The 51,511-nt window shown below is 46.6% G+C and carries 42 protein-coding genes, 3 pseudogenes and 1 other annotated feature; of the genes and pseudogenes, 6 read left to right on the plus strand and 39 right to left on the minus strand.

Features of this window, described 5'->3' with window-relative positions:
- The 9 genes and pseudogenes from IV71_RS06390 to IV71_RS06430 all read right to left on the minus strand — a co-directional run.
- Nucleotides 1–1,123, minus strand: a pseudogene (locus tag IV71_RS06390) (hypothetical protein); the annotation flags it as partial.
- Nucleotides 1,124–1,282: 159 nt separating this feature from the next.
- Nucleotides 1,283–1,729 carry a KxYKxGKxW signal peptide domain-containing protein gene (locus IV71_RS06395; RefSeq protein ID WP_010691833.1) on the minus strand — a complete coding sequence of 149 codons (447 nt, stop codon included), beginning with the start codon at nucleotides 1,727–1,729 and terminating at the stop codon, nucleotides 1,283–1,285.
- Nucleotides 1,730–1,933: 204 nt separating this feature from the next.
- Nucleotides 1,934–3,121: an elongation factor Tu gene (gene tuf / locus IV71_RS06400; RefSeq protein WP_010691831.1), complete on the minus strand. Its 1,188-nt coding sequence runs from the start codon at nucleotides 3,119–3,121 to the stop codon at nucleotides 1,934–1,936.
- A 227-nt stretch (nucleotides 3,122–3,348) separates the two neighbouring features.
- Nucleotides 3,349–4,260, minus strand: coding sequence for a hypothetical protein (locus IV71_RS06405; protein WP_010691829.1), 912 nt, complete (start codon nucleotides 4,258–4,260; stop codon nucleotides 3,349–3,351).
- A gap of 58 nt (nucleotides 4,261–4,318) precedes the next feature.
- The gene (locus IV71_RS06410; protein WP_056995046.1) at nucleotides 4,319–6,145 is read right to left on the minus strand and encodes a ribonuclease J; all 1,827 of its coding nucleotides are present in this window, start codon (nucleotides 6,143–6,145) and stop codon (nucleotides 4,319–4,321) included.
- A gap of 223 nt (nucleotides 6,146–6,368) precedes the next feature.
- Nucleotides 6,369–6,788, minus strand: a complete 420-nt coding sequence (gene rplT / locus IV71_RS06415; protein ID WP_010691824.1) for a 50S ribosomal protein L20 — start codon at nucleotides 6,786–6,788, stop codon at nucleotides 6,369–6,371.
- 46 nt (nucleotides 6,789–6,834) lie between these two features.
- Nucleotides 6,835–7,032: a 50S ribosomal protein L35 gene (gene rpmI / locus IV71_RS06420; RefSeq protein WP_010691823.1), complete on the minus strand. Its 198-nt coding sequence runs from the start codon at nucleotides 7,030–7,032 to the stop codon at nucleotides 6,835–6,837.
- A gap of 49 nt (nucleotides 7,033–7,081) precedes the next feature.
- Complete coding sequence (infC, locus tag IV71_RS06425; RefSeq protein ID WP_218015517.1) at nucleotides 7,082–7,687, minus strand: translation initiation factor IF-3; 606 nt, start codon at nucleotides 7,685–7,687, stop codon at nucleotides 7,082–7,084.
- Nucleotides 7,633–7,757 (minus strand) — a sequence feature (ribosomal protein L20 leader region). Its footprint overlaps the gene before it by 55 nt.
- A 43-nt stretch (nucleotides 7,758–7,800) precedes the next feature.
- A complete protein-coding gene (locus IV71_RS06430) occupies nucleotides 7,801–8,487 on the minus strand; it encodes a DUF1361 domain-containing protein (RefSeq protein WP_010691821.1) in 687 nt (228 codons plus the stop codon).
- A gap of 169 nt (nucleotides 8,488–8,656) precedes the next feature.
- On the opposite strand from IV71_RS06430, the gene IV71_RS06435 reads away from it, so the two are divergent.
- The 4 genes and pseudogenes from IV71_RS06435 (at nucleotide 8,657) to mscL (ending at nucleotide 11,742) form a co-directional block, all read left to right on the plus strand.
- Nucleotides 8,657–9,157: a YbaK/EbsC family protein gene (locus tag IV71_RS06435; RefSeq protein ID WP_010691820.1), complete on the plus strand. Its 501-nt coding sequence runs from the start codon at nucleotides 8,657–8,659 to the stop codon at nucleotides 9,155–9,157.
- Between the two features lie 112 nt (nucleotides 9,158–9,269).
- Nucleotides 9,270–9,443 (plus strand): 50S ribosomal protein L32, encoded by a 174-nt coding sequence (gene rpmF / locus IV71_RS06440; RefSeq protein ID WP_010691818.1) that lies wholly within the window; start codon nucleotides 9,270–9,272, stop codon nucleotides 9,441–9,443.
- Between the two features lie 139 nt (nucleotides 9,444–9,582).
- A pseudogene (locus IV71_RS06445) lies at nucleotides 9,583–11,304 on the plus strand (NFACT RNA binding domain-containing protein).
- Between the two features lie 6 nt (nucleotides 11,305–11,310).
- Nucleotides 11,311–11,742, plus strand: a complete 432-nt coding sequence (gene mscL, locus IV71_RS06450; protein ID WP_056995047.1) for a large-conductance mechanosensitive channel protein MscL — start codon at nucleotides 11,311–11,313, stop codon at nucleotides 11,740–11,742.
- A gap of 56 nt (nucleotides 11,743–11,798) precedes the next feature.
- Here mscL and IV71_RS06455 read toward each other — a convergent pair whose 3' ends face one another.
- From IV71_RS06455 to gatC, 22 genes are all read right to left on the minus strand, one after another.
- A complete protein-coding gene (locus tag IV71_RS06455) occupies nucleotides 11,799–12,431 on the minus strand; it encodes a deoxynucleoside kinase (protein WP_010017545.1) in 633 nt (210 codons plus the stop codon).
- A gap of 43 nt (nucleotides 12,432–12,474) precedes the next feature.
- Complete coding sequence (ruvA, locus tag IV71_RS06460; RefSeq protein ID WP_056995048.1) at nucleotides 12,475–13,083, minus strand: Holliday junction branch migration protein RuvA; 609 nt, start codon at nucleotides 13,081–13,083, stop codon at nucleotides 12,475–12,477.
- Between the two features lie 12 nt (nucleotides 13,084–13,095).
- Nucleotides 13,096–13,863, minus strand: coding sequence for a class A sortase (locus tag IV71_RS06465; RefSeq protein WP_010017542.1), 768 nt, complete (start codon nucleotides 13,861–13,863; stop codon nucleotides 13,096–13,098).
- A gap of 63 nt (nucleotides 13,864–13,926) precedes the next feature.
- Nucleotides 13,927–14,736: an HAD-IIB family hydrolase gene (locus tag IV71_RS06470; RefSeq protein WP_010017540.1), complete on the minus strand. Its 810-nt coding sequence runs from the start codon at nucleotides 14,734–14,736 to the stop codon at nucleotides 13,927–13,929.
- Nucleotides 14,737–14,780: 44 nt separating this feature from the next.
- A complete protein-coding gene (ffh, locus tag IV71_RS06475; RefSeq protein ID WP_010017539.1) occupies nucleotides 14,781–16,250 on the minus strand; it encodes a signal recognition particle protein in 1,470 nt (489 codons plus the stop codon).
- 38 nt (nucleotides 16,251–16,288) lie between these two features.
- Nucleotides 16,289–16,630 (minus strand): hypothetical protein, encoded by a 342-nt coding sequence (locus IV71_RS06480; protein ID WP_010017538.1) that lies wholly within the window; start codon nucleotides 16,628–16,630, stop codon nucleotides 16,289–16,291.
- Nucleotides 16,630–17,982, minus strand: a complete 1,353-nt coding sequence (gene ftsY, locus IV71_RS06485; RefSeq protein ID WP_010017537.1) for a signal recognition particle-docking protein FtsY — start codon at nucleotides 17,980–17,982, stop codon at nucleotides 16,630–16,632. The genes IV71_RS06480 and ftsY overlap by 1 nt, the downstream gene beginning before the upstream one ends.
- 12 nt (nucleotides 17,983–17,994) lie before the next feature.
- Entirely contained in the window at nucleotides 17,995–21,552 is a 3,558-nt protein-coding gene (gene smc / locus IV71_RS06490; protein ID WP_056995049.1) for a chromosome segregation protein SMC, read from the minus strand.
- Nucleotides 21,553–21,567: 15 nt separating this feature from the next.
- A complete protein-coding gene (rnc, locus tag IV71_RS06495) occupies nucleotides 21,568–22,266 on the minus strand; it encodes a ribonuclease III (RefSeq protein ID WP_010017535.1) in 699 nt (232 codons plus the stop codon).
- 116 nt (nucleotides 22,267–22,382) lie between these two features.
- On the minus strand, nucleotides 22,383–23,753 hold the full coding sequence (gene glmM / locus IV71_RS06500) for a phosphoglucosamine mutase (RefSeq protein ID WP_010017534.1): 1,371 nt from the start codon (nucleotides 23,751–23,753) through the stop codon (nucleotides 22,383–22,385).
- A 47-nt stretch (nucleotides 23,754–23,800) separates the two neighbouring features.
- On the minus strand, nucleotides 23,801–24,793 hold the full coding sequence (locus IV71_RS06505) for a CdaR family protein (protein WP_010017533.1): 993 nt from the start codon (nucleotides 24,791–24,793) through the stop codon (nucleotides 23,801–23,803).
- Nucleotides 24,790–25,614 carry a diadenylate cyclase CdaA gene (gene cdaA, locus IV71_RS06510; RefSeq protein WP_010017531.1) on the minus strand — a complete coding sequence of 275 codons (825 nt, stop codon included), beginning with the start codon at nucleotides 25,612–25,614 and terminating at the stop codon, nucleotides 24,790–24,792. The genes IV71_RS06505 and cdaA overlap by 4 nt, the downstream gene beginning before the upstream one ends.
- 3 nt (nucleotides 25,615–25,617) lie before the next feature.
- On the minus strand, nucleotides 25,618–27,714 hold the full coding sequence (locus IV71_RS06515) for a Na+/H+ antiporter (protein WP_010017530.1): 2,097 nt from the start codon (nucleotides 27,712–27,714) through the stop codon (nucleotides 25,618–25,620).
- Between the two features lie 2 nt (nucleotides 27,715–27,716).
- Nucleotides 27,717–28,607 carry a UDP-N-acetylmuramate dehydrogenase gene (murB, locus tag IV71_RS06520; RefSeq protein WP_255260758.1) on the minus strand — a complete coding sequence of 297 codons (891 nt, stop codon included), beginning with the start codon at nucleotides 28,605–28,607 and terminating at the stop codon, nucleotides 27,717–27,719.
- A 183-nt stretch (nucleotides 28,608–28,790) separates the two neighbouring features.
- On the minus strand, nucleotides 28,791–29,279 hold the full coding sequence (locus tag IV71_RS06525; RefSeq protein ID WP_029489949.1) for a YehS family protein: 489 nt from the start codon (nucleotides 29,277–29,279) through the stop codon (nucleotides 28,791–28,793).
- A 23-nt stretch (nucleotides 29,280–29,302) separates the two neighbouring features.
- Complete coding sequence (gene mutL / locus IV71_RS06530; protein WP_010017527.1) at nucleotides 29,303–31,411, minus strand: DNA mismatch repair endonuclease MutL; 2,109 nt, start codon at nucleotides 31,409–31,411, stop codon at nucleotides 29,303–29,305.
- Nucleotides 31,395–34,100, minus strand: coding sequence for a DNA mismatch repair protein MutS (gene mutS / locus IV71_RS06535; RefSeq protein ID WP_010017526.1), 2,706 nt, complete (start codon nucleotides 34,098–34,100; stop codon nucleotides 31,395–31,397). The genes mutL and mutS overlap by 17 nt, the downstream gene beginning before the upstream one ends.
- Before the next feature lie 98 nt (nucleotides 34,101–34,198).
- Nucleotides 34,199–35,590, minus strand: a complete 1,392-nt coding sequence (gene rlmD / locus IV71_RS06540) for a 23S rRNA (uracil(1939)-C(5))-methyltransferase RlmD (protein ID WP_010017525.1) — start codon at nucleotides 35,588–35,590, stop codon at nucleotides 34,199–34,201.
- Nucleotides 35,591–35,655: 65 nt separating this feature from the next.
- On the minus strand, nucleotides 35,656–36,726 hold the full coding sequence (locus IV71_RS06545; RefSeq protein WP_029489948.1) for a diacylglycerol kinase family lipid kinase: 1,071 nt from the start codon (nucleotides 36,724–36,726) through the stop codon (nucleotides 35,656–35,658).
- Nucleotides 36,727–36,811: 85 nt separating this feature from the next.
- Entirely contained in the window at nucleotides 36,812–38,263 is a 1,452-nt protein-coding gene (gene gatB / locus IV71_RS06550) for an Asp-tRNA(Asn)/Glu-tRNA(Gln) amidotransferase subunit GatB (RefSeq protein WP_010017521.1), read from the minus strand.
- 12 nt (nucleotides 38,264–38,275) lie between these two features.
- Nucleotides 38,276–39,742 (minus strand): Asp-tRNA(Asn)/Glu-tRNA(Gln) amidotransferase subunit GatA, encoded by a 1,467-nt coding sequence (gatA, locus tag IV71_RS06555; RefSeq protein ID WP_010017520.1) that lies wholly within the window; start codon nucleotides 39,740–39,742, stop codon nucleotides 38,276–38,278.
- Nucleotides 39,742–40,050, minus strand: a complete 309-nt coding sequence (gene gatC, locus IV71_RS06560) for an Asp-tRNA(Asn)/Glu-tRNA(Gln) amidotransferase subunit GatC (RefSeq protein ID WP_010017519.1) — start codon at nucleotides 40,048–40,050, stop codon at nucleotides 39,742–39,744. The genes gatA and gatC overlap by 1 nt, the downstream gene beginning before the upstream one ends.
- Before the next feature lie 224 nt (nucleotides 40,051–40,274).
- Here gatC and rpsO point away from each other — a divergent pair, with 224 nt between their 5' ends.
- Together rpsO and rpsT are read left to right on the plus strand one after the other, a co-directional pair.
- A complete protein-coding gene (gene rpsO / locus IV71_RS06565) occupies nucleotides 40,275–40,544 on the plus strand; it encodes a 30S ribosomal protein S15 (protein WP_010017517.1) in 270 nt (89 codons plus the stop codon).
- 46 nt (nucleotides 40,545–40,590) lie between these two features.
- Nucleotides 40,591–40,842, plus strand: a complete 252-nt coding sequence (rpsT, locus tag IV71_RS06570) for a 30S ribosomal protein S20 (RefSeq protein WP_010017515.1) — start codon at nucleotides 40,591–40,593, stop codon at nucleotides 40,840–40,842.
- A 57-nt stretch (nucleotides 40,843–40,899) separates the two neighbouring features.
- On the opposite strand, the gene IV71_RS06575 is transcribed toward rpsT, so the two are convergent.
- From IV71_RS06575 to IV71_RS06610, 8 genes and pseudogenes are all read right to left on the minus strand, one after another.
- The gene (locus tag IV71_RS06575) at nucleotides 40,900–41,178 is read right to left on the minus strand and encodes a type II toxin-antitoxin system YafQ family toxin (RefSeq protein ID WP_029489947.1); all 279 of its coding nucleotides are present in this window, start codon (nucleotides 41,176–41,178) and stop codon (nucleotides 40,900–40,902) included.
- On the minus strand, nucleotides 41,171–41,425 hold the full coding sequence (locus tag IV71_RS06580; RefSeq protein WP_010017511.1) for a type II toxin-antitoxin system RelB/DinJ family antitoxin: 255 nt from the start codon (nucleotides 41,423–41,425) through the stop codon (nucleotides 41,171–41,173). The genes IV71_RS06575 and IV71_RS06580 overlap by 8 nt, the downstream gene beginning before the upstream one ends.
- Nucleotides 41,426–41,547: 122 nt before the next feature.
- Nucleotides 41,548–42,297 carry a hypothetical protein gene (locus tag IV71_RS06585; RefSeq protein WP_158534689.1) on the minus strand — a complete coding sequence of 250 codons (750 nt, stop codon included), beginning with the start codon at nucleotides 42,295–42,297 and terminating at the stop codon, nucleotides 41,548–41,550.
- A 149-nt stretch (nucleotides 42,298–42,446) separates the two neighbouring features.
- Complete coding sequence (locus IV71_RS07810; RefSeq protein ID WP_010017509.1) at nucleotides 42,447–44,330, minus strand: C39 family peptidase; 1,884 nt, start codon at nucleotides 44,328–44,330, stop codon at nucleotides 42,447–42,449.
- A 116-nt stretch (nucleotides 44,331–44,446) separates the two neighbouring features.
- Nucleotides 44,447–44,863: a GtrA family protein gene (locus tag IV71_RS06595; protein WP_010017508.1), complete on the minus strand. Its 417-nt coding sequence runs from the start codon at nucleotides 44,861–44,863 to the stop codon at nucleotides 44,447–44,449.
- Between the two features lie 89 nt (nucleotides 44,864–44,952).
- The gene (locus IV71_RS06600; RefSeq protein ID WP_010017507.1) at nucleotides 44,953–45,606 is read right to left on the minus strand and encodes a hypothetical protein; all 654 of its coding nucleotides are present in this window, start codon (nucleotides 45,604–45,606) and stop codon (nucleotides 44,953–44,955) included.
- A 190-nt stretch (nucleotides 45,607–45,796) separates the two neighbouring features.
- On the minus strand, nucleotides 45,797–48,595 hold the full coding sequence (locus IV71_RS07815) for a glycoside hydrolase family 68 protein (RefSeq protein ID WP_010017506.1): 2,799 nt from the start codon (nucleotides 48,593–48,595) through the stop codon (nucleotides 45,797–45,799).
- Nucleotides 48,596–48,789: 194 nt separating this feature from the next.
- Nucleotides 48,790–51,480: pseudogene (locus IV71_RS06610) on the minus strand (glycoside hydrolase family 68 protein).
- Between the last annotated feature and the right edge of the window lie 31 nt (nucleotides 51,481–51,511).

A 51,511-nucleotide genomic window follows, 5' to 3' on the forward strand; every position in this document is an offset into this window, starting at 1 on the left:
TATCCACGAAGTTAACCGTACGAGTAACCGTCTTTGAAGTTTCCACCCCATCCTTAGGCTTTTCAGGCGTTACGACCTCAGTACCGTGCTTCAAGTAGACATAAAGATTACGCCCACCCTTCGGAACCTCCATGCCGAGTCCCTCAATCACACCATCGGGATGCTTAATCACTGGACCATCAAAGTCAAGGGGAGTATCCAATTCAACGAGTTCCTTGTCCTTAATTTGAACTTCATAGCCTTGTGCTAACAAATCTTCTTGTTTGTTATTATATTCGACCATTCCAGTGATATCATAGGCATGTTTTCCATCTGAAGTGACAGCAACTTCTTTGTTGCTATCATCAACGTCAATGAAATGAACGACATTCGAAGCATCCGTCGTTTTGACATAGTAATGAACAAGCGCTGCTGGCTGTTGGTCAAGCTTAAAAGCCGGCCAAATATTTGACACATCCTGAGCTGTGTAGCCACCAGTTTCCTGTTGATGATACATATAACTTGAGCGAAGCGTGTAGCCGAGGGAAGAAAGATTATCGCTATCAACCGTATACTGATCAGTAAAATTACCGTGTTCTCCCAACAAAGTCATTGGTGAAATTTGCTCACCAGTGTCTTGGTCAACATAGAATTCTTTGATTACTTGTGGGCTGTATGAACCATAAACAGGTTGTGCAAAGCCACGGACAACGTGTTGAGCGGCAGCGAAGTTATCAAAGTTCTTGGCGTCCCAAGAAATGGACAAGCCATAAGTAGCGGAGGCACCGGATTGGTTCAAATCGACTTTGTCATTGACACCAGCATCGGCACCCTTTCCATCAGTGAAAAGTGAGTAATTTTGATCGTTAGGGTGCACATAGTAAGCAAGTTCAACGGCATCATTAAAGTCCGTTACCTGCTGGCCCACTGCGTTCAGATAGTATCCCAGCTTAACGTGGGCTGTGGTACCGTTTGGATAGGTGTAGACAGCATCCTTTAATTGGCTGGTATTGGTAATCCCAAGGTCGGTCAACTTGGCTAAGGTGCCGTCTTGCTTATAAACACCTACTCCGATTGCCTTCAAGATACCATTGGCAGCCGTGTCTCCCTGAGCAGTTGCCGTCACCGTCATAGCAACTTTCATACCTTCGGCAGAAATATCCGAGGCGTTGGCCGTTGGTGTGAATTGGTAAGTACGGTTTTCTTGCCAGTTATCCCAGTTAATGGTTTGCGTCGCCGCATCTGTTCCAAAAGTCTGGGTGTTTTTGTTTGCCTTAGCAGAACCAGTTGTGGCATCTAGTGATTAGCCGTCACCCACTCGGTTGTCAAGTGATTCCTGATTAGCATTCGTTTCTTCAGACTGAGTGGTCACATTCTTGGTAGCATTTGACGATTCTGAAGAATCAGCAGACGCAGTGGTCGTCTCCTTCTTATTCGAAGAGTTGTCTTCCTGCGTATTATCAGTCGCCGTCTTATTAGAATCATTCGTCGTATTCTTCTGATCCTGAGTCGTCGTATCAGTTGTTGACTTTGTCGTTGCCGCACTCTGATCAGTATCCTTGTTGCTAGTGGAATTCGTCGTGCTTGACTGGTCTTGAACAACCGTTTGTGCTGGGGTTTCGTCAGCATTGGCACGGTCAACTTGCGCAAAAGCAGCCATTCCAAAAACAGCGATACCAGCAAAAAGCCATTGCTTACCGGACTTATACATCTTAAAATGCTTTCGTTCTTGAGGCTTTAATTCATTCATTTAGTTTATCCTTTTCCTCATTTCAGATTACTGAAATGTCATAATCAAATGACAACCATTACAGTTACATTAATTATCCTTTAAATGAAGATTAAATTCAATACAAAAAGGAAATAAAGGGTCTAGTTTAGAATGAAAAGAAACAAAGAAATTAAAGGCAAAAGAAAAAAGCCTGCCTAAGCAGACTTTTTAAAAACTAATGAATTAGTCTTCGATTTCAGTAACCGTTCCGGCACCAACAGTGTGGCCACCTTCACGAACAGTAAACTTCAATCCCTTTTCAATGGCAACTGGGGCGATCAATTCAACGTCGAACGTTACTTGGTCACCAGGCATAACCATTTCAACACCTTCAGGCAATTCTACGACACCAGTAACATCAGTCGTGTGGAAGTAGAACTGTGGACGGTAGTTAGTGAAGAATGGCGTGTGACGGCCTCCTTCTTCCTTAGTCAAGACATAAACTTCGGCCTTGAACTTCTTGTGAGTCTTGATTGAGCCAGGGGCTGCCAAAACTTGTCCACGTTCGATTTGGTCACGGTCGATACCACGGAGCAATGCACCGATGTTGTCACCAGCTTGTGCTTCGTCCAAAGTCTTACGGAACATTTCGATTCCAGTAACCGTTGTCTTTTGGATTTCATCCTTCAAACCAACGATTTCAACTTCAGTACCAGTAGTCAAAACACCACGGTCAACACGACCAGAAGCAACAGTACCACGACCAGTGATCGTAAATACGTCTTCGACAGGCATCAAGAATGGCTTGTCATCTTCACGTGCAGGAGTTGGGATGTATTCGTCAACGGCCTTCATCAAGTCCAAGATAACTTGTTCTTGTTCCTTGTCGCCTTCCAATGCCTTCAAAGCTGATCCCTTAATAACAGGAATGTCATCGCCTGGGAAGTCATATTCTGACAACAATTCACGAACTTCCATTTCAACCAAGTCAACCAATTCTTCATCGTCAACAAGGTCAGTCTTGTTCAAGAAGACAACCAAGTGTTCAACACCAACCTGGCGGGCAAGCAAAATGTGCTCACGAGTCTGTGGCATAGGACCGTCAGTTGCGGCAACAACAAGGATGGCACCATCCATTTGTGCGGCACCAGTGATCATGTTCTTAACGTAATCGGCGTGACCTGGGGCATCGATGTGGGCGTAGTGACGTGCGTCCGTTTCGTATTCGATGTGGGACGTGTTGATCGTGATACCACGTTCCTTTTCTTCAGGGGCGTTATCGATTTCGGCAAAGTCCGTAGCGGTCTTTCCTTCTTTTTCAGCCAATACCTTTGAGATAGCGGCAGTCAAAGTCGTCTTTCCGTGATCGACGTGACCGATAGTACCAATGTTAACGTGGGGCTTGTTACGAACGTATGTTTCCTTAGCCAATGTAGTTTCCTCCAAAATTTTATTTCTCGGGGTAACCCCCAAGAAAATCGTATGATTATATTTTACAACGCTTGACGGATAAAAACAACCATTACAAACGCTTTTTCTGGCCGATGAGCCGAATTCAATTATACTAAGTTCTTAATTTTTTGTAAATACTTTTCCAAATGAAAAAGTATCCTGTATTTTTGGTGATTTTTTTCTTTTATGCAGTGTAGTCCAGCCTTTTAAACTTCCAGAATGGATAAAAAGTGATAAACGAGTTCATGTAGTTTGGCTTGATCAGACGATTCTTTTCTCTCCTCATTATCCGGTATGGATTGAAAACGTTGAATATCTTTTTGCATCCAGGCGATTGGATCAGTCACCCGATCGATTTGTGGAAACAGCGCGTTGAATTCAAGCTTCAACTGCTCATGCAACAGTTCAGAGCTAACGGGATCTTCCTGCCCAATGACTTCTTGCAAATAATCCCTTGCCGCTTCATAAGCTGGGTGCGTTAATGGATTGCCCGCATGATTAATTTTTGTCGTGTAGTTTTTCCCATCAATGTAGCGATAAGTCAGTTCCTCATCCACCATCAACGACTGCATATCGATTAAAATAGTCATTCGAATTAGGGGCAAGCAGTCGGGGTCAATTAGTACCTGCTTTGCCGCGTCAAAGTATTCTTCAAAAGGCAGCAATTGCGCATCTTGATAAATTTGTTGTTGCGTAAAGGCGTCGAAGGCTGCTAAATGTTTAAGCTCCCGTGCCCTTTTTTTAATTAGTTCACCATTTTCTTTTCGGGCTTTTTCTTCTGCTTCTTTCAGCCGTTCCAAACGGTTCTCCTGCTTTTCGAAGTCAATCGACCCGAGTGCCAATCGACGGGCGGCAACAAAGGAGCTAGCGGCTAAGCAAAGATCGAAATAAAACTCATAACCCTCCGTGGTCCACATGTATTCCCCAACGAATTCGCGAGCGATTGTCAACGCTGTTTCTGCCTGTCCATTCTGATACAACGCCTTTGAAAAAAGCCAGTTATTTTCAAAGGATCGTTCGTCACCATACACCTCTCCGAGCAGTTCCACAGCCTTTGCAAATTCGTCATCCGCCAACGCTTGCTTTCCTTGGACGATTAATTGATCAAGTCTTGTCATGGTTTCCTTTCACACCGATTGATTGGGATATAAAAAAGACCTAAACGGCCTTTTAAGATTAGTCAGCGGATTTTGTAGCCTGACCATCATCAGTTTTCTTACCTTGGTTTTTTGCTTTTTTAGCTTTCCCTTGGTTCTTTTGGTTTTGCTTGTTAGCAGGCTTTTTGCCCTTCTTATCGGTGTCGTTCTTATGGTGGGGGCGACGATTCTGGTTCACTTCCATCACAACAGGCATCACCATTGGACGGCGCCGTGTTTCATTGAAAAGGAAGCGTGACAACTTTTCACGGACACCGTTCTTAAGTTCGTTCCAATCAAATGCCTTCGCATTTTTTAGGTATTCCTCAATGGCATCAATCGTTATCTTACCAGACTCTTTCATCAAATCCCGGTTAGCCTTCACGTAAACAAAACCACGGGAGGTCATCTTAGGTTTTGAAACCACCTTGCGCTTTTTACGGTCAATGGTTACCACGGTGACAAAGACGCCGTCTTCTGACAGAATGCGACGGTCACGCAAGACAACGTTTCCGATATCCTTCAATGAATCGCCATCAATCATGGTTTCTTCGACGGAAACGGCTCCGACTTTTTCTAAAGTCTCACCATTGTAAGCAATCTGATCACCACGCTTTGCCATGATAATCCGTTCCGTCGCCATGCCAACTTCTTCAGCCGCTTGCTTGGCTGTTACCATCACCCGGAATTCAGCCGAGACAGGAAGAAGTACTTCAGGCTTCAGAATGTTCAGCAAAAGTTGAAGATCTTCCTTCGATGCATGACCAGAAGAGCGAAGGTCTGAAGAAATCTGCTTGACGTTTGCCCCCTTCTTAAAGAGCATGTTACGTGTTTGAGCAACGTAGGACTCAACCGCAAAAGCCGGGTTCGTCGTGATAAAGACCAAATCATTGGCACCGATGTTGACAACGGGGTCTTCCCCCTTTGCCATCTTATGCAAGGCTTTGACAGGTTCCCCTAGCTTACCAGTTTCCAAAACAACGGTTTGAGCATCGGGCAATTGGTCCAATTCCTTGACACTTGCAAATAACTTTTTGTTGTCTTCTGGAAGCTTCAAAAGGCCAAGATCAAGCGCTGTCTTCACAATTTTATCAGCATCGTGCCCAGTCAAGACCAAACGGCGCTTCGTCTTAGCCGTCGCATCAATCACCTGCTGCACGCGCTGGATATTGGACGCCACCGCAGCAACCACGATTCGCTTGCCCTTCGCCTCTTCAAAAGTCTCTTGAATATAAGCGTGAATCTGCCGTTCCGAAGCGGGTGCTTTAACGGATTCTTCCGTTCCCTCTGAATCAGCTAGCAAAGCCAAGACAGGCTTTTGACCGATTTCAGCTAGGCGCTGATAGTTCGTCTGGTAGGCGGCTTCGACCGTCTGGTCAAACTTGAAGTGACCAGTGTACACCACCTGTCCTTCATCAACCGTCATCACGATTCCCAAGGCTTCTGGAATTGTGTGCGTGGTGTTAAAGAAGGATAACTTCACATCACCAAAGTCGATTTCCGTCTTTTCGTTCACGACATGAAAGTCGTCAAACTGATCAATCGCTTTTTCTTCGTTGATGGCAATTTTAGCCAAGGCAATCGTTAGCTCTGAGCCAAAGACCGGTGCCTGAATTTGCTGCAACAAATAAGGCAAAGCGCCAATGGCATCGGAGTGTCCGTGTGATAAGAAAATCCCAGCAATCTTATCTTGGTTCTTAATCAAGTATTCAAAATCAGGAATTACAACGTCAATTCCTAATTGCTCCGTATCCGGATACTTTAGTCCAGCATCCAAAATAAAAATCTCATCGTTAACGGAGACGGCGTACATGTTCTTACCGTTTTCTCGAACACCCCCAAGGGGCAAAATATTCAAATCTGTCATATTGTTTCCTTTGTTTCGTGTTAATTTTTATCACTTGAGCTTTACCATGTTAGTCAAAACTCTTGTCTCGAATTATCAATTACTAATATTCTAGCATACTTCCAGCTTTTGAGCCTAAGACATTCACACGAAAGAAAAGGATTTATTGAGTGATTACCCAACATTTAACTAAAAAGTGACACAAAAAAAGCCACCCGATTGGGTGACTTTTGTTTTATTAAGATTAACGAGAAACCTTAACCGTCTTGTCAGTTGTCGCAGCGTTGCGTTCCTTAACCAAAACGTTTTCCTTCTTCAAAGCTTCCTTTGCTTGGTCAGCAACCTTTGAAAAAGTGTCAAAGTCAGATACGGCCAAATCAGCCAACATCTTACGGTTCAATTGAACACCTGCCAAAGTCAAACCGTGCATCAACTTTGAGTATGACAAACCGTTCATGCGGGCTGCCGCGTTGATACGGGCAATCCACAACTTACGGAAGTCGCGCTTGCGGTTCTTACGATCGCGGTATGCGTACAAGTATGACTTGTAAACTTGTTGCTTAGCAACCTTGTAGTTGATACGACGTTGTCCACGGTAACCCTTGGCCAACTTAATAAACTTCTTACGACGTGCGCGTGAAACTGTTCCACCCTTAACTCGCATGGGAAAATCCTCCTAGAAAATTACTTACTTTACAGACACCCTGAAATTAAAGGGTAGACAACATCTTGGCGTACTTCTTAACCGTTGTCTTGTTCATCATGCGTGTACCACGCAATTGACGACGTTGCTTCTTCGTCTTACCGTGGAAACGGTGTGACGTATAAGCTGAGGCTGACTTGAAGCCACCCTTTGCAGTCTTCTTGAAGCGCTTCGCAGCAGCGCGGTGAGTCTTCATCTTGGGCATGTGTCCATTCTCCTATCGTTTTTCAAGTATCTAAAAGTCGTGTTCTGCTTTAGCCCTTCTTAGGTGCCAAAACTAAGAACATCTGCCGACCATCCATCTTAGCGCGTTGCTCAACCTTGGCAATGTCTTCCAATTCGTTGGCCATCCGTTCTAAGACTTCCCGACCAATATCTTGGTGGGTAATCATCCGGCCACGGAAACGCAAGTTCAACTTCACCTTGTCCCCTTTTTCAAGGAACTTAATGGCAGCCTTCTTACGTGTTTCGAAGTCACCTGAATCAATCACTGGTGACATACGAACTTCCTTAACCTGAACAATCTTTTGGTTTTTGCGTTGTTCTTTTTGACGCTTTTGCGCTTCGAACTTGGCTTTACCCCAATCCATGATTTTGGCAACTGGTGGTTGTGCATTTGCTTGCACAAGAACCAAATCTTGGCCCATGTCATCGGCACGCTGCTGTGCGTCACGCGTTGACATCTCTTCCTGCTTACCATCGTGAATCAGTAAAACCCGACTTGCACGGATATTATCGTTGACTAGATCAACTTGTCTTGGTTGACGTGCTATGGCTCGATACCTCCAAAATATTTTTGTGTGAACAACGAAGAAAAAAGTGGACGAACCGAAGTTCGCCCACCTTACCTGTCTGTACATTGAAGTACAACGTGTATCTGCCTGGCAACGCGAGTCACGAGGCGAGAAGCGGGCGCTTCTACTTGTTCAACGTCATTAAGTATAGACGATAGACGCGACCCTGTCAAACAATTTTAATTCTTTTTTTCTTCTGAGAAGTTCTTTGGCGTCTGCTCGTCATCCGTTACTTGCTGCCCCAAAACAAAGAGTAGCCGACCACCGTAATGGTAGATAACTAAGATGGCGAACTGAGCGAGGGCGAAAAGCCCAACGAAGGCAAACATATGCCGGGAAATGGAATTTTGAATACTGCTAATCACCAGGTCATAGTTCGTAAAAACATCCCAGGAGTTCAACCGTAAGAAACGGCCGAGGTAAATCCCAAACGATGAGATCCAGGACACAACGCCCAGTGTAAACAAGGCAACCAAACCACGACGGTTTTTAAGGAAGTGTCGCATCATAATCTCAAGCGACAAAATACCCAAGAAGACCCCAATAAAGATGCCGGCCGCTAAAACGGAATAGTTAAAGTATTGGTAACGAACATCCAAAGCGGTCGAAATGTACTGTAAGTGGATAAAATCCGTAATCATGTACATAGTGTTCGGAAAGAAAAGCAACCAAAGAACGGAGAAAACCAGTTGACTAATCTTCCATCGTGACACGATGACTAGCAAAGCAAAGTCCAGGGGCAAGAGTGCCAAGAAAACATTCCACATCAAAAAGTCGAAGTGAGTTGGCGTTAAGTACACAAAGGCAATGAACAAAAATACAACCAAGTGAACCATGAGGATATTGTTACGGTTTTTCATTGTCATAGGACGGACCTTTTACTAGTAGATTTTTTTGTTTTTATCAAAAGGATAACAGTACTATTTTAACAGAATTAAGCCCCCTGGTTAAGGGCTTTCACCCCTTTTCTCTTTTTCTTTTCAGTACTTTTTCATATAATGAACAAAAAGAAAGACAGCAAACAAGGAGGAGCTAATGAACGAAGCAACCGAAAGAGAAGCCCTTACCCTTTTAGAAAAGAGTGGGGCCCTCTATAAACGCTACACTCACCCCACCCTTCACCATTTAAACGACACAACGGCACCAAAAGAATTTCTTCCAATGAAGAATCTCTTAATCAGAACGAAGAAAACGGCGCAATTCTATCTCTACATGACCATGCAGGAAAGAATCGACTTTGGCCGCCTAGCAAAGGCATTAGGAAGTACGAAAAGCCAATTACGCTTTGCTTCCGAAGAGGAGCTTTTTGACTTAATGGCTGTTCACCCAGGAACGGTTACCCCACTCGCTCTAGAAAAAGACAAAGATAAAAAAATCCACCTCGTGATTGATCAAGCGATTATTGATGCTGACCAAGTCGCCGTCCATCCGAATCAAAACGAAGCAACCGTTGTGATGACTTGGGCCGAATTTACCAAAGTCCTCGATGAACTTGGTGAGGAATATCAAGTTCTAACGGATTCCCCTGCAGTTTAATAAGACTTTTTCACAGTTTTTTTCTAATGACTTTCGTATCACTTATTGACAAGTATCAAAATCTTAGATAAACTTAAACAGTTGATAAATTGAACCGAAAGGAGGTGCCGGAATGGCTACCCCATCAAACAAGAATTCTAAGTCTCACAAGCGTAACCGCCGCGGACACATCGGTTTGAACGTGCCAAACATTACTTTGGACAAGACCACTGGTGAATACCGCGTTGCTCACCGCGTTTCTCCTTCTGGAATGTATAACGGTAAGCAAGTTACTGATAAGAAGTAATTTTGTTATCGAGTCCCTATTCTGTTAAACAGAATAGGGACTTTTTTTCTTTTGTTTTTCTTAAAAGAACGCCCTTTTGCTCTTTTTAGTCCACTCATGTCTTATAATGATAGTAAGTTAATCAATAAAGGAGGAGCTTATGCCCTTAGACGGCCTTTTTGTCCATGCCCTTGCGCATGAATTAAATCAAACGTTGGCTGGTGGCCGCATTACAAAAGTCCACCAGCCCTACCCGAATGAAGTCATTTTAGTCGTTCGTAATAACAGCACCAATTACCCCGTCTTACTATCAGCTCATCCGGCCTATGCTCGAGCCCAAGTTACTCGGATCCCCTACCAAAATCCAAAGACGCCAACTAACTTTGCCATGTTTTTAAGGCGTAATCTGGAGGGTGCTCGTTTGGAATCGGTTACTCAAGTCGAAAACGACCGTATCCTCCACTTTGCAGTCAAAACACACGATGAATTGGGTGATGAACAAACACTCTTACTAACCCTTGAAATGATGGGCCGCCATTCAAACCTCTTTTTAGTGCGCGAAAAGGATCAACGAATCCTGGAACTAATCAAGCATGTTCCTGCTGATCAGAACCGTGTCCGTTCGTTGATTCCGGGTGCCACTTACGTGCTGCCGCCTGCACAACATAAGGAAAACCCCTTCACTTCAGATTTAGGCGCACTGGCCAAGTTGCTGTTGGACCAGAACAAATCCGACTGGCCAAAAGCCATCCAGCAACAATTCCAAGGATTTTCAAGTCAATCTGCCAAAAACTTAGCCGAGCATCTGGAGGCTGGCAGTGATGCCATGGGGGTGGCAAAGGACTGGCTGAACCATTTCAATCATCCAGAACCGACTTTGTTCCGGTCTGAAAAAGGAAAGCTTTCATACGCCGCCTTTAACTGGAATGAGCCCAATACCCAGGCCGAATCATTTGATACACTTGGCGCGCTCTTAGATGCCTACTTCTCCGGTCAAGCAGAAGCAGACCGTGTGAACCAACAGGCCGCCTCGTTGGTTCGTCTCGTTAAAAACGAGCTTAAGAAGAACCAAACAAAGGAAAAGAAGCTAAATCAGACCCTGTTCGACTCAGAAAACGCGGAAGAGTTAAAGGTAAAGGGCGATTTACTCATCACCTATCCCCACCTCGTTAAAAAGGGAATGACCAGCGTTCAAATCGAAAACTACTACGATGAGAATCGCCTGCTCACCATTGCCTTGGATCCCCGTTTTGATGGCATGCAAAATGCTAACCGTTACTTCCATAAGTACCGGAAACTTCGGCTGGCGAAAGACCACGTACTTGGCTAGCTTCAAGAAACCCAAGCCGAAATCGACTACTTCTTGCAAATCCAGACGCAACTCGCGGTGGCCTCACCAAAAGACGTCGCTGATATCAAAGTCGAACTCATTGACCAGGGTTACTTGAGAGAAAAAACCAAGGTCAAGACAAAGGGCAAGCAAACGCGCAAACCCAAACACGTCATGGGTCAACCAGATCGTTTTACTGCCACCGATGGTACCCTCATCGAAGTTGGAAAAAACAACTTGCAAAACGATCAGTTATCGATGAAAAAGACGAATCGTCAGCGCATTTGGCTTCACGTGCAAAAGTTGCCAGGATCGCACGTGTTAATCGACTCGGATCACCCCTCTGAGCAAACTTTGAAAGAAGCCGCTGAACTAGCCGCCTATTTCTCAAAGGCCCGCGATTCTGCCAATGTGCCCGTTGATTACCTGCCGGCCGGCAAATTACGCAAGCCAAACGGTGCAAAACCAGGTTTCGTTATTTTTGAAGGTCAGCAAACCATTTACGTCACACCGGACCCAACGTTAGTACAAAAATTAAAGAAAGCGAAGTAATAAACAATGAAAGTATTGAAAGAATTTAAGGCATTTATTAACCGTGGCAATATCGTCGACATGGCTATTGGTGTCATTATTGGTGGTGCGTTTACGACTTTGGTCAAGTCTTTCACGAAAAACTTAATCAACCCGTTGATTGGTTTCTTCACCGGTTCCAACCACTCCCTGTCTGAACTAGAGTTACGTCTGTCATCAAAATTAGTTTTTACCTACGGTGAATTCTTAAACGACGTCATTAACTTCTTGATTACCGCCTTCGTCGTCTTCTTACTCGTCAAGTTCCTTTACAAGACGGTGATGAAGCCAAAGCAAGCTGCGGCCAAGACGCCATCCGACGAGCTGGTTACCTTGCGCGAGATCAAGGATTTGTTGGCTTCGCAACAGGGTGTTCAAACAACAACTGCAGACCAAACAGAAACAAAGCAATCAAAATAAGGTCAATAAAAAAAGCCATCGTAACGATGGCTTTTTTTAATTGCTCTTTTAAAGGATTAACGAATCTTTTTCAGCGCCTCATCGATTTGTCCCAAAACAATCTCACGGTTTTTGGGGTCTTCCAAATCGTACTTTTGAAGGTCCACCCGAATCTTTGGTGATTTATCGTAGGAGTCAAACCAACCTTGATAGGCCTTCCACATTTTATGGTAGTACTGGTAAAGCTCGTCATTGTCTTCAAACTGCTCGTAATCGCGACCACGCTTTTTAATACGGTGTAGAATCGTTTCAAAGTCCGCATCGGCATAAACCATTAAATCAGGTGCCTTCTTGGGCAAAGCATCCAATTCGGCCATCATTCGTGAAATTAGGTTATGGTAAACGTCCATTTCCATGTCCGAAATATTGCCGTCCTTGTGGTTCTCCTCGGTGAACAATTCATCTTCATAGATTGAACGGTCAAGCACGTTATTGTCATCAGCCAAGGCCTTTTTAATCATCGAAAAGCGACGGTTTAAAAAGAAAATCTGTAGTAAGAAACCATACTGCTTCGGATCTTTATAGTAAAGTGGCAAAACAGGATTGTCCCCAACCGGCTCAAAAAAAGCTTGGGTTCCAAAATGCTCTGCAATCAACTCTGTTAAGGTCGTCTTCCCGACACCAATCATCCCCGCTGTAATTATCACCATATCTACTCCATTTCCATTTCATTTCGCCTATCTCGGGCGATTGTTAACCCTGAACCAGCAGTTTCAAACCTTTCGAAACTAGTTCAGAAGTAGTGCCACTTTCACCAACCAAACTCTTTTTAACCTTAGTCAAGTCACGGCTAGCATACCCCAACGCTTCGAGGGCCGCCAGTGCGTCTTCAAGGTTCGAACGGTTGGCAGCCGTTTCGCTTGCCTCTGCAAAAGTCGTGGTCGCTTGCTCGGCCAAGGTTGAAAAGTCAGCCATTTTACCAGCCAAATCCAAGACAATTTGCTGAGCAGTCTTCTTCCCAACACCGGGAAACTGCGTTAAATAATCAACCTGGCTATTTTCAATGGCCGCCACCAAGTCAGCCGGCTGAGCACCGGCCAAAATGGCAAGGGCCGACTTTGGTCCAATCCCAGACACATTTAACAATTTAACGAACAATTGTTTTTCAACAACCGTCGCAAAGCCGTAAAGTGACAGCTCCGTTTCCCGCACGATTTGTTCAACGAAGACTTGGGCTTCCTGGTTCACTTCAAAATGGTAGGGGTTCGCCGGATAAATGCGATAACCCACCCCGTCCTTAGTTTCCAGGACAATGGCTCCGGGAGCAATTTGCGTAATCCGCCCCTTTAGATATTCGTACATGTTCCCATCCTTTTAAGGTAAGACGTTTGTCTTTTGTTTCTGCAGGTCAAAGTAACCTAATTCGTCACTTTTCGCCTTGTCCCAACTAACAAAGTCACTGTACTTAGCGTTCGTGATAATTCGTTTTGTGGTATCTGGGAACAAACAAGTCACGATGGTTAGCTTGGCCTTTCCGTCAATGCGGTCTTCGGGATTTAGGACGGACCCATCGTTTTGATCAACGGTCGTTTGTCCCGTGACTTTGTAAGTATAAATACCATTTTGGTTAGCGAGGTATATCTTAGTTCCGTTCAACCAATCCGAAGTACCAAGCTTACCGTTGGAATCCTCGTATGGCTCGTTTTGCTTTAATTTCTGTTGCAGGGCGGAAAAGCCAGTGTACCCGTTATCCCAGTTATGGGCGGCAAGCGTATAGTTTCCCTGCCCCATCACGGGAACCGGGCCATCCTTTTGAACCGTGTTCGCCCCCTTGTCTAAGGCGACTTTGGAATAAGCGTTGTCATAAATAGGCAAGAGAATGGAAAGCTTTGGAATCGCGACGTAGCCTTGTTTCGATAGGTTCAGCCCCTGCTGATCCTGTTTGGCAACGGCTGCCTTCAATTCCTGCCGTTCTTTTTTCGAGTACTTTCCCTGCTTTTGGGTTAGGACCTTGTTTGTGGTTTGCTTGACTTTTGAAGTGGCTGGCTGGCTTTGAATCCATTGCCAGGCGAGTACCAAAATCAAAACAATGGTTAGCAGCCCAAAAAAACGATGCAGAAACTTGCGGACTTTTTCATTCATTCCCTTACTCCCCCTTTTGCCTCACCTCCAGTGTACAAGAAAAAGATGACAGCAAAAGAACTTTTATAACAATTTTTGTAAAATAGTTTTCAAGACACCGTCGTGATTATTATCAGCAACGGCCTCGTTAAAGTGTCGGCCAAATAGTAGCGGATCCGCGTTTGGCATGATGTAGGGATGACCCACGTAGTTCAACATTTCCAAGTCGTTCAAGCCATCCCCAAAAGCCGCCATCGCTTCTTTGGAAACCGACAAACGCTTCCCTAAATCAGCCAGTGCCACGCCCTTGTTAACGTTTGGGGCTATCAAATCAATGGCACCATATCCCGAAGTCGTCACGTGAACCGGCAGCTCCATCCCTTCAATTTCTTGAATGAAGGGAAGCTCGTAATCCGGGATATTCACCGTCATCTTTAGAATTGGTTCGTCAATTTCGGCTAAATCGTCAATGATGGTCAGCGACTTGAAGTAACTAGCCGCTTTATCATGACCCAGCCCCCAAGTGGCTTGGTGACGTAACATAAAGGCTTTTTCGGTGCCCGTGAAGACCAAGCCCATCGCGACTCGGTCTTCAAGAGCGTTAACGGCGTTCACCACCGGGGCAAACGCTTCTGGTTGAATGGCATAGGTAGCGAGAACTTGCCCCGTGGCCGTCACAACCTCAGCCCCATTATTGGCAATGAGGGTGTAACCCTGGTCAACACCGTCGAAATAGTGTTGCACTTTGGCCGGGTGATTACCGGTTGCCACCACGAAGGTCACGCCAGCGGCTTTGGCCTTTTTCACCATTTCTTCATACAGCTTTTTATCAAAGCCTTTTTCGTCATTTAAAAAAGTCGCATCTAAATCCGTCGCAATTAACTGAATGGCCATGACTTTCTCCTAGTAATTCCACTAAACGATTTGCCGAAAATAGTTTATTTCTTACCGCGCTTTTTCTTCATCTTTTTCATTCGACGAGCAGCCTGCTTCATGGCAAAGTTTTGAACCTTTTGACCAAAGTTGCCACCCGGCATCCCGGCGCCCCCCATCATGGAGGACATGTCCATACCAGCACCACCCATCATCTGTTCCATACCAGAGAAGTTTCCCTTCGTGGCCTGGTTCATCATCTTTTTCATTTGGTCAAACTGCTTTAGCATCTTGTTGACCTCGACGATGGGGCGACCAGCTCCAGCCGCTAAACGACGGCGACGAGACGGGTTCAACAAATCAGGATTTTCCCGTTCCGCCTTGGTCATGGAAGACACAATGGCTTCCATGTGGGTAAAGGTCTTCGGATCGATGTTCAGATTCTGCAAAGCAGGGTTGCCGGCCATTCCAGGAATCATCTTGATCAAATCTTCCATTGGTCCCATGTTTTGAACTTGACGCAACTGGTCAACAAAGTCGTTGAAGTCGAAGGTGTTTTGACGCATCTTCTCCAACTGTTCGGCCTGCTTCTTTTCATCGACGTCACGCTGTGCCTTTTCAATAAAGGTCAGCATATCCCCCATGCCAAGAATACGGGAAGCCATTCGGTCTGGGTAAAAAACATCCAAATCGGTTGGCTTTTCCCCTTGTCCAACGAACTTAATTGGCTTACCGGTCACATCGCGGATTGAAAGGGCGGCACCACCACGGGTATCGCCATCCAACTTGGTCAAAACAACACCGGTCAAATCCAAAGCGTTGGCAAAGCCTTCGGCCGTTTCCGTTGCGTTTTGTCCGGTCATGGCGTCGACTGTCAGCAGGATTTCATCTGGCTGGGCAATCGTTGCAATGTCCTTTAATTCAGTCATCAATGTTTCGTCAATTTGCAGACGACCGGCCGTATCAATAAAGACGTAATCGTTCTTATTTGCTTCGGCCTGCTTTAGACCATGCTTTACAATCTCACGTGGGTCAACGTCCGTTCCTTCAGAAAAGACCGGAATATCCAGGTCTTTCCCCAAGACTTCCAACTGATCGATGGCGGCTGGACGGTAAACATCGGCCGCAATCAAGAGTGGACGGGCCTTGTTTTCCTTCTTCAACTTATAGGCCAATTTAGCGACCGTTGTCGTCTTACCAGCTCCCTGCAAACCAGCCATCATGATGACCGTTGGAATCTTATCCGACTTATTGAGGGGAACAGCTTCCTCACCCATTAGGGCCGTCAATTCATCGTTAACAATCTTAACGACTTGTTGGGGAGCGTTCAAACCATCAAGAATTTCGGCACCCTTCGCCTTTTCCCGAATGGCCGCGATGAATTTCTTAACCGTTGGATAAGAAACATCGGCTTCAAGGAGGGCCAGACGGATTTCCTTCAAAGAGGCTTGCAAATCCTCCTCATGAATCTTGCCCTTACCCGTTAAGTTTTTCAACGCCTTTGACAAGCGTTCCGTTAAATTTTCAAAAGCCATTGTCTGCTGACTGAGCCAAGCGCTCAGCTGCCTCCTTCTTAATTAATTTCTTGGTTCACCATTTGATCAAGCAACGCTTTTAGATGGCTATCCTTTTCATAGTGATTGCCAACGTAGGCGAGCAGGTCTTCTTCCAACGCCTGTCGTTTTAACGAATCATGGTACAGTGACAAAACCGCTTCGTAGTGCTCAAGCACTTCGCAACCCTTCTTCAGGTTGTCGGAAACGGCCTGCCTTGAGACATGCTCTTCTTCGGCAATTTCAATGATGGAAAAGTCGTCTTCATAATAATAACGCAAGTACGCTAATTGCTTTTTTGCCAATAACTCACCATAAAATGAGAGTAGGGCGTTGATTTTGTTTTTATATTCGATATCCATTAGGATTTCACCAGGTCTTTAAAAAGACCATAAACAAAGTCCTCTGCTGAAAAGACACGCAAATCGCTCGCCTTTTCCCCAAAGCCAATCCACTTCACGGGTAGATGCAGTTGGTCACGAATAGCAAAAACGATTCCGCCCTTTGCCGTTCCGTCCATCTTAGTGAGGACAAGACCGGTCACTTCGGAAGAATCCTTGAATAGCTTTGCTTGCTGCAAAGCATTCTGACCGGTTGTTGCATCCAAAACGAGCAACACTTCTTGCGGAGCATCTGGCAAGACTTTTTTAACCACACGGTTCATCTTAGCCAATTCTTGCATCAAGTTGACGTTGTTTTGTAAACGGCCAGCAGTGTCCACAAAGAGCATGTCGACCTGTTCTGCCTTAGCTCGCTCAACCGCTTGATATACAACGGAAGAAGGGTCCGCCTTTTCAGGTCCGGTAACCACCGGTACCTGCGCACGTTCTCCCCATTCCTGAAGTTGTTTGACTGCGCCAGCACGGAAAGTGTCGGCTGCCGCCAACATAATTTTCTTTCCTTGATCCTTATATCGCTGCGCCATCTTTCCCACCGTCGTGGTCTTTCCAACACCATTAACCCCGACAAAGAGAACCACCGTTGGTTGACCAGCTGGAGCGAAGTGCATGTTTTGGTCCTCGTCCTTGCCTTGTTCCTCGTATGATTCCACCATTATCCGAATAATCAGTTCACGAATGTCTTCCTTGCTTTTTAGGTTTTCCAACTTGGCTTCTTCACGAACTTGGTCAGAAATTTGAATTGCCAAATCGAAACCTAAATCAGCACCAATCAGGGTGTCTTCAAGATCTTCAAAGAATTCTTCATCGACGGAACGGAAATTAGCCAAGAACTTGTTAAAGCGACTAGCGAAACCCTTCCGAGACTGTGTCAAGCCCTTTTCGTAGACGGCCTGTTCATTATCATCGGTAGCTGATTCCGTTTTATCTTCAGCCGCTTCTGTATGCTTAACTTCATCGTCAACGACTGTTTCATTCGACTCAACCACTTCACTCTCAGCATAACGCTCGGTCTCATCAATTGATTGCTCGTTCGTTTGATTTTTTTCTGCAACCTGATTCCCATCAGTGTTGTCTTCCGGTAGCGTAAGGCTGTCTTCTTCATCAGCCACCGCTTCTTCTGCGCCATCGGTTCCTTGCACAACCACCGCTTGATTGACAGTCACCGTTTCGTCAGCAGCGACTGACGCCTCTGGCTCTTGGTTAGCCGAACTGTCCGTCTTTGCCGTTGCATCTTCTGGCTGAGCAGATTGTGGTGCTTCCGCCTCAACCGGTTCTTCCTGCTTCTTCTTTTTAAAGATATCAAAAAGTCCCATACGAGCCCTCCTTTAGGCGAGTTTCTCTTCCGCTTGTTCCAGACTAACCGCCACCATCTTGGACACACCGGCCTCTTGCATGGTTACGCCATAGAGGACGGATGCCGCTACCATTGTTCCCTTTCGGTGCGTAATGGTAATAAATTGTGTGCTGCCTCCGAAATTCTTTAAGTAAGCAGCAAAACGATCAACGTTGGCCTCATCCAAGGCAGCCTCGGCTTCATCCAAGACAGCAAACGGCACCGGACGAACCTGCAAAATCGCAAAGAGCAACGAAATGGCCGTCAACGCCTTTTCGCCTCCGGAAAGAAGTGACATCTGCTGAAACTTCTTGCCAGGTGGCTGGGCCTTAATATCGATACCAGTGGTGAGGAGGTGTTCCGGATCAGTCAGTTCAATTTGAGCCTGACCACCGGCAAACATCTTGGTAAAGACGTCCTTAAAGTGTTCCGCTACTTGGTCAAAGGTCTGCTTAAAGCGAACCTGGACTTCCTGATCCATTTCATCAATCGTTGCTTGCAAAGTTGCTTTTGCTTGGTTCAAATCCTCTGCTTGCTGCGTCAAGAATTCGTGACGTTCCTTAATCTCATCATACTCTTGTATGGCGGCAACGTTAACGGGTCCAAGCGCGTTCAATGCACGTTTTGTCTCAGCTAATTCTTGGTTGATCTGCGCATCGGTCAGCTCCGATTGCTTCACATCCTCTTTGCTTTCAACCGTTAAGCCATAGGTTTGCTTAAGACTCGCCACTTGCTTTTCCAACTTTTCTTGACTCGTCTGTAAGCGATGGCTAGCATTGGCCTGCTCAACCGTTTGTTGATTAACGGCCTCTTGCTCTTTTTCTAACTGTTCTTCTAGGATGGTTACCTGCTGTCCCAGAGCTAACAGGCGATCGGCCAATTCTTGGGAACGGGTTTGATCCATTGTCAGTTCCGCTTCCAAGGCTTGGAGCTGTTCGGACAAAGCCGGACCGTTAGCGGCTTGTTCTAAGCGCTGGCTAATTTCTTCCTGACGCTGCTCCAATTCGTTTTGCTGGCGCTGCAACTCCTGCACCAGGGCTTGCAAGCGTTTCTTATTTTCTGAAGCCGCTTCTAATTTAGCTGAAACCGTCGCTGCCTCTGTCTGAAAGCCAGCCTTTTCCTCTTGGTAAGCGGCTTGCTCTTTCTCAAGCCGTTCGATTTGTTCTGACAAATCTGTCGTTGTCTCTTCTAATGCTCGTTGCTTCTTTTCCTGCGTCAACAAAGCCTGCTTTGATTCAACCAGTATTTTTTGTCCATCTTCTTTCTCAGCCTTTAAATCAGCCAGGTCCAGGGTCAGCGTTTGCAGCTTGGTTTCCGCCTGTGCAAGTGCATCTTTCAAAGTCGTCAGTTGGTAATCAACTTGATTCCCCTGATTCTCGAAGTCATAAAAAGCCGTTTGCTGCTCTTGCAGTTCGTCGGTCAACTGGTCCACTTTCGCTTGCCATTGACGACGCTTTTCTGACAGTTCCTGCAGAATCGCTTCCTTTTTGACCAAGGCAGCTTCTTTTTCCTTTAATTCGGCCTGCCGAGACAAAACCGACGGCCCCTGCCGGTGGTTGGCACCACCAGTAATCGAACCGCCAGCGTTGACCAACTGCCCATCGAGAGACACGACCCGCAACCGATTCTGGCAAGCCTTAGCCACGCGAGTGGCGGCATCTAAATCGGTCACAACCAATGTCGTTCCCAGTAAGTTCGACAGGATATTTTCCATGCCTTTTGGCATGGCAACCAAATCACTGGCCACGCCCAGATAGCCACTTTCCTGTTCAGCTCGGTATGTATCGCGAGCGCTACGAGCCCGAATGCTTTCTTCAGGTAACAGCGTCACACGACCCTTTCGGTTCTTAGTCAAATAGGCAACAATTGCTTTGGCCGTCCGTGTCGAATCAACCACAACGTTTTGCAAAGCACCTCCGAGAACGGTCTCAATCGCTTTGGTATAACGACTTGGTACGTCAATCAGTTCAGCGACAACCCCTCGAACACCCGGAAAATTCCGCTTGACGGCAGGCGCCATCAAGTTTTTAACACCCTGGTAGAAGCCAGCGTATTCATCCAAAGAGGACTCAGCCTGGTAAAGCGAGCGGACTTTATCCAAGTCATAGGCTGCTTGTTGCCATGACTTTTGTGCTTCTTGGTAAGCTTCCTTCGCCATGTGCAACTGTTGTTTACAAGTGTCAATTTTTTCAGCGTATGGATTTTCGTCGGCTTTTTTTTCTGGATGTTCAAGCTGGTAGTCTGCAAGTGCCTGCTTGGCATTCGAAAAGACGCTTTGCGCCTCTTGCAGAGCAGCCCGCTTCCGCTCGGTCTGTTCCGCGTTTTGTGCCAAGGACTTTTCTTCAAAGGTCTGCTTATTGTGCAAGGTCGCTAATTCTTGCATCACTTGCACATATTCTTGCCGTTTGGAGGCAAGCGCTTCTTTGACCCGGTCGATTGATTCCTGACCATGTTCTTGGTCAATTCGTTGGATGGTTTTCTTTAATTCCATCCGTTTATCGGCGAGCTGCCGTTCCTCAGCATCCGCTTCGGACAAATTGCCAGCGGCCTCTTCCCCCTGACGCTGCAAGTTCGTCAGTTGTTCGGCCAAAGTTTGGCTTTCATGGCGTAGCGTTTCCGCTTCCTGAGAAGCCAACTTTTGATTCCCAATCAGCTGTTCTTTTTGCTGTGTCTTGGTCAAGATAGCCTGTGCTAACTGGTCCTTTCCCTCTTGCACCGCTGTCAAAGTCGTCCGAGCATCAGACAATTCGGTTCGCTTAGAACCCAAGTCACGTTGCTTGTCTTGTAAGATTTGGTTTACTTCTTCAAGTGAGCTTTTCTGGTTAACCACATCTGCCTGCAGGGAAAGAATGGACCGCGTGAGGCGTACCTGATCAAGCTTCTCAAAATTCTCACGCTTTTCAAGGTATTTTCTTGCCGTTTGGGCCTGCTTCTCCAAGGGGAGCAAACGACCCTCTACTTCGTGAACAATGTCGGCCACACGGGCTAAGTTGTCGTCCGTTACCGCCAAGTCTTTTTCCGCTTGGTTTTTATTTTGTTTGTATTTATAAACACCGGCAACTTCTTCAATGATTCCCCGTCGTTCTTCCGGCTTGGCGGAAAAAATTTTTTCCACCTGTCCTTGGGAAATAATGGAAAAGCCATCGCGACCCAAACCAGTATCCATAAAGATTTCATGAATATCTTTCAGGCGACACTCTGCACCGTTCAGTTGGTAAGACGATTCACCAGAACGGTAGAGCCGCCGAGTGATGCGCAATTCTGAAAAATCCGACTGAATGTAGTGATCAGAGTTATCAAAGGTAATCGAAACCTCTGCTCGGTTAAGGGACTTCCGGTCTTTTGTTCCAGCAAAAATAACGTCCGCCATTTTGTTACCGCGCAAGTCCTTTGCGGACTGCTCACCCATAACCCAGCGGATCGCCTCGATAATATTTGATTTACCGGAACCATTGGGTCCAACGATTCCGGTCATCCCGTTTTGAAAGTCAATCACGGTCTTGTTGGCGAATGATTTAAAGCCAACAATCTCCAGCGTTTTTAATTTCATACACTTCTACTCAATTTATTCAGCTAAATCGACCAATGCTTGTTGCGCCGCGGCTTTTTCAGCATCCTTGATGGAAGAGCCAAATCCATAGGCTAAAATACGACCATCAAGCGCAACTGACACCTTAAAGAGTTGACTATTGTCTTCGTTTCGTTCTTCCTCTTCGATTTGGTAGGTGATATCAACGGTTCCCTTTGCCTGCAACTTTTCCTGCAAACGGGATTTAAAGTCAATGAACTGGTCGAAGAAATTTTCATCAATGGCGGCAAAAACAGTCTGGTTCAAAAGGGAGACAACCGCTGCTTGCCCTTGATCGAGAAACAGAGCACCAATAAAGGCTTCCCAAATATCTTCAAGTAATGAAGGACGTTGACGCGCCCCATTCATTTCCTCTCCTTTACCAAGACGGATGGCCTCGTTCAAGTGAATTACCTGTGCGAAGTGAGCAAATGACTTGGTTTGAACCATGGTGATTCGCATTTCGGTCAGCTGTCCTTCATCCCAATCTGGATAACGCTTAAAGAGATATTCGGTAACGGACGCCTGCATAATGGCATCCCCTAAAAATTCGAGTCGTTGATAATCGCGCCCCGTCTCTTTTGGGTTTTCATTTAAAAAATTACGTTGGGTTAAGGCTTCTTTGAGCAAATCGAGGTCATTAAAACCAATCTGATAATGCTCGCCTAAATAAGATTTAAATTCTTCTGGTGACAATTTTGTCTTCCTCTCCTGTTTCAATTACTTCATATTATACCAGATTTAAGCCGCCATCTTTCCGTGACTCCATTGAAAAAAGCCAAGAAAACATCCGCTTTCCTGGCTTCATTTCTTTATTGATTAGCTAATTCCTGAACAGTTTGAACAAGTTGTTCAACATAACCATCAACAAGGTCCGGTGTTTTGGCTTCCGCCATCACCCGGACGAGGTTTTCTGTCCCAGAAGGTCGAACAAGCACACGACCGTCCCCAGCCATTTGCTTTTCAACTTCTTCAATCTTTTCCTGTAGAGCTGGGGCAGCCATGATGGCGTTCTTATCCGCAACTTCCACATTCACCAGCTTCTGTGGATAAATGGTTACTGGTTCGGCGAGCTCTTGAAGGGAACGACCCGTTTCTTTCATTACTTGCAACAGCTGCAAAGCTGTGAGCAACCCATCGCCAGTCTTTGCCCAGTCACGGAAAATAATGTGACCAGACTGTTCACCACCAAGGTTATCATCGTCTTCCAGCATTTTTTCCATGACGTAGCGGTCACCAACCTTCGTTTTCACTGAAGACATTCCCTCAGCTTCCAAGGCCTTATAGAATCCGATGTTCGACATGACCGTTGACACAACCGTCTGGTGCTTCAAACGTCCTTGGTCGTTCATAAACTTGGCGGTGATGTACATAATCTTATCACCATCCACAATGTTTCCTTCGGCATCGACAGCAATCAACCGATCACCATCGCCATCGAAAGCTAATCCAGCATCAAAGTTGCCTTCCTGAACCATCTGAACAAGGGCTTCTGGATGAGTCGAACCAACGTGGTCGTTGATGTTCAACCCATCGGGTTCAGTTCCCATCGTCTCAAAGTCCATTCCCAAGTCAGCAAAGAGACGCGGAAGCAAATCCGAAGTGGCGCCATTGGCACCATCCAAGGCAATCTTGAATCCTGAAAGATCGGATGGAATCGTCTTTTGCAAAAAGGCCAAGTATTTTTGAGCACCTTCTTGATAGTGCGAAACCGTTCCTAAACCTTCTGCTGAAGGACGTGGCAATTGATCACCATCGTGACCATCGAGAATGGCTTCGATTTCAGCTTCCAAATCGTCTGAGAGTTTGAAGCCATCCTGTCCAAAGAACTTAATCCCGTTATCCTTTGCAGGATTGTGAGACGCTGTGATTTGAATCCCCGCATCTGCTTCGAGTGCTTCAACTAAATAGGCAACGGCGGGTGTGGTAATGACCCCTAGATTCAAGACGTCAACACCAACGGATAGGAGTCCGGAAATCAAGGCTTCCTGAAGCATTTCAGAAGAAATTCGGGTGTCTTGTCCGACAATTACAACCGGCTTCTTATCAGGGTTGTCATTGTGGCGGGTCAAAATCGCCCCACCAGCCCGACCGAGTGAAAGCGCCAACTCAGGAGTTAACCCCTGGTTAGCGACCCCTCTCACCCCATCGGTCCCAAAATATTTTAACTGCTTTTCTGTCATTGCTTTATCTCCAAATAGGTTTCACTGTCGTTTTATTCAATAAAGTCTTAGTTTTTATTCGAGCTACTGGAAGAACTCGAGCTGCTTGACGACTTTGGTGTAATCGTAACCGATACCTTCTGATCCGATAATTGATCAACTCCGGTCGGCTTATCTAAGGTTACACTCTTTGTCGTTTTGCTTAAAATATTCGACAAATCTAAACTAACAGGCAAAGAATTAATGCTACTTAGTGTATCACTTGTCCCGTAAATTGTCACGGATGAAGGGTCGAAGCTAATCTCATAATCACTGGCAGTACCAGCACTAGCCTGGACTTCCAAACTGACTTTTTTGCTGGACTGACTTTGCGAAACCGTTAGCTTGACGTTCGCTTTCGTTTGCGAAAGCGATGCCTGAACAACGTTTCCGTCCTTGTCATAAGGTGTTAACTTCACTGACTGTGTCACATTGGCCTTTGTGTTCTTATCGAGGCTAACGTCAGCGCCAACGTAGGAAACGGCATCAACGTTGGTCTTCGGTCCGGTGACCGTTACGGACTTAACATCCGTGCTGGTATCCGTGACCGAATAGCCATTAGCAAGTTTTGATTCATCATAATTGACTTGCACGTTCTTTTTAGCCGAATTCTTTTCAGCCAAAGTCACGGTAACTGTCTGAGGCGAAGCAGCAGCCGTTAATGAACTATTCACCCCCGAAAGGGCAACGTTCACCGTGTGTTGTCCAGCTCCCAATCCGCGAAGGTCAGCAGAAGCCGTAATGTCATTATGATTCTTGGCAGCCGTAACCAATGCAGAAGATCCCTGCACATTCACAGAAACAGATGAACTACCGCCAACGATAACATAATCATCTGAATTGTATTGGAAAGTCAAAGGAACGGTGAGCGTGGCCTTTTTTTGTGGCACCAATGATGAATAAGAATTAGATGAATTGGAGTTTGAATAGTTCTTAATTGAAAGGACGTAGGCAGCCAATAGCAGGGCCAATAAGAGCGAGAAAATCACGTTAATGATTTTTGAAGAGGCTAATTTTTTCATGACTTCCTCCCTTTTAATAAGAACTGGAGCCAGTTATGCTTATTCTTCTTTTGTACAGGGTCAATCCACTGCTTTTCAAAGAAGTTCAAGTAGGATTCCTGATCCATGTTCCGAAGTAGGTCCCCGCGCTGCGTGATGGAAATTTCACCTGTTTCTTCAGAAACCACAACCGTAACGGCATCCGTTGCCTCTGAAATCCCAACTGCGGCACGGTGACGAGTTCCCAATTCCTTTGGAATACGTGTTGATTCCGACAGTGGCAAGTAAGCAGCCGCAACAGCAATTTGATCATCATTAATGATGACCGCCCCATCGTGTAGAGGCGTGTTTGGAATGAAAATGTTAATCAAAAGCTGTCCCGTAATGGTTGCGTTCAACGGAATGCCAGTTTTAATGTACTCTTCCAACGTATCCTTACCGTTAATCGTAATTAACGCACCAATCCTTCGCTTCGACATGTACTGCAAAGCCATATCAAGTCCCCGGATTAATTCACGCGCCTGTTCATTATCCAGGTGTTGCTTGCGAACCGTAATGCGCCGTCCGAGGCTCTCTAGTCCGCGGCGAATCTCCTGTTGAAAGATAACCACCAATGCAATCGGTGCCCATGTGATGATTTGGTCCATCAACCAGGAAAGCACCACAAGGCCCAATCGCCAAGCAATGACTTTGATCAGCACAATGGCACCAACCCCAAACAAAATTTGCAGGGCACGGGTGCCTTCTACAAAAGTGATGACCTTATATAAAATGAACCAGATGATCAAAACATCGACCAGGTGGGCCAAATTACTGGAGGTCATGTAAGCCCAAATTCCCATTTTTTACTCCTCATTGCGGCCAACCAGCGCCCTGGTTTCCGCGTAATTAATGTATTGTCGCAGATTAATACTCGTTTGCCGACTAATCCGCTTCTGATCGTATAGCTGCTGAACCATCTCACGTTCAGCCGACAGCGTCTTTAGCTCAAGCTCCAAGCGCTTCCGATCGTCTTGTTCTTGTTGGTCAAAAGACGGTACGTGTTTCGTCTTTTCAATCTGATAGCGGTAAATCACGATCAAGTTGTAAGCCGTCTGCCGAATGATTCGGTGGGTAACGGTGTCCCCAACTTGACGAGAAACGTAATCTGATAAAGCTTTAATGGCTGCCTTAGCCATCTCTCGAATCGCTAAACCGGATTCTTCATAGACCCTGTCCGATTCCTGATCGGACAGCCAGATACGAAAGTCAGCCCGTAGGCGGCGATACAGCCACTTCATTCGCTTCAAGCCAACCAGTTCACGGTCCGAGCCCAAATCCGCTTCAAATTGATCAAGCCGCTTGGCTTGCAAACTGTAAGTGATGGGGGAAATGTGTTCCTCAACCAACAGCTGTTGCAGGCGATTGCGTTGTGCTTGCAAAGCTAACTCTTGCAACTCCAACTCTTTTTCAGCAGCAAAGTCCGACTGATCCTGGTCGTCATGAATGCGATGACGCAGGGAACGGGCCGACTTTTGTCGCCTGGAAATCAACTCATGGATAATTCGTCGATTCGATTCCGTCTGCATGTCACGTAGCTTTTGAATCCCAACTCGCAGAATCCAAAGTTGTGCGCGCCGTTCTGAAATGTCAGCCTTTGGTTGATCGGCAGCGTCTTCAACCGACATCGTCGATTCCGGCTGGGTAAAGTCGCGCTGACTCACCTCTTTGGTCACCAGCGGCAGCATAATGGAAGCCACAATTAATGACAAGACAACCACGACGGCCGCTATAAAAATGACCAAATCTCGTCCAACAAAGGCTGTTCCCGCATCCGTAACGGTCGGTACTGTCAAAACAGCGGCCATCGTAACGGCCCCACGAACACCCGTCAAGCCAGAAACAATGGCTGAACGGAAGGAGACCTTTGTCTTCCGGTGGTGCCAGTGCTGGCCCAACTGAATGATGTATGCCCAAATCACTCGAATGAAAAAGACAATCAGCCAGACGAGAAAGCCATAGGCAAAGGCCTGCCAATTGGCAATTTCTGTATTCTTCAAAATGCTGTGCAACGCATTGGGAAGAGTAATCCCTAACAGAACGAAAATCAAGCCATTCAACACGTAAACAACCACTTCCCAAGAATGAACGGAAACGATGGTTGCTTCAGCTGATAAGAGGTTGGAACGGCGATCAGACAAAATTTTCGCCGCAATACCACCGGTCACAACGGCGATTAAACCAGAGGCATGTAACCAGCCTTCCGCCACCCAATAAATGATGAAAGGCATCAAAAGAGTGAAAATTGTATAAAAAACAACATCTGCTAGACCGGAACGAGAAACCCAATTTCGAAAGGCAATCATGCTTGAGCCAAGCAGAATACCGACTAACACTCCGATAACGGTCATCCAGGCGAAGTTTAAGAGGGCATCCCCCAACACAAAGGTTCCAACAACCGTTGCTTTCACGGCGGTGTTAAACGAAACCAATCCCGTTGCATCGTTAACCAGACTCTCGCCGGTCACCACATGCAAGAGGTTTTCAGGTAGCTTCACCCGTTTGGCAATGGCCTGCACCGCCACCGGATCAGTGGGTGAAAGGACAGCCGCCAGAGCCAAGGCAACCGACAGTGGTAGCTGAGGGATTAGCCAATGAATGGCATAGCCACCCGCAATAGTGGTGACCAAGACGAGCAGAATGGCATTTCCAAGGATGGGAGCCCGTAACTCCCACAGTTCTCGTTTTGGAAAACGCCAGGAATCATTGAACAGGATGGGCGCGACGAACAGCATCATGAACCAATGCGAATCGACTTCGACATTGATGTTACCCATGGTTGCTAAAGTCACCCCAATGACAATTTGAAATAGGGAAATCGGGATGGCCGGAACAAAGTGCGAGATAATGCTTGAAAGCGCAACCCCCGTCACTAAGACGACCATTAACTCAATTAAGGTCATGGTTAGCGGTCTCCTATAATTCTTACTTCAGGTTCCAAATGGACTTGGTAGTTCTTGTAAACCTCTTGTTGGACAAGGTGAATCAAATCTTCATAGTCGTTTCCAGAACCATGGTCAACGTTGACCATGAAGCCGGCGTGCTTGGTTGATACCATGACACCCCCGACTGACGTTCCTTGTAACCCTGAATCCATGATTAGCTTCCCAGCAAAGTAACCTTCCGGACGTTTAAAAACCGACCCGTTCGATGGCCAGGAAAGGGGTTGCTTTAAGGCACGAGCGTAGTTATTTTCATCCATTCTGTCCTGAATCTTTTGACGATTTCCCTTTTTCAAAGCAAAGGTTGCCTGGACAATAATCCCGCCATTGTCTTGAAAGACAGAGTGTCGGTAGGCAAAGGCCAGCTCCTTCCGTGAAAAAGTCTGAAAGGTCATGTCCGGCATCAAAGCCGTGACCGACTCAACCACCATGTCAGCTTGCCCACCATAGGCACCAGCATTCATGAAAACGGCCCCGCCAACAGAGCCCGGAATACCGGCTGCCCATTCAAGACCAGCTAAGCCCTTCTCCTGTGCCACGGCCGCCAGCCAAATGATGTCGCAACCAGCAACAGCGCTCAGTTCGTTTCCTTTCTGTTCCACCGTTTTCAATTCCGTCATTAAAATCACCAAACCGCGTAGTCCACCAGAACGAACCACTAAGTTGGATAGCCGGCCAAAAACGTGGATAGGAAAACCCTGTTCTTTTGCCCAAGCAACCAAGTGCTGAAGTTCTTCAAGCGAGTGAGGAATGGCTAAATAATCAGCTTTCCCTCCAGCCTGGGTATAGGCGTAAGGAGCAATTTCCGTGTTTGTTAAAAGGTTTAAACCGTTCTTTGGCATGGTAGTCTCCATTTGTGTTCTATCTCTTCTATCATAACAAATTTTACCCCTTACATATGAAAAAACTAATGAATTCAACTCGGCAGAAAGAAAGCGGGACTACGGAAAACCATTCTCATTAAAAACGACCAAACAAAAACAGCCCTGCGCTTGCAAGGACTGTTTTAATCAAATAATTGTCTCAACTATGAGGCATTATCCCCGGTACTTTTTACTCATACCGGCTAAGAGTTTACGCACGTAGCGGTCCCCGGCTTCCCGATAATTTCGGTGATCAGGGCGACGCAAAATTGCCGAGAGTTCGCCGTTCGAGATATGATCCCCCGCTAACTTCAGCAACTCCTGAATATCGTCAGAAGTATAAGCCATGGCAATTTTAATCTTTTTAATCGTCACGTTATTAACAAGCTTGGCGTTTCGCATATCAAAGGTTGCGGGCACAACTTGTCCATTTTTATCCTTACGGTGGCCCCGCTTCTTAATCACTAATCCGTTTAAGAAGGCTTCCAAATCGTGATTTGACAAGGCAGCGTCGTGGCTCTGGTCCTTTTCTTGACGAGTCAAAATTCGGTCAAGATCACTATCCGACACCGTGACACCCCCAAGCTTAAACATTTCTTCAATCTCTTGGTTACTAAGTGATAAGGCGTAGCGCAAACGAATGACCACGTCGTTATTATTCATCATGGTGCTGCTCTCCTGTCTTTTTAAAATGGGTGGCGATCATAGTTTTGCCAAGACTCGTGTGAGTCCTGAATCCGTTTAAACATTCGTTCCATTTCAGTCAATGTGAATGCCGTTAGCACCGGTCGACCATGTGGGCAGTTATAGGGATTTTTAGCCTTTGCTAAATCAACCAATAAACGCCTGGCTTCATCGGGCGAAAGATGCCAGTTGGCCTTAATCGCTCGCTTACAAGACATCATAATCGCGGCTTTTTCACGGAAGGCTACCACCGTCAGTTCCTCACCGGATAAGACCCAATCAATCATTTCTCGTACGGTATCTTCTACCTGGTCTGCTTTCATCCAAGTTGGATGTTCATATAAAGCTAAGGTATTAGGGCCAAATTCCTCAACGGACAGCCCGACCTGCGCTAACACGTCGCGATGGTCCATGATCTTCAAAATATCGGCTGTCGAATAGGTCAAAGTCAATGGCTGCAGCAGTACCTGTTGGTTGTCGGATACCTCGCCCACTTGCTTTCGGTAGAACTCATAGTTCAGACGCTCCTGTGCGGCGTGCTGATCAATCAGGTAAAACTTGTCTTTGTCTTGGGCAAAGAGAAAGGTCCCGTGCATCTGGCCAATGTAATCCAAATTGGGGAAGCCCTGCGGATTATCCGTCACATCTTGTACGTCAACATCAAGGTCAACGTTTTCCACCTTGGCTTGCTTAGAAACTGATGCCGTTGGCTGATCAGGCATGGTTGAATGATGGGAAAAGTCTTGATTCTGATAAACGGCGATTGGTTCAGCGACCCGGTTTTCTAGTTGATCGGCCATTTGGGCGTCATCTGCTACTAGAGGAGTTTTCTGTCCAAATGGTTCGACGTAGGCCTCTGCTTGATAGCGGCTCATAAAACTAACCACCGCTGCATCATGCAAGTAGGCTTTATCCGTCAGCTGAATCACGGCATTTTTACGCACAGTAATGGCCGGCAAAGTCGTTAGCTTAACCGAACGTTGGGCTGAATTTAATAGCTCTCCCCCGCTACTTTTAGCGGTCTGCACTTCGACCGTGGCCGGTTTTTTTGGAGCAACCAAACCGGGATGGTTCACTTCGACTTCTTCTTTTCCTAGGTTTTCCAAAGCATCCGGAATCAAATTTTCTTGTGCCAAGCGCTCAGCAATAACCTCTGTGAGTAAATCGGTTAATTCCCCTTGTTCGGACAAACGAATTTCAGCCTTTTGCGGGTGCACGTTTACATCAACCATCAATGGATCGAGTTCAATCGAAACGGCCCCGATTGGGAAACGACCAACCATCAGTTTAGAACCGTAACCCTTAATGATGGCGTTGGAAACGGAAAAATTCTTCACAAAACGGTGGTTGACCAAAACCGCCAAGTAAGAACGAGAAGCCCGTGTTTGCTCCGGTAAAGTCAGATAGCCGGATACCTTAAAATGCTCCGACTGTCCGGAAAAGGCAACCATTTTCTCTGCGGTCTTACGATCGTAGATGGCCGCCAGAACCTGACGTAAATCGCCATTCCCAGCGGTCTTAACCAGGACCTTCCCGTTATGCGTTAACGTCAGCGCCCGTTCAGGGTGTGCTAAGGCCAAGTGGTTCATGACATCCGTCATGAGCGATAGTTCCGTTTGTGGTTTTTTTAAGTACTTTAGCCGTGCTGGTGTATTGTAAAAAAGATTACGAACCGAGACAATGGTGCCGTAACGACCAGCCGCCGGACTTTCTTGCACCACTTGGCCACCCTTTACTTGGTAGGTCATCCCGTTTTCAGAAGTCGCTGTTCGCGTTTGCAACGTAACGTCCGCCACGGAAGCGATGGAGGGCAAGGCTTCCCCACGAAAGCCCAGAGTCATGACTTTGAAAAGATCATGACGGTTTTCAATCTTGGACGTTGCATGGCGAACGAAGGCCAGAGGAACATCCTCGGGTGCGATTCCCTCCCCATTATCAATGACCTTAATCAAATCAAGGCCAGCGTTATCGACGACAACATCAATTTGTTGTGCGTTGGCATCAATGGCGTTTTCCACCAATTCCTTTACAACGGAGGCCGGCCGCTCAATGACCTCACCGGCGGCAATTTGGTTCGCTAATAGGTCGGAAAGTTCATGAATTTTCGCCATGGTTTTCCTCCATTTCCTGCAACTGATACAGCAGGTTCAGCGCATCAAGAGGCGTTAGTTTGTTCAAATTCGTTTGCTGCAGCTTATCCAAAATGGCTTTTTGGTCAGCCGTTAACGACTGGCCTTCTGGCTTGGCTTCGGCAATTTCAAAAAGTGGCAGGTCCTGCGCCATTCCGGTAAAGGCACGTTTTTCCGAATGGTTAGCCGCCTGATTACTTTCTTCTGCAATCGTTTCGGCCACTTCGACTTGTCCAGCACCTGACTTTTCTAATTCCGCCAGAATCCCTTCCGCGTTTTTCAAGAGCGGACTAGGCAAACCGGCTAGCGCGGCAACTTGGATTCCGTATGAACGGTCAGCCGCACCGGGTTGTACCTGATGCAAGAAATGCAAGCGACCGTCTTCAGACAATTTAGCGCCAACGTGCACGTTTTCGATGGCCGGATAGGCTTCAGACAGGGCCGTTAATTCATGGTAATGCGTGGCAAAAACCGTCGTCGCATGCAGGTGCTTGGCCAGGTATTCAATGATTGCCTGTGCCAAAGCCATCCCATCATAGGTAGCCGTTCCCCGGCCCAATTCGTCAAAAAGGATGAGCGACTGGGCCGTGGCGTTTTGTAGCGCCAAATTGGCCTCCGCCATTTCCACCATAAAAGTCGAACGACCGGCCACCAAGTCATCGTTGGCCCCAATTCGGGTAAAGATTTGATCAAAAATGGGCAGTTCCGCACTTTCTGCTGGAACAAAAGCGCCCATTTGTGCCAGAATCACGATGATGGCAATTTGGCGCATGTAAGTGGACTTTCCGGCCATATTTGGACCGGTTACCAGTTGAATGAATTGGTCCTGTGGAAAAGTCACGTCGTTAGCCACGTATTCCCCAGCCCCGAGCAAGGATTCCACGACCGGATGCCGTCCCTGTACGATTCGAACGGCGCGGGAACCATCCTGATGGAAACGGGGACGCACAAAGTGCCGCTCTTCGGCAACATCGGCTAAAGCAGCGAGCACATCAATTTTAGCCAAATCATGGGCGAGGTGTTGCAACCGGTGCATCTGTTCCTTCACCTGTCGGCGAATGGCCAAAAAGAGTTCGTATTCACGGTCATAACGCTTCGTTTGGGCAGCGAAAATTAGGTCCTCATGCTCCTTTAACGCCACCGTTGTGAATCGCTCGGCGTTAGTTAGCGTTTGTTTGCGGGTATAACGACCCTCTTCTAACTTGCCCAGGTTGGCTTTGGTGACCTCAATAAAGTAGCCAAAGTTCTTGTTGTACTTGACTTTCAAAGTCGGAATCCCAGTGGCTTGCCGTTCTTCCTCCTGATAATTAGCTAACCAGTCCTGATTATCGGTCAACGCCTGCTTATAAGAGTCCACCAGATCATCGTAGCCAGTCTTAATTAACTCACCATCCCGAACGGAAACGGGTGGATCCTCGACCAAGGCCTTTTCAATCAAATCCGCCAAATCCGAAACGGGATCGAGGTCTTCCCCCAAGGCTTGCAAGATTGGGTCCGCTGACGTTCCCATGAGTGCAGCTTGCAAAGCCGGCACGGCCTGGAGAGACTTTTTTAGCTGGACCATGTCCTTGGCGTTCAAAGTTCCCAAGGCAGCCTTGGCTGCCAAGCGTTCCAAGTCATAGACGTACTTCAGTTGGTCCTGAACGGTTCCCCGGGTGAAAAAATCATCGGTAAAAGCCGCCAACACATCCTGCCGGGCTTGAATGTCCTTTAAGTTTTTCAGTGGCTTAATCAGCCATTGCTTGAGCAACCGCCCACCCATCGCCGTCTTGGTTTCGTCTAAAAGTGCAAAGAGCGACCCTGCCTTTTGCTTTGTTCTGGCGTTTTCGACCAAATCCAAGTTCACACGACTAACTTGATTAAAAACCAAATAGGCCTGTCGCTCGTATGACTGAACGGGCATGATGTGGTCGAGTGACCGCTTCTGCGTGTCAAAAAGGTACTGCAACAACAGTCCCGTGACGGCTTGGCCCAAGACATCCTTCAAATCCTTCGTCAAATAAGTCAACGTGGCGGAAGGTTGTGCAGGCCCCTGGAAGGAAACCACAAGGCCCTTCTCACCAACAAGTTTGGCCAGCTCAGCAGCTTTCAAATCCTCTTCCTTGGCCAAGACAACTTCCTTGACTTCCAAGGCTCCCAGTTCGTCCATCACCTCTGCTGCCGTCGCTAGAAAAGTCGCTTTCAGCTCACCAGTCGACAAATCGATGTAGGCTAATGCATAGGGACGGGGAGCCGCCCCCTTCTTAACGGGTGCTAACCCAGAATTATCATGGACAACGGCTGCCAAAAAGTTGTTCGTTTTGCCATCGCCCTTTTGCCCAGCCAGTTTGGTCCCGGGCGTGATTAACTGAACCACGTCTCGCTTGACCATCCCCTTGGCTGTGGCTGGATCTTCCATCTGCTCCACGATCGCAACTTTGTAGCCCGCGTCCACCAAAATATCGATGTAGTTGGAGGCGGCGTGGTAGGGAATCCCGGCCATTGGAACCGGATTTTCGGAGTTCTTGTTTCGCGAAGTCAGCGTCAACTCCAGAATTTTGGCGCCCTTAATGGCGTCTTCTTCGAACAATTCGTAAAAGTCGCCCAGGCGGTAAAACAAGAAGGCATCGGGATAGAGGTCTTTGATTTGATGGTACTGCACCATCATTGGAGTATCAGTTGCTTTGGCCATGGTCGGTCCCTCCTTTTTTAGGTAAAACTATGTACAAAAGTCATCAAAAGATTGGCTTATTTACAAATCTTTCAAGACTTTTTTAGGTAACAAATTCTTTATTTAGCTCGAACCAACTTCACCACCGCTTCCACGTGCATGGTCTGTGGGAACTGGTCAACTGGCTGAACTCGACCAGCCACTTCATACCCCTGCTCAATCAAATCCTTGACGTCGCGGGCCAAGGTGGCTGGGTTACAAGAGACGTAAATCAAGCGATCCGGTTTCATGACCCCAACGGATTCAATGAAGTCCTTGGTGAGTCCCTTGCGGGGAGGATCAACGAAGACAACGTCGGCCGTCTTCCCTTCGCTGGCCCATTTGTGCATTTGTTCAGGGGCGTCGGCAACGACAAAGTCGGCGTTCCAAACGCCGTTTAACTTGGCGTTCTTACGAGCATCTTCAATGGCCGGTTCCACCACTTCCACACCGAGCACCTTCTTGACACGGTCGGCCACAGTCAAGGCAATGGTCCCAATTCCACAATAGGCATCGATCACGGTATCAGTTGCTTTCAAATCCGCCATATCACGGGCCAAGCTGTATAGCTTGGCCGTTGTTGCTGGATTGACCTGGTAGAAAGAATTTGGGCCAATTAAGTAGGCTTTGCCAAGCAATTGATCCTCAATTTCAGGTTGCCCCCATAATAAGTGGTTTTCCTGGCCCATAATGACGTTGGTCTTTTGGGCATTCACGTTTTGAACCAACGAAACCATCTTTGGTAGCCGTGCACGGAGAGCCTCGATGATGCCCTCTTTTTCAGGGATGCGCTCCTTGGCCGTCACAAGCACCACCATTAGCTGGCCTGTTGCCTTTCCATAACGGGCCATGACGTGCCGAATCAATCCCTTGCCACTTTCTTCGTCATAGGCCGTGACACCGAATTCCTGCAAGACATCACGGGTCACACGAATCGCTTCATCGACGTTTTCATCTTGAATATAAAAGGAATCCGTTGGAATTAACTTGTGGGAGCCACGGCGGTAAAACCCAGTTTCCAAACGACCGTTGACCATTTGAGTGGGCACTTGAGCCTTATTCCGGTAATGAGTGGGGTCATCCATTCCGATGGTTGGCGCTACCGCGACCCGCAGCTGGGCTTTTTTGAATAACTCACGGACCTGTCGTTGCTTCCAGGCCAACTGCGCTGGGTAAGAAAGGTTAGCCATTGGGGCAATGCCCGTTGTCAACGCCAACTGGTCCTTTAACGGAACACGGTCCGGTGACGGCTTTACCAGTGTCTTAATCCGAGCAAAGCCATAGTTTTTCAACACCTTCGTCACAATCAAAACCGCTTGCTCGCCCGGCAAACCGTTCGCCACAAAAAGTGGAAAACCAGCCACTTTAGCCACGCCCATCCCCTGGTAAGTCAAGTCAATGATATCGGCCTTAACCTGGTCATTTTTGGAAACCGGTGCCTTTTGCTTGTATACTCGATTGGCTTTTGCCATGTTTGTCCTCGTTTCACCTACTTGTTATAACGCAAAATTGGCAGCACCAAGTGCCGCCAGTTCGCTTACTGATCAGCCTGTTCGGCCGGTTCCTCGGGTAGGTCGTCATGACCACCCTTGGCTTCTAATTTTTCAACTTGCTCGACAAACTGTTCCTGAATCTTAGTCGTCGTCACATCCGTGTTCATCTCATCAATGTTAGCCACGAACTCAATGTGTTGCTTCAAGTTTTCAAAAGTCATTGGGGCATCGCCACCGTATTCCCCATCCAGATTCACTTTAATCGGATCATCGTTCAGCGGTTCAATGTTCACCTTGGATGTCTTTTTGTAAATTAATTGGGGATTGTGGACGTGGGCGCCGCCCTTTAAGACCTGGGAAACCAACTGAGCAATCTGCCACAAGTTGGACTTTTTGACAATCAAAAGGGTGAACTGCCCATCGTCTAACTTGGCATCTGGCACGATGGTTTCGAAGCCAGCAACGGAGTTCGTTAATGCCAAGAAAATCATCGAAATGTCGCCTTCGTAGACGCCATCGTCATAGGTTACCTTGGCGGACACTGGCTTCAAGCGCGTGAGTAGTTCCGCGCCCTTTACCAAGTAAGCCAAGTAACCATACAGCGACTTCATCGCGGATGGCACCGCATAGGTCAATTCGGACAACGTTCCCAGAGCCGCGATGTTCATGAAATAACGGACGGGCTGTTTAACAAGCTGCCCTTCCTTTTCACCAGTCTTAAAGGCCTGGATTTTACCGATATCCATCTTAACGGTTTGCTTCTTCAAAATCACCTTGGCGGCTTCCAAAGGGTCATCACGGGAAACCTTTAACGCCCGGGCATAATCATTCGTGGTGCCCGCCGGGATGATGGCCATCATGGGACGCTTTTCAAGGGGTGCAATACCATTGACCACTTCATTGATGGTTCCGTCACCACCCGCTGCCACGATGAGATCGAAGCCAGCCTTTGCAGCACGAGTGGCTTCGTTTTGGGCGGACATGGGTGCTGGTGTGGTCGCAAAAGTCGACGTTTCGTAGCCCGCCTGTTCATAAACGTTTAAAATGTCCAACATATCCCGCTTGACCATTTCACGTCCGGAACTTGGGTTATAAATTATACGTGCACGTTTCATTTTACTAGTCGAAACAGTGAAAACACTCTTTCTTCCTCCTCAATTCTATGTACACGGAGCATGCTCCGTTTAAAATGACCAGCGATTAGCGCTTGTTCAGTTCCTCTAGGAGTAACTTGTTCAACACGCCGGGGTTGGCCTGCCCCTTTGACTTTTTCATTAATTGACCAATCAAGAAGCCAGTGGCACGGTCCTTACCACCCTTAAAGTCTTCAATCGACTGTGGGTTGGCGTCCAAGACCTCCGTAATCCATGGCAACAACGTTGCGGGATCCGAAATCTGCACAAGGCCTTTGGCCTTTGCGTAGGCTTCTGGTTCTTCACCATCCATGATGGCTTCAAAGACCTTCTTGGCCTGCTTCGTTGAAATGGTGCCATCTTCAACCAACTTAACCAGACCAGCCAAGTGTTCTGGCGTCAGCTTGGTTTCTTGCAACTCCACCTGATTCTTGTTCAAGAAGGCGTTGACGTCCCCGATCAAATAGTTGGCGGCACGCTTGGCAGCGGCCTTTGACTCAGCACCAGCCTTGACGGTGTTGTCAAAGAAGTTCGACATCGCCAACGTCTGGGTCAGCACTTCGGCATCGTATGGTTCCAAACCAAGTTGGTCAACATAATCCTTTTGACGGTCGGCCGCAGACTTTGGTAATTCGTCAGCCACACGGTTGATCCAGTCTTGATCAATGTGGATGGGTGACAAGTCCGGTTCAGGGAAGTAACGGTAATCATCAGCCGTTTCCTTGACACGCATCAAGATGGTTGACTTGGTTGGTTCATCGTAACGACGCGTTTCCTGACGAACTTGACCACCAGAACGGATAATCTTAGCCTGGCGCTTTTCTTCATAGGCCAAAGCCGCTTCCACGTAACGGAAGGAAGACACGTTTTTCATTTCAACACGGGTACCGTATTGCTTGGAACCGTGTGGGCGCAAGGAAACGTTGACATCGGCACGCATCTGTCCCTCTTGCATCTTGGCTTCTGAAACGCCGGTAAAGAGAATCACTCGGCGCAGTTGTTCCAAATAAGCGTAGGCTTCTTCTGGTGACGAAAGCTCGGCTTTGGAAACGATTTCGACCAAAGGCGTTCCCTGACGGTTCAAGTCGACATAGGAATAACCATCGGTCCCGTGGGTGTTCTTTCCGGCATCTTCTTCAACGTGCAGCTCTTCGATACCGATGCGCTTGACACGTCCATCGGGCATCGTCACGTCCAAGTAGCCATTCCGGCCGATTGGCGTGTGGAGTTGAGTTGTTTGATAAGACTTGGGGTTATCAGGATAAACGTAGTTCTTACGGTCCCAACGAATGTCTTCTGTAATGTCGGCGTGCAAGGCCATGGCCACACGCATCCCGTAATCAACGGCCCCCTTGTTCACGACTGGCAAAACCCCTGGATAGGCCCAGTCAATGACGTTGGTGTTTTCGTTTGGTGAATCCCCATAATGAACGGGGGATGGTGACAGCAGCTTTGACTTGGTCTGCATTTCAACGTGGACTTCGAGTCCAATCACTGTTTCAAAATTTTCATTTCCCATCAGCTGGCCTCCTTAGAAATCCTTCCCGATTGCGGGAATGTTGTCAGTAAAGTGATTTTCCTGTTCAAAGGCGTAAGCCAATTGGTAAATCGTTTGTTCATCAAAGGCCTGACCGATGATTTGCAAACCGATTGGCAAGCCACCGTTAAAGCCGGCGTTCACGGACATGGCAGGCAAACCAGCCAGGTTGACGGGGATGGTCAACACATCGCCCATGTACATGGTCTTCGGATCGTCAATTTCAGAACCCATCTTGTAGGCCTGCGTTGGCGTCGTTGGTGCCACAATCAAATCGTAGTCTTCAAAGACTTTGTTAAAGTCGTCAATGATCAGGGTCCGAATCTGCGCAGCCTTCTTGAAGAAGGCGTCGTAGGCCCCCGCCGACAATGAGTAAGTTCCCAGCATGATTCGCCGCTTAACTTCGGAACCGAAACCTTCCGAACGCGTCTCCTTGTAAACTTCTTCCAGGCTCTTAGCTTCTGGGGCGCGGAAACCGTAACGAATGCCGTCGTAGCGCTGCAAGTTTGAGGAGGCTTCTGACGACATCAAAACGTAGTAAGCAGCCACACCATACTGAGTGTGTGGCAGCGATACTTCAGAAACTTCGGCACCCATCGCCTTCAACTGCGCAATGGCGGCGTTGACCTGGGCCTTCACTTCCTCAGAAATTCCTTCTTCGAAGTATTCCTTAGGCACAGCAACCTTCATCCCATTGATGGACTGCCCCATCTTTTCAGTAAAGTCGGGAACGGGCAAATCAGCCGACGTTGAATCACGTTGATCAAATCCAGCAATGGCGTTCAAAACCAAGGCGTTATCACGCACCGTCCGGGTCAACGGACCAATCTGGTCCAATGAGGAAGCCATGGCGAAGAGTCCAAAACGGGACACACGACCGTAGGTTGGCTTCATCCCAGCCAAGCCGTTAAAGGCAGCCGGCTGACGAATCGAACCACCGGTATCAGAACCAAGGGCGTAGGCCACTTGGCCGGCAGCAACCGCTGCCGCTGACCCACCGGAGGAACCACCAGGCACGCGGGACAAGTCCCAAGCGTTCTTCGTTTGTTTGTAGGCTGAGGTTTCAGAAGAACCACCCATGGCAAACTCATCCATGTTGGCTTTTCCGACAATGACAGCGCCGGCATCCTTCAGTTTCTTCGTGACCGTGGCGTCGTAAACTGGCTTAAAACCAGCTAAGATACGGGAAGCCCCAGTCGTTTCAAGACCTTCTGTTGAGATGTTGTCCTTCATGGCCATCGGAATACCGGCCAAAAGGTTCTCAAAGTCGCCTTCTTCGTCAGCAACACGCGCCGCTTCGATGGCGGCCTCTTCGTGCAAACGAACAAAGGCTTCCAGCTGGTCGTCAGATTGCTTAATGTTTTCCAGCGTGTCGGCCGTCAACTTCGTTGCCGTGATATCCCCCGCCTGTAAAGCGGCGTGGATGTCTTCCAGTGAGTGTTCGAAGTAGTTATACGTCATTAGGCTTCTTCCCCTCCCTGCAAAATTGCCGGCACCTTAATCAAATCAGCGGCCTCTTCTGGTGCCTGCTTCAAGAGTGCCTTCTTCTCGTGCCAGTTTTCCGCTTTGTCTTCACGCAAGTGGTTGACGTTTCGGGTCACTGAAAAAGTCGGTGCCACCCCGTCCGTGTCAACTTCGGCCATCTTGTCAACCAAGGAAACGATGTCCTGTAGTTGGCTCGTGTAAGCTTCGAGTTCTTCATCGGTAAAAGTCAACTTAGCCAAGTCGGCGACGTGGGCGACTTCTTCTTTCGAAATTGATGTTGCCATGTATTCACCTGCATGGCAGGCCGTGAGGGCGCTACCATGGCTTTCCTTTCAAGATTAATTACGATTCTATTTTACCATTAAACGACTGGGCTTGCCCCTTGATTTTCTAGGAAAAGTCCGTATAATTAAGACTGTTGTCAAAACAACTGACCAAATTCTTAGATTAACGTCTCACCGTCGTTTTTCTCAGACTTTGGCGACATTATAGAAAGGTGGAAATGATTATGGCCCTTACACAAGAACGTAAGAACGAAATCATGAAAGAATATGCCCGCCATGAAGGCGATACTGGTTCAGTGGAAGTTCAAGTTGCAGTTTTGACTGCTGACATTAACGAATTGAACGGTCACATGGAAACGCACAAGCATGATTTTCATTCACAACGTGGTCTTTTGAAGAAGATCGGTCGTCGTCGTAACTTGCTTCGTTACCTCCGTGGTACTGATGTTCCTCGTTACCGTGAATTGATTAAGCGCTTAGGTTTGCGTCGTTAAGCTTTCGCTTTTCAAAAACCAGCATCAAATTTAAGGAGACAGACATATGCCGATTATTGAATCATCTATTCAACGCGTACGCTTGACAAAGAAGCAACACGATCGCAACGAACCACAACGTTCTGCTTACCGCACTGCCGTTAAGCGTTTCGTTAAGGCTGCTAAGGCCGGTTCAGACGATACTGCTGAATTGTACAAGCAAGTTTCTTCTGCTATCGATCGCGCCCACTCAAAGGGCTTGATCAAGAAGAACAAGGCTTCACGTCAAAAGTCACGTTTGGCTAAGTACGTAAAGTAATTCATTTTAGTGAATGACCCCCTCACCTAACAAGGCCGAGGGGGTTTTTACTTGGATTTAAAAAGGGTTGGTGTGACTACCCGTCTTAATGAACTCAACGTATTCACCATCATAGCGATAAATTAAGACCCAATCAGGCTTAATGTGCAATTCGCGATCGAGTCCTTGATTAATTAGCTGATGGTCTTCATAGGAAGCAGGAATTGGTAAATCTCGTAAAAGAATTTCAACGATTCGATCAAAATCTTCTTTTCGATATCTCCCTCCCTTCATTAATTTTCGATATTGCTTCTTAAAGCCATTAACTGAACGAACACGATATTTATACTCATTCATCTTCGTCATTATTTAAGTACTCCAAAAAGTCATCTAGATTTTCAAACGTCTTATAGTCACGACTCGCCATTGCTTCCCTCAACCGCTCATTCGGCACATCAATCTTAAATGGAATACCACCCGTATCTAAACTTTTAATCACAAAGTTCTGTACGGCATCCTGAACCGTTGTTCCTAATCGAGTACAAAGCTTTTCAAAAGACGCTTCATCCCGACTGTCTAACTCAATTTGTATTTGTGTGGTCATTTTTTCTCCTTTATTGAATCGTTTTCTGCCACCATCATAACAGCCAAAAACCCCTGTCACAACAGGCTTTTTCGATGTTATACAAAAAGGAATCAATCGTCTGATTGATTCCTTTTAACTGTTTAATTGACTAACTTAAAGTTCAACCGCTCGACGACGGCACGGCCACCCTGTGCATTGACAAAGTCGACCACGTCTTCAACGGAAGCCCGGTATTTCTTCGCATCGTTTTTACTAAAGCAGAGCGGTTTATCCTGAACTTCCGTATCATTTGATGACATCACGTAACGATAATAGGCAGTGCCCTTACCAGACTGGCCATTCGTGACCAAAAAGGTTGGAATCGTATCTGATTGACGAGTCATCGTTAACGAACTGGCGGACTTCAAGGCCTTCCAAGAAGCGTCCCCGTTCACCAAACCATAGAGGGTAATCATCCGGTAGGCTAACTCATCACTCGACCGGAAATCGTCTTCGGTCAAGGTATTCGCCGTGCTTGTTCCCTTTTGACTGTGGCCGGTACTCGAGCTAGCGCTTGCTGAGGCATCCCCCTTCACCTCACTACTACTCGAAGAAGAGGCGGTTGCCGAAGAAGAGGACGCAACAGTCGAGTCATCAGCGACCACCCCCTCTGCTTGAGCGTTTTTCTCCCAGTCCTGTTTACCAGAAGAAGAAGAGGAAGAGCTGCTAGTCCCCTTCTTGCTCCCACTACTTGTTCGACCCCGGTCTGAAGCCGAAGAATCAATATCCTTCACAATAATTGTCACCGCGCCAGCAGCCAAAATGACCGTACTGAGCAACGTGACCAGTAATCTCTTTTGCTTTACCACACTGGTCAATCTCCTAAAACCTAATTCTAAACGTGAAAACATCAACACATTTATTCACCCCTTATCTTAAGGGCATTCTAGGAACTTTGCAATCATAAACTGAACAAATTTTTATACTTTTTCATCATAATAATCCAACTAAAAAAGCCGACCACTTCCCATCCAGAAAGTGCGTCGACTTTTTTAGTTAATTAAATCACGGCAACGTTCATCGAAGCCGGTGCTCCGTAGCCAACAGGCTGAACATTAGCGTTCAAGTAGGCCCAATCAGACGTTGACAACCAGTAGTTAGCACCACGGGCAATCGTCAACGGATCCGCAATCAAGAAGCCACCATCACGGTAACCGTAAATCAGCTGAACGTGGAAATTGTTCGATGCGTTGTTCAACTGTAAGTTCCAAGGCAAATAAGTAATGACAAGGTTATTGGCCATTAGCTGAGAAAGCACCTCACCGACGCCTGCTCCCGTAATGTCCTTTGTTTCGACACCGTATGCGCCATTCAACTTAGCGGCTAATGGTGCAGCCAAAACGGTCTGCGTGTACCACTGACCGTAACCAAATGGATTCCCGTGGAAACCATCGTATGGTGAAACGCCGAATCCGTAACCGATTCGGTTATAGATGTCGTGGATGTCTGGAACGGCCTTGCCCTTGGCCGACAAAGCCATTTGGAAGGAAACCCCTTCACAACCCTCGGGTGCACCGAGTGCTCGTTGATCTAACGACCAGTGCCCGAAGTCAATGTTGACCGAATCAGTATCCAATCGACCGTCCGCCCAGAAGTGAACGCTGCGTCCGTCGATGGTTTGCCAGTCGGTCACGATGTTACCATCACCGTTGGCGTAGTAGATGTTGCCGCCATCGGTGAAGAAAGTCGAACGACGTTCGTAATAGGTATTGTCGTTACCAAAGAAGTGCTCGGCACCATCGACCCATTGACGGCCAGAAACGGCCCGGCCGTCCCCATCGGTGTAGTAGGTGTAACCCCATGCTTCACGCCAACCGGCGTTTTGGCGAACCCCGTCGATGAACCAGTAGTAAGTGCCCGTGTAGAAACGGAAACCAGTAAAGAGTTCACCATTTTCGTACCAACGGTAACCACCGTTCTGTGGCGAACCATCCCAAATGTAACCTTGCAAAGGGCGCTCGTAGTAAGTGTTATCATCACCAAAGTAGTGCGCACGGCCATCAATGATTTGGGTGCCTTGCACCGCCCGACCATCGTTGTCGGTGTAGTACTTGTAACCCCAGGCCTCGCGCCAACCAGCGTTTTGACGAACCCCGTCAATAAACCAGTAGTAAGTATTGGCATAGTAACGGAAGCCAGTGAAGAGCTTGCCGTCTTCGTACCAACGGTAACCCCCGTTTTGAGAAGAGCCATCAAAGAGATAACCTGTCGAACGCAAGTAGTAGGTGCCATCGTTTCCAAAGTTAAATTCCTGACCATCAATCGTTTGGTTACCCTGGACGGCACGGCCATCATTATCCGTATAGTAAGTGTAGCCCCATGCCTGACGCCAGCCGGCGTTTTGGCGGACTCCGTTCACAAACCAGTAGTAGGTACCCGTGTAATAACGGAAACCGGTGAACAACTGCCCGTCTTCGAACCAGTTATACCCACCGTTAGCCGTTGAGACATCTGGCGAATAAATGTAGCCCGACACGTGTTCGGATGCAAACTTGTCGAGAGCCTTTTGACGAGGGTCTTCCGTTTGCACTTGGTTATTCTGTTGGTTTTGCTTGTTTTGGTCAGCCGTGTTGGCCTGGTTGTTATCAGTCACAGCGGATTGCTGATCGGTTGGTGCGTTGGCGGCCTTCACATCACTTGAAGACGATGAGGCAGTAGCAGACTGCGCACTAGCAGTCGACTGACTGGCCGCTTGCTGATTGGCTTGATCAGTTACCGTATCATGATCAGTTGCTGCGCTTTGGCTAACTGCTTGATTCGTCGTTATTTGCGACGTCTCGTCGGCATGGGCCAATCCCTGCCCAGCTCCTAAGCTCAGCGCCAAGGCAATGGCTGCGGATGCCAAGTAAATGGTTCCGCGTGTTTTTTTCATTTCAAAAGACATGTATTTCTCCACATAAATCGGGTTTGAACACAACAGGTTCATTATACACGTTTTTTAATCTTCATTAAATGTCCAATTAAAAAGTCCCTATCGCAACCAACGATAAGGACTTTCATTTAGACTTTTTCTTTGAAAATGTATAACTTGCTTAACACATAATTGGCTAAAATCACGAAAATGTTTTGAATGCCATTCCAAAGCAAATCATTTTGATGAAGGATTCGGACCCCAAAAGCTAAAATCAACCACCCGAGCACACCGGTCACAATGCGGGCCAGATAAAACTGCCAGACTTCGCGAAAGACCCCGGCCATGTCCGTGACTTTTGACCGGAAAACCCAGATCCGATTGGTCAAGTAAGCAAACAAGACGGCGAGGAACCAGGAAGCAACGTAGGCCAGCGTGTATTCCCAGTGTAAAGCGGCTGAGAAGAGCGCGTAAGTGACGACCGATACCACAAAAGTCGCCCCACCAAAGAACAGGTAAAGGATACTTTCTTCGTACTGTTTGTATAGTTTCATTATTTTTTGCATGGGCATACCTGCTAGAAAAGTTTCTTAAATACTATAGCGAACAAATAAAAGGAAGATTAAGACAAAAAGCATCCCCTGAAAACAAACGCTTACTTAGTCGAGACATCCTGATCATAATAGTGCTGGGTTTGACTATCTTGCGAAATCGCGTCCAGGTTATCAACGCCCTGGACCTTCTCGCTACCAGAATACGTAAAGCTGTAGTTCTTATCCGTTGGCTTGGCAGTGAAGACCTCGTAGGCGCCACTTCCAATGTCGGCAACCACGACCTTCTGCAACTTGCCATCGATGGTCAATTTACTGCGCCAGAAGGTAATGCCGTTCTGGAAAGCCGCGTTGCTGTCTTCCTTCGAAGCGGCTTTAATCGTTCCGGCAGTCATGGGCAATCCGACCGACTGCTGCTTGATATAGGCTTGGATACTCTTTACCTTGCTATCTGTTCGCTTCTTCAAATCAGTGATTTGCTGGGAATCACTCGTTGGATAGACGTCGAAACCATAGTCTGTTGACGTTGGCTTGACCACCTGTTGCTTCTGGGGAGTCTTACTATTTTGAGAACTCTCTCCCTTAGCCAGCAGAGATTGTTGCTGACTCGTGAGCTGCGTGTTCTTGCTCTTTTGCTTAGGGCGGGAAATTGTGAGTACGGCCCCGACAGCCACTAAGAGAACCAGTACAATGAGCGCTATCCAAAATACATGGTGTTTCTTGCCAGTATTTGGAATCTTCTTATTTTTCTTTGACATGATTACATACTTCTCCTTTTTAAACGCACCCTTCATTATAATCACTGGACAACGGTGAAGACAACATAATTTGTCAGCATTAAGAAAACCATAACAAAAAGAAACCGACGAATCGGTTTCTTTCAGTAATTACGCAACTATTCTTGAAAATTTATAAAGTCAACGAAGACAAAGCCCAAGAATTAAACGATTAACGCAAGTAGAACGTGTTGTCATCACCGAAGTAATAGTCAACGCCATCAATCTTTTGCCAACCTTGTACGGCACGACCATCGCCGTCCGTGTAGTACTTGTAACCCCATGCTTCACGCCATCCAGCGTTCTGACGAACACCATCAATGAACCAGTAGTAAGTACCAGTATGGTAACGGAAGCCAGTGAAGAGTTCACCGTTTTCATACCAACGGTAACCACCATTTTCGGCTGAACCGTCCCATAGATACCCCGTCAACGGACGAGAGAAGTAGGTGTCATCATTACCAAAGTAGTACAACTTTCCATCAATGAAGCGGCTACCCTGAACGGCACGACCATCACCATCGGTATAGTACTTGTATCCCCAAGCTTCACGCCATCCGGCATTCTGACGAACCCCATTAACGAACCAGTAGTAGGTCCCGGCATAGTAACGGAAACCGGTGTAAAGCTGACCATCTTCGTACCAACGGTAACCACCGTTTTCGGCAGAACCATCCCAAAGGTAACCGGATGAACGGAGGTAATAGGTATCGTCATCACCGAAATCTAACGTGATTCCGTTAACAACTTGTTTCCCTTGCACAGCACGACCATCCGCACCGGTATAATATGTCTTCCCCCATACTTCGTGGAAAGAATTATCCTGACGGACACCATCTTGGAACCAGTAATAGGCGCCAGTATAGAACTTAAATCCAGTAAACACACGGTTATTTTCATACCAACGCCAATCGCCATTGTAGTCCTGAATGTAACCATTTAATTCTAAATTATCTTGAGGCCGGGCTGGGTAATAATGACCATTGTCGACCAGAGCACCTTGGTCTAGGACTCGATCATTAATAATCCGAGTGTTGTCACCATCAATTTCTAGGATATAACTTGGTGCGAATGTTTTAAAAGTTAAGTAAGCAGTCACAACAAAACGGTTGTTATTGGCATCACCATTGTTAATTGGGTAAAAAGAATAAGTTTCCGTTCCGCCCTTAAAGTCGCTACTCAAAACAATGCCGTTTCCGTTCAACTTTTTATAGTGTCCCTGAATCCCATCATCCGATACATAACCCAGCAAAAATGACTGATATTGAGCATCTGATCCCCAGGCAATCCGGGGGTTATCAGTCGCAAAATGCCAACCGCGGGTTACTACGAATAGGTACCAACGACCCGCGTGTTCAAACAAGACTGGCCGTTCGATTTCATCATTCACAGCGTTGGCAACCATCAAGGGTTTTTCAATCGATGCGACCGTATAATCCGAATTCAACTTCACCAAACCAACCGAAGCGTTTGAAAGGTAGCCCATGTCATACTCGCGGTTATCTTTGTGACTCAAAAGACGGGCTTGTTCTTTTTTGTAATCTTCAAAGGACATGCCATAGTTTGCTTGGTTAAAGAAATTATTGATTCCTTGGAAACCGACTTTGTAGCCTGTATTCGCTTCAAAGGCAACGTACATCTGGTCACCATCAAACACAAGATGAGGATCACGCATGGCGTTACAGTCGTCAAACTTTGGCAACTTATCAACGTTAGTGTAATTAATTTGATTGATATCGCCATCGCCAGCAAAAATGGTCTTATGATCCGTTGCTTTCGCATGGTTGATGGTCAAACCACTATTCCAATCATTCCCATCCTTTGGCTCAACTGACACTTGTGCCGTTGTCAGCGTTTGTTGCAACGGTTCCCAGTGGTAGAGGTTTGAATAAATAAAACGAATTGTTGTGTCTTCGGGATGCAACATTACGGTTGAACCAGACCACTCTTGCTGCATCCTATCCAAGTACTGGTCTTGTACTTTTGGATCGCGCCCTTCACCAAATGAATTGAAGACATAACCTAAGTATTGCCAAGTGGAAATATCTTGGTTATTGGCATCGATACGTTGAGCAAACAAGCCCATTTTACCTTGCCAATCATCACCGAAAACCAAACAAACAGCTAAGTGGTAACCGTGATAATTCGCCGGTGTGCCATCCGGGTTGGTTACTGGCCAAGAATCACCCATGTGTTGCTTAACCATCTCCCCTGTCTTTTGATCAGGTTCGTACACATTGGCAACATCCTTGCTTAAAGTGCTGAACTCAAACTGAGGGGCTCGCTTAGTTGAATCATCGAGTGAATCCACGATGGTGTTCATATCATGACGGGTAAAGTGTAATAAACCATCATCATTGACATCTTGAGGCTGGCTCTGAACATCAGATTGTTGAACATAAGCAACCGTATTTGACTGACGCATCTTTACAAGAACACGACCGTTGACAACATTTGCTTGAACAGATGACACAACGTTATTATCAGCCACCGTGTCAACTAAGGTTTCGCCGGTTACGTCTGCGTAGAGTTTCGTCCCCTTCATCAAATAACCTGTTGCGGTCCCATTATCGTTAAAGTCGATTTGCAGACCCTGACGTGGTTGCTCATAAGTGTTTGTTGGCAACTTAGCTGCTTCAGTTTTAGTCCCATTATTGGAAGCATTCTGGTCATCATTCGTTGATTGGTTAACTTGATTATTAACCGTATCCTTCTGCTGATCAGTTTGTTTATTATCGGCGCTTACCGTTTGATTAGTCCCGCTCACAGATTGTGCAGTGGTTGACTGTGTATCAGCATTTGACTGCTGTTCAGTACCCTGTAAACTTTGGCTCTGCTGCCCAGCTTGATTTGTTTGCTGACCATCGTCCGCACTGGCTGCCATTCCCGAAGCAGCGACAATTGATAAAGCGGTAACAGTAGCAATACACCACTTCTTACCAGCTTTATACATTTTGACATGTTTCTTCATTCCCTAACCTCAAAATACTCTCTCTAATTTACAAGTGAATTATTAGACATACAATAAAAATTATACAGGTTATTTTTTTATTTTCAATTAATATTCATTTTATCTAAAGCTACCCTTTTATCTTTTAAATAAATTGACAGTCTTTTCTTTGTACAAAAAAAGATCTAGGAAATTTCCTAGATCTTTAAGGTTAATTAACGCAAATAGTAGGTATTGTCATCACCAAAGTAATAGTTCTGACCATCGATGTTCTGCCATCCTTGAACGGCACGACCATCACCATCTGTGTAGTACTTGTAGCCCCATGCTTCACGCCAACCGGCGTTCTGACGAACACCGTCGATGAACCAGTAGTAAGTACCGGTGTAGTAACGGAAGCCAGTGAAAAGTTCACCATTTTCGTACCAACGGTAACCACCGTTTTGAGATGAACCATCCCAAATATAACCGGTCAATGGACGTTCATAGAATGTATTGTCATCCCCAAAGTTATAGAGAATACCATCGATGTAACGTGTGCCTTGAACAGCACGACCATCATTATCCGTGTAGTAGGTGTAACCCCAAGCTTGACGCCAACCGGCATTTTGACGAACACCATCGATGAACCAGTAGAAGGTTCCGGCATAGTAACGGAAGCCAGTGAAAAGTTCACCATTCTCGTACCAACGGTAACCACCGTTTTCAGCAGAACCATCCCAAAGGTACCCGGATGAACGCAGGTAGAACGTACCATCGTTACCAAAGTCTAGTTCCTGACCATGAATGTTTTGAATTCCTTGAACAGCACGGCCGTCTGCTCCAGTATAGTACGTCTTCCCCCAGGCTTCGTGGAATGAACTATCCTGGCGCTTACCATCTTGGAACCAGTAATAAGCCCCAGTGTAGTATTGGAATCCTGTAAATAATTGGCCATTTTCAAACCAGCGCCAATCATTCACATCTTCGTCAAACAGGTAGCCATTCCAACCAGTATGATCTTGGTGTGGAGTTGGCGTAGGTGTTGGTGTTGGAGTTGGAGTTGGTGTTGGTGTTGGAGTTGGAGTAGGCGTAGGAGTTGGTGTTGGGTTTGGAGTTGGTGTAATTGGTGTCGCCACACCATTACCATCAACCCATACATCCTGTCCGTTTAATACCAGCTTTTGATTAATCAATAATTCATGGTTCGAATCGAAGCAGTAGTTCTGACCATCAATCGTTGTCCAACCAGTCACAAAGCTACCGTTTGATGAAGCGTAGTATTTATGCCCATCAAAGTTCACCCATGCGTTAGTTTTGGCAGCACCATTTTCAAAATAGTATTCGTTGTTTTCAAAAGAACGAACACCCGTATAGAGTTCTCCGTTTTCATACCAGGATGATGGGAAACCATCTAACGGTGCTTCCCTATAAAGGCCTGTCATATCGCCCTTCTTCTGAGCATCCGTGGCATATGTCTTGGAATCCATCGTAAGGGCTCCCTGTGATAACAACACATTGTTAATCACTTGGGTTTGATTACCATTGATTTCTAATACGTAACTTGGTGCAAAGGTCTTACTATCCAAGTAACTTGTCACGACAAAACGATTACTGCCATCCGTATTTGGCATAACTAAGAAGGAATAAGTATAACCTGTACTCTTTGGGTTGATATCACTTGCTAGTACTAAGCCATTGCCATTAAGTGGTTTATAGTGACCAAGGATACCATCTTCTGACACAAATCCCAAAAGATATTCAACACTACCATTAGCTCCGTGAGTGACGTAACCATTTGTGGAAGCCATGTGCCAGCCATGAGAAGCTGTAAACAAATACCACTTACCATCGTGTTCAAAGACCGTTGGGCGTTCCAATTCATCGGTTACTGCATTAGCAGTCAGTAAAGGTTTTTCAATGGACTTAACTGTGAAATCACCGTTCAACTTCACAATACCCAAAGCTGCATTGGCCAAATAGGCTTTGTTAAAGGCCAATTTATTACCTTCCAATGACAACTTATCGTTTTGATATGTTGATCCTTGACTGCCAAAATAAGCTTCATTGTTTAAGTTGTTAGCCCCCTCAAATCCAGTATCTGAACCTGTGTTCGATTCAAACAAAAGGTAAGCTTGTCCATTATCAACAACGAAATGTGGGTCACGAAGAGCAACTTCATCACTAAAGTTATCCATAGTAGCACCAGCTTGCGAATCATTCTGGTATACTTTGCCGTCTGCTACAAAGATACTCTTGTGGTCCGTCGTCTTTGTGTGATCGATGGTCAAACCGTTATTCCAGCTACCATCTTTCCCTTCAACAAATACCTTAGCCGTTGTTAAAATTTGACCTTCAGCTGTAAAGTTTGTGTAGAAGAAGCGCAATGAATCATCATTAGCATTCATCATGACCGTTGATCCAGACCATTCGGATAATGTCTCCTCAAGGTAACGATCACTGCCATCAAATTTATAGCCCTCAGCCTTTGTATTGAAAACGTAGCCAAGGTATTACCAGCTAGCGATATCATCAGTGTTATCAGTCAGTTTCTGGGCAAACAAGCCCATCTTGGCATCATACCAATGTTCGGTACCAGCTGCATCCGCAACCAATCCAACAGCTAAATGGTAGCCGTGATAATCTGCAGCAGCTCCATTGATATCCTGAACAGGCCAAGAATCCCAAACACGTAGTTTCGTCTGGCTACCATCAGCGTTGGTTTGGTAGGCAGATGGAATTTCCTTCTTCAAATCATCTGTGTTTATCTTTGGCGCCCAATACTTCGAATCATTCATGGCATCGGGAATCGAATTCATATCAGCACGTGTGTAATGTGCTTCCTGATTATCATCATTCGTTGTGATGACATTTGCTGATAAATCGTTCTTATCAACAAAATGCTCGTATGCTGATAAAATGGACAGATTTTATGCATCGTCCACTGTATAATTATCC

The sequence above is a fragment of the Fructobacillus fructosus KCTC 3544 genome (genome assembly GCF_001438695.1).
Classification (GTDB): Bacteria; Bacillota; Bacilli; order Lactobacillales; family Lactobacillaceae; genus Fructobacillus; species Fructobacillus fructosus.

Bases quoted from the DNA above. Each gene is read 5' to 3' on its own strand.
- IV71_RS06410 (WP_056995046.1), bottom strand. From the start codon at position 6,145: ATGACAGATTTGAATATTTTGCCCCTTGGGGGTGTTCGAGAAAACGGT.
- rpsO (WP_010017517.1), top strand. From the start codon at position 40,275: ATGGCCCTTACACAAGAACGTAAGAACGAAATCATGAAAGAATATGCC.
- rpmF (WP_010691818.1), top strand. From the start codon at position 9,270: ATGGCTACCCCATCAAACAAGAATTCTAAGTCTCACAAGCGTAACCGC.
- IV71_RS06455 (WP_010017545.1), bottom strand. From the start codon at position 12,431: ATGGTGATAATTACAGCGGGGATGATTGGTGTCGGGAAGACGACCTTA.
- IV71_RS06405 (WP_010691829.1), bottom strand. From the start codon at position 4,260: ATGACAAGACTTGATCAATTAATCGTCCAAGGAAAGCAAGCGTTGGCG.
- cdaA (WP_010017531.1), bottom strand. From the start codon at position 25,614: ATGGGAATTTGGGCTTACATGACCTCCAGTAATTTGGCCCACCTGGTC.
- IV71_RS06545 (WP_029489948.1), bottom strand. From the start codon at position 36,726: ATGAAACGTGCACGTATAATTTATAACCCAAGTTCCGGACGTGAAATG.
- rlmD (WP_010017525.1), bottom strand. From the start codon at position 35,590: ATGGCAAAAGCCAATCGAGTATACAAGCAAAAGGCACCGGTTTCCAAA.
- IV71_RS06465 (WP_010017542.1), bottom strand. From the start codon at position 13,863: ATGAATGAAAAAGTCCGCAAGTTTCTGCATCGTTTTTTTGGGCTGCTA.
- mutS (WP_010017526.1), bottom strand. From the start codon at position 34,100: ATGGCCAAAGCAACTGATACTCCAATGATGGTGCAGTACCATCAAATC.
- IV71_RS06470 (WP_010017540.1), bottom strand. From the start codon at position 14,736: ATGGCCATTCAGTTAATTGCGACGGATTTAGATGCGACTTTTTTAAAT.
- smc (WP_056995049.1), bottom strand. From the start codon at position 21,552: ATGAAATTAAAAACGCTGGAGATTGTTGGCTTTAAATCATTCGCCAAC.
- murB (WP_255260758.1), bottom strand. From the start codon at position 28,607: ATGGAGACTACCATGCCAAAGAACGGTTTAAACCTTTTAACAAACACG.
- IV71_RS06480 (WP_010017538.1), bottom strand. From the start codon at position 16,630: ATGGATATCGAATATAAAAACAAAATCAACGCCCTACTCTCATTTTAT.
- IV71_RS06505 (WP_010017533.1), bottom strand. From the start codon at position 24,793: ATGAAAAAATTAGCCTCTTCAAAAATCATTAACGTGATTTTCTCGCTC.
- IV71_RS06595 (WP_010017508.1), bottom strand. From the start codon at position 44,863: ATGCAAAAAATAATGAAACTATACAAACAGTACGAAGAAAGTATCCTT.
- infC (WP_218015517.1), bottom strand. From the start codon at position 7,687: ATGTACAGACAGGTAAGGTGGGCGAACTTCGGTTCGTCCACTTTTTTC.
- IV71_RS06600 (WP_010017507.1), bottom strand. From the start codon at position 45,606: ATGTCAAAGAAAAATAAGAAGATTCCAAATACTGGCAAGAAACACCAT.
- IV71_RS06435 (WP_010691820.1), top strand. From the start codon at position 8,657: ATGAACGAAGCAACCGAAAGAGAAGCCCTTACCCTTTTAGAAAAGAGT.
- ftsY (WP_010017537.1), bottom strand. From the start codon at position 17,982: ATGGGACTTTTTGATATCTTTAAAAAGAAGAAGCAGGAAGAACCGGTT.
- IV71_RS06515 (WP_010017530.1), bottom strand. From the start codon at position 27,714: ATGACCTTAATTGAGTTAATGGTCGTCTTAGTGACGGGGGTTGCGCTT.
- IV71_RS06430 (WP_010691821.1), bottom strand. From the start codon at position 8,487: ATGACAATGAAAAACCGTAACAATATCCTCATGGTTCACTTGGTTGTA.
- gatC (WP_010017519.1), bottom strand. From the start codon at position 40,050: ATGGCAACATCAATTTCGAAAGAAGAAGTCGCCCACGTCGCCGACTTG.
- IV71_RS07815 (WP_010017506.1), bottom strand. From the start codon at position 48,595: ATGAAGAAACATGTCAAAATGTATAAAGCTGGTAAGAAGTGGTGTATT.
- IV71_RS07810 (WP_010017509.1), bottom strand. From the start codon at position 44,330: ATGTCTTTTGAAATGAAAAAAACACGCGGAACCATTTACTTGGCATCC.
- IV71_RS06575 (WP_029489947.1), bottom strand. From the start codon at position 41,178: ATGAATGAGTATAAATATCGTGTTCGTTCAGTTAATGGCTTTAAGAAG.
- mscL (WP_056995047.1), top strand. From the start codon at position 11,311: ATGAAAGTATTGAAAGAATTTAAGGCATTTATTAACCGTGGCAATATC.
- ffh (WP_010017539.1), bottom strand. From the start codon at position 16,250: ATGGCTTTTGAAAATTTAACGGAACGCTTGTCAAAGGCGTTGAAAAAC.
- rpsT (WP_010017515.1), top strand. From the start codon at position 40,591: ATGCCGATTATTGAATCATCTATTCAACGCGTACGCTTGACAAAGAAG.
- IV71_RS06395 (WP_010691833.1), bottom strand. From the start codon at position 1,729: ATGAATGAATTAAAGCCTCAAGAACGAAAGCATTTTAAGATGTATAAG.
- rpmI (WP_010691823.1), bottom strand. From the start codon at position 7,032: ATGCCCAAGATGAAGACTCACCGCGCTGCTGCGAAGCGCTTCAAGAAG.
- IV71_RS06580 (WP_010017511.1), bottom strand. From the start codon at position 41,425: ATGACCACACAAATACAAATTGAGTTAGACAGTCGGGATGAAGCGTCT.
- IV71_RS06525 (WP_029489949.1), bottom strand. From the start codon at position 29,279: ATGAATAATAACGACGTGGTCATTCGTTTGCGCTACGCCTTATCACTT.
- gatA (WP_010017520.1), bottom strand. From the start codon at position 39,742: ATGACGTATAACTACTTCGAACACTCACTGGAAGACATCCACGCCGCT.
- mutL (WP_010017527.1), bottom strand. From the start codon at position 31,411: ATGGCGAAAATTCATGAACTTTCCGACCTATTAGCGAACCAAATTGCC.
- gatB (WP_010017521.1), bottom strand. From the start codon at position 38,263: ATGGGAAATGAAAATTTTGAAACAGTGATTGGACTCGAAGTCCACGTT.
- glmM (WP_010017534.1), bottom strand. From the start codon at position 23,753: ATGACAGAAAAGCAGTTAAAATATTTTGGGACCGATGGGGTGAGAGGG.
- rplT (WP_010691824.1), bottom strand. From the start codon at position 6,788: ATGCGAGTTAAGGGTGGAACAGTTTCACGCGCACGTCGTAAGAAGTTT.
- IV71_RS06585 (WP_158534689.1), bottom strand. From the start codon at position 42,297: ATGTTTTCACGTTTAGAATTAGGTTTTAGGAGATTGACCAGTGTGGTA.
- ruvA (WP_056995048.1), bottom strand. From the start codon at position 13,083: ATGTACGAATATCTAAAGGGGCGGATTACGCAAATTGCTCCCGGAGCC.